The following is a 56,901-nucleotide window of genomic DNA, read 5'->3' as shown; positions in this document are numbered from 1 at the left end:
GTGGCGCAGCCGGTCGACGGCCCGGTTGCGCGCCACGGTGGTCAGCCAGGCCCCGGGCCGGCGCGGCACCCCCTCGCGCCGCCAGCGCTCCAGCGCGGCGGCGAACGCGTCCTGCACGCAGTCCTCGGCCAGGCTCCGGTCCCGGGTGAGGTCGACGAGGCTGCCGACGAGCTGGCGGTACTCCCGGCGGAACGCGCCGGCCACGGCGGCGTCGACGGTGAACGTCACCGGGTCCAGACCGGCCTCACCTCGATGGCGCCCAGCTCGGCGAACGGGTGCAGGGCGGCGAGTTCGGTGGCCTCGTCGAGGTCCGCGCAGCGCAGCAGGACGAACCCGCCCACCTGCTCCCGGGCCTCGATGAACGGCCCGTCGGTGACCAGCGTGCCCCCGGCCCGGGTGCGGACGGTCCGGCCGGCGCGGCCGGGGCCCAGCCGCTGCCCGCCCGCGAACGCCCCCCGCCGGCGCACCTCGTCCAGCCAGGCCCGGTGCCGGGGGTGCTCGTCGATCTCCGCCGGGCTCAGTTCGCCGGCCTCGTCGTGAAAGATCACCAGTGCGTACTCCACGGTCCCCCTCCCAGGTCCGCGCAATACAACGACGGGGAGACCGGGACAGACGCGACCACCCGGTCTTTCACCAAATCGAGGGACATCCCGGTCGATGCCCCACGTGGGGCATCAAGTTGTGGTAGGGCAGCACGCACGAAGAAGCGGGGCATGGTCGGCTCGGCCAGTCTTGGATCAATCCATGCCCGCCGAGGAGGCACCCCATGCGTCAATCACAGGTCACCGTCAACGGTGTCGACATCGCATACCGTGAACTGGGCGAGGGGCCGCTGGCCCTCCTGGTGCACGGCTTCCCGTTCACACCCAACTCGTTCCGGCACCTGATGCCGGCGCTGGCCGACGCCGGCTACCGGGCCGTGGCCCCGTGGACCCGCGGCTTCGCCCCCAGCTCGGTCCCGCCGCCCGGCCGCGAACACCTCCGGGACATGGCGGCCGACGTCAACGCCCTGCACGAGGTCCTGGGCGGGGACGAGCGGGCCGTGCTGATCGGGCACGACTTCGGGGCGGCCAGCTGCTGGGCCGCGGCGGTGCAGGAGCCGCAGCGGTGGTCGCGGCTGGTCGCCTGCGACGTGCCGCCGTTCCAGTTCTTCGGCGAGTACCTGCTCGACCCCAGGGGGATCAACGTCCAGGCCCACTTCTGGTTCTTCCAGATGGCCGCTGCCGACGAGCTGGTCGCCGCCAACGACCTGGCCTTCCTGGAGTTCATGCTGCACAAGTACTCACGGGACGGCTACGACGTCACCCAGGACCTGGCCGACATCCGGGCCGCCCTCGGCACCCCGGAGAACCTGCACGCCGCACTCGGCATGTACCGCACCAACTTCCCCGCCACGACGTTCGGCAGCCCCGAGTGGGCGGCCGAGCAGGGCGCGCTGTGGGGGGCCCTGCCGAGCCAGCCGACGCTGAACATCTTCGGCGTCCAGGACGTCGCCTTCGCGATGAACGAGGAGAAGCTCGCCCGGATCGTCGAGGCGCTGCCGAAGGGCTCGGCCGGCGCGCTGGTCCCCGACTCCCGGCACGTCCCGCTCACCGAGCAACCGGAGATCACCAACGGCCACATCCTGCGCTTCCTGGCCGAGACGGCCTGACCGGTCCGGACGGCTGATCGACCCCGGCCGGGCGCGGCGGACTCCCCTCCCCGCCCGGCCGGAAACGGTTGGTACTTCCACGGTGGGTACCACTGACAGTGTCATACTGGTCCGTCATACTGAGTCGCATGAATCCGCTGGGCGAGTTCCTCCGGTCGCGACGCGGCGTCATCCGGCCGCAGGACGCCGGCCTGGCCCGCTACGGCGAGCGCCGACGGGTCTCCGGGCTGCGCCGCGAGGAGCTGGCCCAGCTCGCCGGGGTGAGCGTCTCCTACTACACCCGGCTGGAGCAGGGCCAGGCGCACAACGTGTCCGACGAGGTGCTCGACGCGGTCGCCCGCGCGTTGCAGCTCGGCGGCGACGAGCGGGCGCACCTGTTCACGCTGGCCCGCCCCGGCCGGACGGCGCCCGAACGGGCCGTCCGGGCCAGCTCCGCGCCGCCGGCCCTGCGCCAGATGCTCGCGATGATGCCCGACGTGCCGGCGATGGTGCTCAGCGCCTCGACCGACGTGCACACCTGGAACCCACTGGGCCACGCCCTGCTCGCCTGGCACCTCGACGAGGCGCCCAACATGAGCCGGTCGGTCTTCCTCGATCCCCGGATGCGCGCGCTGTACGCCGACTGGCCGGGCAAGGCCCGTTCGGTGGTGGCGTACCTGCGGATGGCCGTGGGCCGCTACCGCGACGACCGCCGGGTCGTCGGGCTGGTCGAGGAGCTGCTGTCCCGCAGCCCGGAGTTCGCCGGGATGTGGGCCGAGCACCCGGTCAGCACCTGCGAGACGATGACCTACGACATGACCCACCCGGTGGTCGGCGCGCTGACGGTCAACCAGCACACGCTGCGGCTGGAGGAGACCCCGGACCTGATGCTGGTGACCTTCACCGTCGAGGCCGGCTCGCCGTCGGCGGCGGCGCTGCGGATGCTCGGCGGCATTCCCCGGCGCGCCGCGGCCCCGGTGCCGGCCCAGCGGCACAGTGTCGCCGTCCCCTGATCCCCCGCGCCACCCGGCGCACGGCCCGAACGGCTCCCGATCCGGGCGACGCACGGCCCGGGCGACGCGCGGTCGCGGCGACCGGGCCCTGGCCGTCCTGCCCCCACGCACGACGGCGGCCGGCTCCCCGGCGACGGCCGAAGCCGCCGGACCGGGAACCGGCCGCCGCGGACGGTGGGATGCCGCCGCACCCCACCGTGCCGCCGTCACTGCGTTCCGGCCTCCGTCGGCTGCGCGGCCGGGCTCTCGTGGCGTACCTGCCGCACCTCGAACTTGTTCAACCCGGTCCACCAGTTCTCGCCCGGGTTGGGGGCCTGCTCGGCGTCGTAGCGGTCGTGGTGCCGCCACCAGTCCCACGGGTGCGCCAGCCCCTCCTCCTGCCGGCCCAGCGGGGTGACGTCGAGGTAGTTGTAGGTGTTGATGAACACCTCGCCGCCCCGGTCGAACACCGAGCTGGCGTGGAAGATCTTCTCGCCGTCGCGGATGAAGGAGCTGACCGCCGGCAGCTCGCCCTTCTCCATGGTGACATTGAAGTCGTAGTTGAAGTCACTGCCGTACGACGACACCCACGGGATGTGCGCCCAGCCCATCCGGGCCTTGAACTGCTCGATCTTCTCCAACGGGGCCCGGGCGATCATCACGAACGAGGTGTCCCGGGCGTGCATGTGCGACAGGTCCCCGACGTTGTCGGCCTGCATCGAGCAGCCGACGCAGCCCTCCTTCGCATCCGGGGCGAACATGAAGTGCCGGACGAGCAGCTGGCGACGCCCCTGGAACAGGTCGAGCAGCGTCACCTCACCCGTGGGCGAGGCGAACACGTACTCCTTCTCCACCGGCACCACGGGCATGGCCCGGCGCGCGGCGCTGAGCTGGTCGCGGGCGCGGGTCAGCGCCTTCTCCTCCTCCAGCAGCCTCTCCCGGGCGGTGGTCCATTCCTCACGCGAGACGACCTGCGGAAAACTCATCGTTCCTCCCTCAACGGTCGCCGCCGGCCCACACGAAGACCGGGCGACACCTGCGACCATGACACGGCCCCGGCGGCACCGACTTCTCCACTCGTGCCCAATTCCTCGTCCTGAGCTGCACGGACACCGAGCAATCCAGAAGAGGTCGCGGTAGTCGGGATGTGACAACGTCAATGGCGCTTGACCGATATGACTCCGGTCGATCCGGTCGCCCGTTGAGGAGGACACGTGCCCACGACCACCGAAGCACCCACCCGCGAGGAGCTGGTCCAGCGCGCCGCGGATCTCGTGCCGCTGATCCGCAAACACGCGGCGTGGCAGGAGGAGAACCGTCGCCTCCACGACGAGACGGTAGCGGCGATCGAGGAGGCGGGGCTGTTCAAGCTCCGCACCCCCCGCCGCTACGGCGGGTACGAGGTGGACACCCGCACGCTCGTGGCGGTCGCCACCGAGCTGGGCCGGGGCGACGCCAGCACCGCCTGGGTCACCTCCGTGCTGTGGATCCCCACCTGGCTCGCCGGTCTGTTCCCCGACGCGGCCCAGGACGAGGTGTTCGGCACGCCCAACGCCCGGGTCTGCGGCACCAACAGCGTCGGCGGCACGGCCGTCCCCGCCGACGGGGGCGTCGTCGTCAACGGAAGCTGGCACTTCATCAGCGGGGCGCACCACGCGCAGTGGCAGGAGATCGCCGCGGTCGTGCTGCGCCCGGACGCCGAGCCGGAGCCGATCATGGCGCTGGTGCCGATCGGCAGCCTGGAGATCGTCGACGACTGGTACACCACCGGCCTGACCGCCACCGGCAGCGTCACCACCGTGGCCCGGGACCTGTTCGTCCCGAACAGTCACATCATTCCGATGAGCGCGGCGATGATCCCGCAGGGCCTGTCCCAGGGCAACGCCGACTCCCCCGTCTGGCGTACCCCGGCAGCGCTGAACGCGGCGGCGTCCGGCGTGGGCGCGGCGGTCGGCGTGGCCAAGGCCGCGCGGGACGAGTTCCTCGACCGGCTCCCCGGCCGGAAGATCACCTACACCGACTACGAGAACCAGAGCGAGGCGCCGGTCACGCACCTGAAGATCGGCACCGCGCTCATGAAGATCGACCAGGCCGAGTTCCACGCGTACCACGCCGCCGACCTGGTCGACAGCAAGGCGGCCAGCGGCGCGGAGTGGACGCTGGAGGAGCGGGCCCGGGTCCGCGCCGACCACGGCTGGGCCACCCGGCTGGCCAAGGAGGCGGTGGACATCTTCGCCTCCGCCAGCGGCGGCTCGTCCATCTACCGCGACGTGCCGATCCAGCGGATCGCCCGGGACGTCAACGCGATGAGCCTGCACGGGCTCATCAACGCCGACACCAACACCGAGCTGTACGGCCGGGTCGTCTGCGGCCTGGGCCCGAACACCCTCTTCATCTGAGCCTTCCCCCGACGTGGCGAGCCGCCCGGCGCAACCCCCCGCCGGGCGGCTCGTCGCACCTGTTCGTGGTCAGCCCAGCGCGGCGACCCGGGGCCGGAACTCGTCGATCAGCTCCGGCGGCGCGGCGAGCACCCGGCTGCCGCGCACCTCCACGGCCGCGCCGGCCTCGGTGGCGATCACCAGGCCGGCCGCCCAGTCCCAGCGGAAGGTGCGATCCTCGACGTACGCGTCGCAGCGCCCCGCCGCCACCCAGCACAGGGCCAGCGCGGTGGAGCCGAGCATCCGCACCCCGCGTACGTCGCCGGCGAGGTCGGCCACGACGGCTGCCTGCACCCTGCGGTGGGCGACGTCGTACGCGTAGCCGCTGGCGAGGATGACCTCGTCGAGCGCGGTACCGGCGGGCCGGGCCAGCGGAGTGTCGCCCAGGTACGCGCCCCGGCCCCGGACGGCGTGGAACAGCTCGTCGTGCACCGGGTCGAGGACCACCCCCACGACCGGCCGCCAGCCGTCGGCCGTCTCCTCCTCGCAGGCCACGCTGACGCACCAGAACGGCATCCCGGACACGTAGTTCACGGTGCCGTCCAACGGGTCCAGCACCCAGCGCAGCCCGGAGCTGCCCGCCTGGCCGCTGCCCTCCTCGGCCAGGATCCCGTCGGCGGGCCGGCGGGCGCGCAACAGCTCGACGACGCGCGCCTCGCTGGCCCGGTCCGCCTCGCTCACCGGGTCGGTGGACGCTGTCTTGTAGTCGACCCGGCCGTGGTCGCCGAAGCGCCGCAGCAGCTCCCGACCGCCGAGGCGCGCCGCGTCCTCGGCGACCCGCCGGCAGTCGTCCAGTTCGGCGTCACTGACCATCGCGCTCTCCTCGCCAGGTTCGGGGACGGTCATGATCGTTGCACCGCAGCGGGCCGGGCACCACTCACCCTCCCCCTTCAGCGGCGCGGGCGGCGGGCGCAGGGGCCGTCGTGGTCGGCGCGCAGCAGGCAGCGCCCGGCGCCGCCGGGCATCCGCCGGTCGCAGAAGACCCGGTGGCGTACGTTCTGGTCGTCCTCGGCGGACACGGTGGTCTCCCCCGGGTCGGCGTGCGGCAGCACGAGCAGCCACCGCGCCCACCGGATCGCCCCGCTGACCTGCCAGCTCAGGAGCGCGCCCGGCGAGACCGTCGGTCGCCACCTCCTACCGGGTACATGACGGCGGCCCGTGGGTACCGTACTCACGGGTGCGACACCGGCACGGTGTGGAGGATGCTGTGGACGAGCTGACGACCAGGGTACGAGCGTTCGCCGAGGAGCGGGACTGGCAGCAGTTTCACACACCGAAGAACCTCGCCATGGCCCTCGCCGGCGAGGTCGGTGAACTGCTGGCCGAGTTCCAGTGGCTGACGCCCGAGCAGGCCGCCGCCGTGATGGACGACCCCGAGGCCGGCGGCCGGGTCGAGGCGGAGATCGGCGATGTGATGATCTACCTGACCCGCCTCGCCGACGTGCTCGGTATCGACCTGCCGGAAGCGGCGCTGACGAAGCTGGACGAGGTCGCCGCCCGTTACCCCGTCGCCGAGGCCAGGGGGTCGGCCGCCAAGCGGTAGCCGATAGGGCCGTAGTCATCGGGCCACCCGAGCTCAGAGCCGCGTTCGCACACCTGGCCCGCCGCTACGCCTACGCCGCAACCGACGCACCCGCCAAGCCGACAGGCGACGTGGACGCCGACCGTGCTCCGGACGGATGAGCGTGCGCGTGCGGAATATCGAAGGACAGCGAAGCGGCGTCCCAGGCCCGCGCCGAAGCCGAACGGGAGTCCGGATCCGGCGCGGGCCAGCGGGTCACACCCTGCTGGGAGTCGCCAACCGCTCGGTGCCCCCGGTCCCGGCCCGCACCCGGCGGGAGACGATGATGCCGAAGACGGCGGCGGTGAAGAACATGACGAAGCCGTACGTCACCGACGGCATCGCCATCGTGGAGTTGTCGAGCAGCGTCGGGCTCATCCCGATGGTGATGGCCAGGCTGGCGTTGTGCAGGCCGATCTCGAACGCCGAGGCGATCGACTCGCGCTCGCCGACCTTGAGCAGGCGCGGGCCGAAGTAGCCGAGCGCCATACTGATCAGGTTGAACGCCACGACCGCGAGGATGATCTCGGCGAGGATGTCGAACACCTCCTCGCCGAGGCCGGCGATCACGCTGGAGATCATCAGGAGCAGCGCCACGACCGACAGGATCTTGACGGCACGCTCCATACGAATGGCGGCGTTGGTGAACTTCGCGCGGACGGCCATCCCGATGGCGATCGGGATCAGGACCAGGGCGAAGACCTGGATCACCTTGTCGAACTGGAGGCCGATGGAGCTGTCCGATCCGACGAAGGCCGACACCGACAGGTTCACGATGATCGGCAGCGTGAACAGCGCCAGCACCGAGTTGACCGCGGTCAGCGAGATGTTGAGCGCCAGGTCGCCCTTGAACAGGTGGCTGTAGAGGCTGGCCGTGCTGCCGCCGGGCGAGGCGGCGAGCAGCATCATGCCGACCGCCAGTTCGGGGCGCAGGTTGAACGCGACCACCAGGCCCAGGCAGATCGCCGGCAGGATCAGCATCTGGGAGACCAGGCAGACCACCATCGCCTTGGGGTATTTCACCACCCGGCGGAAATCCTCAAGGGTCAGGGTGAGGCCGAGGCCGAGCATGACGATGCCCACAACGATGGGAAAAAGTATGAGGACCGAATCGCTACTCATGATCACTCTGCCTTCTGGTCGTAAGAGATCCATGAGTTTCACATCGGCGATCGACGCCGTACTTCTCAGAACTTGCCCTGTGCGGCGCCGGTATCCGCGCCAGGTGCACAGTGGACCATGACCATGTAAAACGGCAGGTGCCGCTGGTCGACATCCTCCCGCAGAGGGCTACTCACCCCGCCCTCGGAGCCCGCAGCGGACCCGCAGCGGCTGTGCGCCGGACAAGAACTGGACGCGCTACCCGTAGAGGTCGCGACCGACCCTCGTCGTGCGCGGCTCGACCGGTCCGCCCACTGACCCGTACCACCTCTGGCGTCCGCGCACGATCGACAGCGCCGAGGACGACAGTTTCTTAGCGACTTGTATAAAGTCGCCAAGAAAGTTGCCGCGTTGTGTTGACATGCCGCAGCGTCGACGTGTTTCCTCCTTGTCACAGGCGTCGATGGATCCGGCGCGACACAGCACCCACCTCCACCCCGGCGACCCGCCAGTCGACGTCGGGCCGGACGGTCATGCCCGCCCACCGGTGACCGACCCCCCGACCGTCCCAGAACAGGAGTCTCAGTTGTCAAGATCGAAAAACATCAGGTGGCGTACGGCGCTGCTGGCGCTCGGCGTCACCGCCGCAGCCGTCGGCACGACCGGCGCGGTCACCATGACCGCCGCGTCCGCCGCCAGCAGCGGCCGGCTCACCAGCGCCGCCAACGGCAAGTGCCTCGACGTGACCGACGGCTCCACCGCCAACGGCAACCAGCCCCAGATGTGGAGCTGCGCGACCGGCCCCAACCAGACCTGGACCCTCGCCGACAACGGCTCCGTGCAAGGCCTCGGCAAGTGCCTCGACGTCGCCAACGGCTCCACCGCCGACGGCGCCGTGGTGCACATCTGGACCTGCTACGACACGGTCGCCAGCCAGAAGTGGCAGCTCACCTCGGCCGGCGACCTGGTCAACACCGCGTCCGGCAAGTGCCTGGACATCAAGGACAACAACCTCGCCGACGGCGCCAAGCTGCAACTGTGGTCGTGCGCTGGCACCGCCAACCAGAAGTGGACGTTCGGCGGCGGCAGCACTCCGACCCCGACCCCGACCGGCGTGCCGAACAACCCCAACAACCCCGACCTCGGCCCCAACGTGTCGGTGTTCGACCCGTCGATGACGCAGACCACCATCCAGAACCGGCTCAACACCGTGTTCAACCAGCAGGTCACCAACCAGTTCGGCAACCAGCGCTACGCGTTGCTGTTCAAGCCCGGCACGTACAACGTCAACGCCAACGTCGGGTTCTTCACCCAGGTCGCCGGCCTCGGCACCAGCCCCGACTCGGTCGTCATCAACGGTGCCGTGCACGCCGAGGCGGACTGGTGGCCGGACGGCTCGCAGAACGCGACGCAGAACTTCTGGCGGTCCGCGGAGAACCTGTCCGTGACTCCGACCGGTGGCCTGGACCGCTGGGCGGTGTCGCAGGCCGCGCCGTACCGGCGGATGCACGTCCGGGGCAACCTCGCGCTGTCCGACGGCGGCTGGTCCTCCGGCGGATGGATCTCCGACAGCAAGATCGACGGCCAGATCCAGTCCGGTTCGCAGCAGCAGTGGATCACCCGCAACTCCGCGATCGGTAGCTGGAGCGGCAGCAACTGGAACCAGGTGTTCGTCGGCACCAGCGGCGCGCCGGCCAACAGTTTCCCGAGCCCGCCGTACACCACCGTCGGCACCACCCCGGTCGTGCGGGAGAAGCCGTTCCTGTACGTCGACTCCACCGGCGCCTACCAGGTGTTCGTGCCGGCGCTGCGGACCAACTCCAGCGGCAACAGCTGGCAGAGCGGCACCACGGCCGGCAGCTCCCTGCCGATCAACCAGTTCCACATCGTCAAGGCCGGCGCCACCGCCGCGAGCATCAACGCGGCCCTCGCCGCCGGACAGAACCTGCTCTTCACGCCCGGTGTGTATCACGTCAACGACACGATCCGGATCACCCGGGCAAACACGGTCGTGCTCGGCCTCGGCCTGGCCACGATCGTGCCGGACAACGGGGTCACCGCGATGAGCGTCGCCGATGTCGATGGCGTGAAGGTCGCCGGCATCCTCTTCGACGCCGGCACGACCAACTCGCAGGTCCTCATGGAGGTCGGCCCGTCCGGCTCCACCGCCGACCACGCCGCGAACCCGACTTCGCTGCACGACGTGTTCTTCCGCGTCGGCGGCGCCATCGCCGGCAAGGCGACCGTCAGTCTGCGGGTCAACAGCAACAACGTGATCGGCGACCACATGTGGATCTGGCGGGCCGACCACGGCAACGGCGGCACCGTCGGCTGGAACATCAACACCGGCGCCAACGGCCTCGTCGTCAACGGCAACAACGTCACCATGTACGGCCTGTTCGTCGAGCACTACCAGCAGTACCAGACCATCTGGAACGGCAACGGCGGCCGCACCTACTTCTACCAGAACGAAATCCCGTACGACGTGCCGAACCAGGCCAGCTGGTCCAGCGGCGGCGGGGCGCAGGGCTGGGCCGCGTACAAGGTCGGCGCATCCGTCACCAGCCACGAGGCGTGGGGGCTGGGCAGCTACTGCTACTTCTCCACCAATCCCAGCGTCGTGCTCGGGCACTCGTTCGAGGTCCCGGTGACCCCGAACGTCAAGTTCCACAACATGGTCACCGTCTCCCTCGGCGGCACCGGCACGATCGCCCGCGTCATCAACAACACCGGCGCGACCGTCAACAGCGGCAATCAGGTCGCCTTCCTGGTCAACGGCCCGTAACCGCCCCAACCGAAGGTGCGGCGCCGTCCCCGGTGGCGACGCCGCACCGCGACATCACAAGAAATCGAGACGGAGAGGCCCAGGCACGCGACGACGACGAGGCAGATGATGACGGTGAGGGTGCGGTAGGCGGGTCAGTTCTCCGACCACCAGGCCGAGGCACCGTAGACGGTGGGAACCAGCAGGAGGAGACTGAGCCCGATGAGCGGGATGGCGATCCTCCAGCGGCTCCACACGCTCGTCAGTGCTACGGGTAGATGGTGCCGATCATCGAAACGCACCACTCGCCCTCTACCAGGGCGGCCTCCACGTACATCTCCCAGCCAGGTTTCACGAGGTCGCTGATCTCCTGCGGGACAGACACGTCGATGAGCCGGTCAGGGGAGTAGGCAGCGAAGCGGACCAGACCAGGTTCGACGGCGCTGACGAACAGAAAGTCCTCGACGGCATCCTCGACCTCCGACTCGCCGAATTCGCGCTCGGCGTCGCACAGCTCGTTCCATCTCCGTTGAACTTTCTCGGCGGCCGGCAAGGCGTACGCGGCGGCGTCGGCGTGCTCCAGCATGGGCTGCACGTCCGCCGTCGTGATGCCGTAGTCCCGGGTGGTAAGCCAGTATCCGAGCTCGCGCACGACGGGCCCGGCCGCCCGGCGGGCCGCCTGGCTCAGGATGGCCTTCGGAACGTAGGAGCCGAGGAACCCGCCGATGTTCCCGGGGATCTCCTCCGGCCCGTACAACCGGCAGAACCCACCGCCGCCCTCGCGGCTCTCGTCGTACGCGCCGTACAACTGGCGGCTGTTGTCGGTCAGGCTCTCGTAGCCGCGCCAATTCAGGCAGCCGAGCAACAGTTCGATGACGGATCTGTAGTTCGCGAAAGCGCGCTTGGAACGGCGCTCGCGCTGCTCGGCGAGGAACTTGTCCAGCGCCTCCACGATGTTGTCCCCCCGCAGGCTCATGGCCCGCTCCTTCGCGGCCGCCTCCTCCCGCGTGGCCAGTTCGAGGGCCCGTTTGTTGTCGTCGTCGTTCAGCGGCTCGTCAGGCGGAGCCCACACCACCTCGTGGCGTTCACACTGGGCGGCGAGCCGACTCAGCAGCGCGGGATTCACCTTGGACGACGCCTTGATCTCCGGCTCTGCGTTCGGCGCGTACACGATCACCCGCACCGGCCGGGTCAGCGCCTCCAGCCCGTTCACCACCGACAGCATCACCAGGTCGTCCAAGGTCCAGTCCAGCTCCATCCCGTGCAGTTCCCGGGTGTGCTCCCGGTACCGAAGCACGGCCACCCAGCTTCCCGGCCCCGGCTCGCCTTCGTCGTCTCGCACCCCGTACGCGTGCATGATGACCGGCGCTGAGCTGGAAACCTTGGAATCACCGGGCATGAACGCACTCCTCGATCATGCGGAAGGGTGTCGACACAGCCGTACATTAGTGCGCCGCGACCCGCGCCACCACCCTGCGGGATACGACAGGGATTGACATTCGAGGGCCGTAAACCGAAAGGCATGTAACAAAACGCAACGTGGAGAGGGGCGGGAGCGGATGGCCGAAGATATGGGATCGACAGTCCTCTGGCGGCAGCTCGGGCGGCCGTAGGCGACGGCAAGGACCCGGCCGGCCCCCCGCCCTCACCTTCTCCCCCACCGCCTGGACCAGCTTCCTCCAGGCCACCTGGACTTCACGCTGACGGCACACTCCGGCAGGCGCGGGCGAGGTTGCGGGCTACGAGCTGGCGCCGGCGCTGCGCCGGCTGAACACCGCCCTGCTCGACCGCCTCGTGGGCGGCTCGGGATTCAGTGCCCCGTGAAGCGGAGTGTGACGTTGACGCCGAGGGGACGCCGTCCGGGTCGCCCGTCACGGGATCAGGCTGCGGGGCGGGGTGTTCGCGGCGCGGGGGACGGCGGTAACGTTGCGCCCCATCATGCCCCGCGCAGCGCTCGTCGGTGGGGCCTGAGATCGCCGATCGTATGGAGGATGCCGGAATGTCCACCGGGGAGCCGTTCGCGGTACGCAACGAGCTGAGCGGGCGGCCGAGCTTCGAGCAGGCGCTGCGCGGCTACGACAAGCGGCAGGTCGACCGGTACGTCGAGCAGGTCGACGGCGCCGCCGCGACGCTGACGGCCGAACGAGACCGGGCGCAGCACCAGTTGCGCAACCTCACCCTCCAGTTCCAGCAGCTCCAGGCGGAGGTGTCCGAGCTGCGCCAGCGCCCGACGCAGGTGGACCGGGCGTCGTTTCGGGACCTGGGACCGATGGTCGACCAGATCCTCGCGCTGGCGGAGAAGCAGGCCGGGCTGATCGCCGAGACCGCCGCGCAGCGGGCCGGCGAGTTGCAGGGCGAGGCGGAGCGGGTCCTGGTGGAGGCGCGGGAGCACGCCGCCCAGGCGCTGCACGACCTGGAGTCGGAGCTGTCGGCGCGGCGGGCCGAACAGGACAAGGCGTACGAGGAGCGGCGCGCGGCGGCCGAGGCGCAGCTCGCGGACATCCAGGAGCTGGTGGAGCAGTTGCGGGTGGACGGCGAGGCCGCCCACGAGCACGCCCAGCAGGAGGCGAAGCGGATCAACGAGCTGACCGCCCAGCAGGTGGAGCAGGCCCGCGCCGCGGCCGAGGCGCTGACCAAGGCGGCCCGTGCGCAGATCCAGCAGGAGGTCCAGGCGGCGCGTGCGCAGAGCCAGCAGGAGCTGGCCCAGTGGCGGGTCAACGTGGAGCGGGAGATCAACGAGCGGCGGGCGGCGGCCGAGCAGGAGCTGGCCGAGCACCGGGCGGCGGCCGAGCGGGACGTCGCCGGCCAGCTCACCGCCGCGGAGGAGAAGATCGCGACGCTGATCGCCGAGGCGCAGCAGTACTCGACGGAGGTGCGCAAGCGCGCCGACGAGCAGGCGACCCTGCACCAGGAGCAGCTCACGGCGGTGCAGCAGGAGGTCGGCAGCCAGCGGCAGTCGCTGACGCAGTTGCACGCCGAGCTGGACAACGCCCAGCAGCAGCTCGCCCGGGTCCGCCAGGAGGGGGCGGCGACCGAGCAGGAGGTCCACCGGTTGCAGCAGCGCCTGACCGAGATCCGCCAGGAGCTCACGGCCGAGGCGAACCGGCTGGAGGAGGCCCGCCGTTCGTCCGACTCGGCCGAGCGGCACGCCAAGGACGTTCGGGCCCGGGTCCAGCGGGAGGCGAAGCGGGTGGCCGACCTGGCCGCCGCCGCGGTGATGGCCGCCGCTGCCGGGGGCGCCGAGACCGCCGAGTACCCGACGGTGCGGGTCCGGTCGGACTCGGACCGGCCGGCCGAGGATGCGGAGGGGACGCCGGTCGACCAGGCCCCGCCGGTGGCCTCACCGGCCTGACGCACGGCCCGCCCGGCGTCCGACGCCGACGTGGCGAGGACATGACGGAGAGCCGGCGATCTGTAGGCTGACCGGGTGCAGGTGCCCACCGCGGACATCTATGTGACCTTCCGGTGCAACATGCGATGTCGGCACTGTTTCGTCGGGCCCGCGCTCGACCGGGGGACGGATCTACCGAGGGACGCGCTGATCGGCTTCCTCCGCACCGCGTGGTCGGACTGGAGCACCCGGGAAATCTCGTTTCTCGGCGGTGAGCCGACGCTACATCCGGACATCGACCTCGCCGTCCGGGCCGGACGGGAGATCGGATTCCGCATTCGCGTCGTGTCCAATGGCGGGCCCGCGCTGCTGCGCATGATGCCTCTTCGGATCGTCCGGCCCGCGTCCGCGCTCCCACCGGCACACCCGTCCGGTGACGGCGGTACGCCACGGCGTGTTCTGCGGTCGATCCTAGACCGGCCCCGCCCGACGCACGCGCCACCGGCAGGCGGTCAGCAGCCGCAGGTGTAGAAGAGGATGTCCCAGTGGCTGCCTTCCTTGGTGTACAGGTTCCCGGAGGCCGCGCGGTACTGGTAGCCGAAGCCGGAGATGTACCCGACGTAGGTGTAGTACGTCGAGATGTAGTTCTGCACACACGTGCTCAGGGCGATGTCCAGCTTGTAGCCGGTCCAGTGGCTGTAGGTGCCGTCGGTGTGGCCGACCTCGGTGCCGGCGGTGACCGTGACCGCGCAGCCGCTGGCCCGCTTGAACGTGATGATGCCGTCGATCGTCGCCTGCCGGACGCCGTCGAACGACGTGCAGGTGGCGGTGTAGCGGTCGCTGCAGTTGCCGCTGGAGGTCCAGGAGATGCCGGCGGCGGCCAGCTGTGCGGTGGCGCTGGAGTGTGTGATCGCCAGGGCGGGGCTGGCGAGACCGAAGGTGACGCCGATGGCGGCGAGCGAGGCGACGAGCAGGGTGACCGCTCGGCGGCGCAGCGTGGGGCGGGTCGTGGACATGGTTTCTCCCGGATAGCCGTGGGGGTCGGATAACTACGGTTCAGGGGCCGGCCTTGCAGAATTTCTACCAGGCATCGATATCTATGACTAGATGTGGCGACCCTGCCTAGCCCTGCCACCGGCAGGATCCGGGTCCGACTGCCGACCGTCGGTGATCTTCCTGTCGGTGCGAGCTGTTACGGTCGCGCCGCCGCTGAACCAGTCGAGCCGGAGGTTGGCGTGATCCGCTCCCATCTGTCGTCGTTCGCCGGGCTGCCCGTGCTGCCCTTCACCCCCGGGATGGCCCTGCCCGACGATCCGTCGGCGGTCGCCTGGCGGCTGGAGGTGGAGGACTTCGAGGCCGACCCGGAGGAGTTCGCCGCCCTGGTCACGGCGCTGCGCGACGAGGTGCCCGCCGACGCGGTCCGGGCCCTGGTGATCGGCGAGTGGGGCTCGGCGTACGAGCGGGCGCTGCCGGTCGACCTGCTGGTCGCGGTGGCGGAGAAGTGGACGTCGCTGCGGGCGGTCTTCCTCGCCGACCTGGTCAGCGAGCAGTGCGAGATCTCCTGGCTCACGCACGGTGACATCACCGGACTGCTGGCGGCGTACCCGTCGCTGGAGGTGCTGTGGGTGCGCGGGGCCAACGAGCTGCGCCTCGACCCGGTGCGGCACACCGGGCTGCGGGAGCTGGTCTTCCAGACCGGCGGGCTGCCCGGGTCGGTGACCGCCGCGGTGGGCGGGTCCGACCTGCCCGCGCTGGAGCGCCTCGAACTGTGGCTCGGCCGAAGGGACTACGGCGGCGACACGACCCCGGACGACCTGGCCGACGTGCTGGCCGGCACCCGGCTGCCGGCGCTGCGCCACCTCGCGGTGAGCAACGCCGAGCACGCCGACCAGATTGCGGCGGCGGTCGCCGCCGCGCCGGTGGTCCGCCAGCTGAAGGTGCTCGACCTGTCCAAGGGGGTGCTCACCGACGCCGGCGCGGAGGCACTGCTGGCCGGGCAGCCGCTGACCCACCTGCGCCGCCTCGACCTGCACCACCACTTCCTCTCCGATTCCGCGCGGGAGCGGATCGTCGCCGCCCTGCCGGGCGTCGAGGTCGACCTGTCGGACCCGCAGGCCGCCGACGTGTACGACGGCCGCGAGTACCGCTTCACCGCGGTCGGGGAGTGAGCGGAACATGACCGAATCCGACACCGACTTCTTCGCCGGCCGCACGATCGTCGAGGTCCCCGCCGACGGCCCGCTGCCCGACACCGACGGCCCCACCGCCTGGCGGATCGCCACGCACGACTGGGACAACCGCACCGACCACAAGCTCTCCCCTGATTTCCGCGACGCACTCGAACGGTTCGTCGACCGGGCCGGCGAGTCCGTGGAGGCACTGGTGATCGGCTCGTGGGGGTACGCGGCGTTCAACGTCGCCCCGATCGCCCAGCTCTGCGCAGCCGCGCCGCGCCTGCCCAACCTGAAGGCGCTGTTCCTCGGCGACATCGGCAGCGAGGAGTGCGAAATCTCCTGGATGCAGGTGGGCGACGTCAGCCCGCTGCTGACCGCCTACCCCGGCCTGGAGGTGCTGCGGGTACGCGGCGGGGAGGACTTCCGGTTCTCGCCGGTGCGCCACCAGCGGCTGCGCCGGCTGGAGGTGGAGAGCGGCGGGTTGCGCCCCGCCTTCGTCCGGGCGGTGCTCGACTCGGAACTGCCCGCCCTGGAGGAGTTGGAGCTGTGGCTGGGCACCCCCGACTACGGCGGCGACACCACCGTGGCGGACCTGGCCCCGCTGCTGGCCGGGGAGCGGTTCCCCGCGCTGCGGCGGCTCGGGCTGTGCAACTCCGCGATCGCCGACGACCTCGCCGAGGCCCTCGCCGCCGCGCCGGTGGTGCGGCGGCTGGAGACGCTGGACCTGTCGCTGGGCACCCTCGGTGACCGGGGCGCCCTCGCCCTGGCCGGCGGGCAGCCGCTGACCCATCTCGCCAAGCTGGACCTGAGCCACCACTACGTCTCCGAGGACACCGTCGCGGCGGTGGAGGCGGCCCTGCCGGGCGTGGTGGACCTGTCCGACCCGCAGGAGGAGGAAGAGGACGAGGACGAGACGTACCGGTACACGGCGGTGTCGGAGTGACATGCGGCTGACCGTCGTCGGCAACCCGGACAACCGGCGCGTCGGCCTGTTCACCCGCGCGGTGCTGGCCGCCGGCCTGCCCCGGCCGGCGGTGCTGCCCTGGGTCGACGTGCTCACCGGCGCGGCCCCGCCGCCGGCGGGCGCCCTGGTGCGCGTCGACTCCCCCGGCGAGGACCCGCAGGTGGACCGGCTGCTGCGGCGGGCGGCCAACCCGGCCCGGCACGGCGAACTGGTCGGCCTCGCCGACACGTACGCCGGCCTGGTCGACGGCCTCGGCCGGGTCGCCGCCGGCGGCGCGGAGCTGCTCAACGACCCGGCCGACGTGGCCGCGCTGTGCGACAAGCGCCGCTGCCACGCGCGGCTGTCCGCCGCCGGGGTCCCGGTGCCGGGCGCGCTGCCCCCGGTCGGCGGGTACGCGCAGTTGCGCGCGGCGATGGCGGAGGCGAGCTGGGCGCGGGTGTTCGTCAAGCCCGCGCACGGCTCCTCGGCGGCCGGGGTGATCGCCCTCGCGGTCGGCCCCGGCCGGGTCCGCGCGGTCACCCCGATCGAGGTGGCCCCCGACGGCATGTTCAACTCGCTGAAGGTGCGCCAGTACGACGACGAGGCCACCGTCGCCGCGATCGTCGACCGGCTCGCCCCAGAGGGGCTGCACGTGGAGCGGTGGCTACCCAAGGCGGGGCTCGGCGACCGGGTGGTCGACCTGCGGGTGGTGGTGATCGCCGGCCGCCCCACCCACGCGGTGGTGCGCGCCGCCCGGGGGCCGATGACGAACCTGCACCTGGGCAACGCGCGCGGCGACCTGGCCGAGCTGCGGGACGCCGCCGGGCCGGCGGCGTGGGCGGCGGCGATGGAGACCTGCGAACGGGCCGCCGCGTGCTTCCCGCGCAGCCTGCACGTCGGCGTCGACCTGATGTTCCTGCTCGGCTGGCGGCGGCACGCGGTGGCGGAGGTCAACGCGTTCGGGGACCTGCTGCCCGGCGTGCTGACCGACGGCCGGGACACCTACGCCGAGCAGGTACACGCCCTGACCAGCGGCCGGTGGGACGACTGGCGGGCGGCCGGGGCGCGGGCCGGGCGGCCGGCGGGGCAGCCGGACCGGACCGGGCGGGAGGTGGTCGCGTGCGGAGCCTGATCGGCGGCCACGACTTCCTGATGGTCACCCTGGACACGCTGCGCTGGGACGTGGCCGACCGGCTGGCCGCCGCCGGGCGCACCCCGCACCTGGCGCGGGCGCTGCCTGGCGGCCGGTGGGAGCGCCGGCACTCCCCCGCCAGCTTCACCTACGCCGCGCACCACGCGTTCTTCGCCGGCTTCCTGCCCACCCCGGTCACCCCGGGCCGGCACGAACGGCTGTACGCGGCGGCGTTCCCGGGCAGCGAGACGTCGGGCTCCGACACCTGGGTCTTCGACGCGCCCGACCTGCCGACCGCCCTGGCCGGGGAGGGCTACCACACCCTCTGCCTGGGCGGGGTGGGGTTCTTCAACCGGCGCAGTCCGCTCGGCGCGGTGCTGCCCGGCCTGTTCGCCGAGGCGCACTGGGAGCCGGAGTTCGGGGTCACCTCCCCCACCTGCCTGGACGCCCAGCTCGACCGGCTGGCCGAGGTGCTGCCCCGGGTCCCCGCTGCCCGGCCGCTGTTCACGTTCCTCAACGTCGCCGCGCTGCACCAGCCCAACCGGCACTACGTCCCCGGCGCCGCGCACGACGACCCGGCCAGCCACGCCGCCGCCCTGGAGTACGTCGACAGCCGCATCGGCCGGCTGTTCGCCCTGCTCACCGGGCGCGGCCGACCGGTGTTCACGATCGTCTGCTCCGACCACGGCACGGCGTACGGGGAGGACGGCCACACCGGCCACCGGATCGGCCACGACGTGGTGTGGACCGTCCCGTACGCCCACTTCACCCTGCGACCGGGAGAATGGTGACCAGCACCGACACGGGCCTCGACGGCTCGCCGTACCAGCAGTACCTGTACGCGTACCCGCACAAGACCTCGTACCGGGCGCTGCGGCCCCGGCCGCTGCTGGCCGACGTGTGGCGGACGCAGGCGCGCGACGCGCTGTTCCTCTACGTCCACCTGCCGTTCTGCGAGATGCGCTGCGGGTTCTGCAACCTGTTCACCCGGGCCAACGCGCCCGCCGAGCAGGTCACCGCGTACCTGCGGCAGCTCCGCCGGCAGGCCCGGCGGGTGGCTGACGCGCTCGGCGGCGACGCCGGGTACGCCCGCACGGCGCTCGGCGGCGGCACGCCGACCTACCTGACCGCCGACGAGCTGACCGAGCTGTTCGACATCGCCACGGCCACGCTCGGGGCGCGGCTGCCCGGCGTACCGCTGTCGGTGGAGACCTCGCCGGCCACCGCGACGGCGGACCGGCTCGCGGTGCTCGCCGCGCACGGCACCACCAGGGTGAGCATCGGGGTGCAGAGCTTCCTCGACGCCGAGGCCCGCGCGGCCGGCCGGCCGCAGCGCCGCACGGAGGTGGAGGCCGCCCTCGGCGCGATCCGCGACGCGCGGATCCCGGTGCTCAACATCGACCTGATCTACGGCATCGACGGGCAGACCGCCGACACCTGGCGGGAGAGCCTGGACGCGGCGCTGGCCTGGCGGCCGGAGGAGCTGTACCTGTACCCGCTGTACGTGCGACCGCTGACCGGGCTGGGCCGGCGGGCGCACGGCCGGGCGGACTGGGACGCGCAGCGGCTCGCGCTGTACGAGCAGGCGGTGGACGTCCTCGGCGCGGCCGGGTACCGGCAGGAGTCGATGCGGCAGTTCCGCCGGGCCGACGTGCCGGCGCCCGACGGCCCGGACTACTGCTGCCAGGACGACGGGATGGTGGGACTGGGCTGCGGCGCCCGCTCCTACACGACGGAGCTGCACTACTCGTTCGACTACGCGGTGAGCGTGTCCGAGGTGCGGGCGGTACTCGACGACTACCTGGCCCGCCCGGCCGACGACTTCCGGTTCGCCGAGTTCGGGTTCACCCTCGACGACACCGAGCAGCGCCGCCGCTGGCTACTGAAGTCGCTGCTGCGCGCCGAGGGGGTGGACCCGGTCGCGTACCGGGCCCGGTTCGGCCGCCCGCCCGGCGAGGACTTCCCCGAACTGGGGCGGCTGGTCGACCGGGGCTGGGCCACCGACGGCGGGCTGCGGCTCACCCCGGCGGGGCTGGCCCGCTCCGACGCGGTCGGCCCGTGGCTGACCTCCGCGCGGGTGCGCCGCGCGATGACCGGGTACGTGCCGCGGTGAACCCGGCCGATCGGTGCGGCGGGGCAGCGGACCTCGCGATCCTCTACCGGGGACCCCTGACGAGCTGCAACTACGACTGCCCGTACTGCCCGTTCGCCAAGCGGCACGACCCGCCGGAGCTGCTGGCCGAGGACCGGTCGGCACTCGCGCGGTTCACCGGCTGGGTGGCCGCCACCACCGACGTGCGGCTGTCGGTGCTGTTCACCCCGTGGGGCGAGGGGCTGACCCGCCGCTGGTACCGCGAGGCGATGGTGACGCTGTCGCACCTGCCGCACGTCGACCGGGTGGTCATCCAGACCAACCTGGCCGCCCGGGTGGACTGGCTCGCCGACGCCGACCCGGCCCGGGCGGCGCTGTGGACGACGTACCACCCGGGGCAGGTCACCCGGGAGCGGTTCCTGGCCCGCTGCGCCCGGCTGGCGGAGCTGGGGATCCGGTTCTCGGTCGGGGTGGTCGGCCTGCCGGAGCACCTGGCCGAGGCGCGGGCCCTGCGCGCGGCGCTGCCACCGCAGGTGTACCTGTGGGTGAACGCCGCCGAGGGCCGCCGCTACGACGCCGCCGAGGAGGCGACCTGGACGGCGCTGGACCCGCTGTTCGGCTACAGCGTGCGCCCGCACCTGTCGCTGGACCGGCCGTGCCACGCCGGGGAGACCGCGATCTCCGTGCTCGGCGACGGCACGGTGCGCCGCTGCCACTTCGTCCCGGAGCCGATCGGCAACCTGTACGACGGGTCGTGGCGGGCCGCGCTGCGCCCCCGCACCTGCGTGAACGCGGTCTGCGACTGCCACATCGGGTACGTCCACCTCAAGCCGCTCGGGCTGCGCGACGTGTTCGCCGGTGGGCTGCTGGAACGCATCCCGGCCGCCTGGCCGCGCGGCTGACCTGGCCGCCCGCCGCGCGGCCAGGATCCTCGTTCTGCACCGCGTCGGGACCAGCCGCAACTCAGGATGAAAACAGCACACCAGATCGTCGGTATTGCCGTCGGTGCATTACACTCGCCGCGTGGTCCCACCCGGATACCAGGCACCGGCCCGGCCGCCGGTGGTTCGCCCGCTCTGGGTGTTTGCCAGCCCAGCGTTTGGTGCGCTACTCGCGGCCGGACTGCTCACCGCGCCCATCGGACCGCTGGCCAGCGCGATCCAGCGCGACCTCGGACTGTCCACCGTGGCCATGACAGCAACCTTGTTTGCACCGTACGTGGTAGCAATGGCGGCCCTGGTCGCGCCCGGCTACCTGCTCGGCGGGCGGTGGCCTACGGCAACCGGGGTGCCGGCGCTGGTACTCCTGATCGTCGGGAGCGTGGTGAGCGCGTTCGTGCCGGGTGCGGCGCTGATGGCGGTTGGGCGGGTGGTCGTCGGGCTGGGTGCCGGAACTCTGGTCGGCATCGCCCTCGCCCTGTCCGGTCAGCTGGGCCGCTGGCGTTCCCAAGCCCGGCTTGTGCTCGGCCTCGCACTCGGTGCCGCTCTTCTGCTCGGACCTGTCGCGAGCGGCTTGCTGACGCAGGCGCTGGGTTGGCGGTGGGCGTTCCTGGTTAACGTGCCGATGGCCGCAGCCGCGCTGGCCGTCGCCGTAGCGAGCGGCATCGCCATGTCGGTCCTGGGTGCGTCCCGGCCTAGCCCGCCGGCCGCCCCTGCTACGACAACGCCGCTCCCCAGCGAAGCCCCGTTCGGCGGCCCAGTGCGCTGACGATCCGCCAACGTGACAGACGGCGGGCCGGGTTGCGAGATCCGGAAGCGGCGCGGAATGATCAAGGCTCAGGTCTGGCCCGGACAGGTGCACTGGGGATTCCCGGCCGGACGGCCGGAAGGCGCTGAGACCTTCCGGGAAGCGCTAGGCTAAGGGCTCGCAGAGAATCAACCTGTTGCTTCTGGTGACTCGGCTCGTTGGTGTGGTATGTGCGTCTCCGGTTCGGTCTGTCGCCAACTCGCGGTGAAGTTTGAGGTGTTGTTCGCGCATTTGGACGAGCGGCAGCGGCGGCTGCTGATGGGGGCCGAGGCCCGGGTCCTGGGACATGGCGGGATCCGGGCGGTCGCGCGTGCGGCTGGGGTCAGTGAGACAACGGTGCGTAAGGGTGTGGACGAGTTGGAGGCCGGCGAGGAACCGCTGGGGCGGGTGCGCCGGCCCGGCGGCGGTCGGAAGAAGGCTGCGGACGTGGACCCAGGTCTGCGACCCGCGCTGCTGGCACTTGTCGAGCCGGATGTGCGCGGGGATCCGATGTCGCCGCTGCGCTGGACGACGAAGTCGACCCGGAATCTCGCAACCGAGCTCACCCGTCAGGGACACAAGGTGAGCGCTGACACGGCCGGGGACCTGCTGCGTGAGGAAGGCTTCAGCCTGCAGGCCAATGCCAAGACCGTCGAAGGCACGCAACACCCCGACCGCGGCGCCCAGTTCCGCTACATCAATGACCAGGCCAAGGACCACATGGGTGCCGGGGACCCGGTGATCAGCGTGGACACCAAGAAGAAAGAGCTGGTCGGAGACTACAAGAACGGCGGGCGCCAGTGGCGGCCTCAAGGTGAGCCGGTGCTGGTCAAGACGCACGACTTCCTGGACCGGCAGGGGCTGGGCAAGGCAATCCCGTACGGGATCTACGACATCGCCGCCAACACCGGCTGGGTCAGCGTTGGCACCGACCACGACACCGCCGCGTTCGCGGTGGCCTCGATCCGCCGCTGGTGGCAGGCAGTCGGTCGCCACGAATACCCGCGTGCCGCCCGGCTGCTGATCACCGCCGACGCGGGCGGCTCCAACGGCTACCGCACCCGCGCCTGGAAGATCGAACTCGCGGCCCTGGCCGCCGAGACCGACCTGGACATCACCGTCTGTCACCTTCCGCCCGGCACATCGAAGTGGAACAAGGTGGAACACCGGCTGTTCTCCCACATCAGCATGAACTGGCGCGGCAGGCCGCTGACCAGCCACGAAGTGATCGTGAACAGCATCGCGGCGACCACCACCCGCACCGGGCTGAGAGTCCACGCCGAACTCGATCCGGGCACCTACGACACCGGGGTCAAGGTCACCGACGACGAGATCGATGCGCTTCCGATGACCCGCCACCGTTTCCACGGCGACTGGAACTACACGCTCCAGCCCGTCGGGTCCCAGCTGGCCGACGACCGAGAGGCAGGACCGCAAGCCGCCGCCACGAACAGCGCCGAGCAGCCCGGATGCCCGGACGGACTCAGCACCTCCCTGCTCCGCGACCCGGAACTGACGGGCATGACCATCGAGCAACTGGACGCTCTGGTCTGCTCGTTGATCCCGGCACTGGCACACCAACGTGAGCGGCTTCGCCACGAACGCCGGGGCAGTGAGCGACTCCGCGCGCGAGGCGCGGGCGCCAAGGACAAGCTCTCCGATACGGACCGGATCCTGGCCGCCGTCCTCTGCCTGCGCAAGATCGGCACCCACGACCTGCTCGCCCGGATCTTCGGCGTCGCCGGAAGCACGCTCACGCGGGCCGTCCAAGAGGTACGGCCCCTTCTGGCCGAACACGCGATCCCGCCCTCAACCGCCAGATTCCGCACCCCGGCCGACGTGGCCGCCCACCTCGACATGTACGGCAACCAGCCCCCGAGGAAGACGAAACGAACAGGTTGATTCTCTGCGAGCCCTAACAACCTCGTGCATGATTGCGGATCCTTGAGCATTGATGGTCGTTGTTCATGCCATGGTGGGTGCTGCGATCATGCGGCTACGGGTGTTCCCGGACCACGGCGGATTAGTTGGGTTACTAGTGCCGCGTCTTTGAACGTTGATCGTGTAATCCGTCGGTTCTGAGGCAGGGGTGATGCGGGGCGGGCTATTGCCTGGTCGTGGGTGCGGTCCCCGGCCGGCGGGCAACGGTGACCCAGGCGGAACTGTGGGCGGCGGTGCCTATGGAGCTGAGTCGTTCACGTCATCACCGTTCGCGGTTACCCACCGCCCTGTTGGGTCGTGGCTGGCGGGCGTGGCTGATGTCGTATTCGACTCAGCTCCAAAGGCACCGGAAGGCACACCTGGTATGCAGCGGCGCCCACGCCAGGAACCCCCAGACTCCGTGACCGAAGCGCTCCCGCCCGAATTTCGCCACCGCCGTGGGTGTCGAGGACGTGTCGGGCAGGCTGTCTCCCCACGGATGAGGCTGTGGGGGGCGGTGGCCGGTGAGTAGAAGGATCCGGTAAAGCGCTGCGGCGGGCGATCGTGGCGCTGTTCTCGTCGAGGTCGGCCACGTCACGGAACTGACCACCGGATTCGCCACCGAATCCAGGATCCGGCACCCGGATTACCCCTTCAAGGCTGCATGACGGGGCACTAGCGAACAAACTGATCGACGGTGATCCGACCCACAAGGGAGCGGCGCCCGCCCCACCGGCGCGGCGCGGGGCGCTCCGGCGGGGCTCCGCGGTGCGCGATGATGGACGCGCGGACCGACCGGGATCGCACCGGCAGCGCAGGGAGCGGGCAGAAGTTGATCAGCGTGCAGAACGACCCGCAGCCGACCGACCTCGGCGACGTGCGGGTCGCCAACCGGGCCGTGGTGCTGCGGCACGTGCGGGTGCACGCTCCCTGCTCCCGGGCCGACATCGCGGCGCGCACCGGGCTCAACAAGGCCACCGTCTCCAGCCTGGTCACCGAGCTGATCGACCGCCGGCTGCTGCGCGAGACCGGCCTGACCGAGCACCGGGTCGGCCGGCCGGCAACCATGCTCGTGCTCGACGGCGAGCCGTACGCCGCCCTGGGTCTACAGATCGGCGCCGACGAGCTGGTGGCGGTCGCGGTCGACCTCGGCGGCAACCGGCTGCTCACCTGGCGTCGCGCCTTCGCCGCCCCCCTGTCGCCGCCGGACGAGGCGGTCCGCGCCCTGGCCGCGCTGGCCCGCCGGGCCGTCGCCCGGATCACCGGCCAGGGGCGGGTCGTACTCGGCCTCACCGTCGGCGTGCCCGGCCTGGTCGACACGGCCGGCTGCGTGCCGCTGTCGCCCGCGCTCGGCTGGCGCGAGGTCCCCCTCGCCGCCGCGCTGCGCGCCGCGCTGCGCGACCCGGAGTTCGCCGTCAGGGCGGACAACGAGGCTAACCTCGCCGCCCTGGCCGAGCAGCGGCACGGCGCCCACGCCGGGGCGGCCAACCTGGTCCACCTCACCGGCGGCGCCGGGATCGGCGCCGGAGTGATCGCCGACGGGCGACTGCTGCGCGGCGGGCGGGGCTTCGCCGGCGAGGTCGGGCACCTGACCCTCGACCCGGCCGGCCCCGCCTGCACCTGCGGGCAGGCCGGCTGCCTGGAGGCACTGACCGGGCTGCCCGCGGTGGTACGCCGGCTGCTGCCCGACGCCGCCGGGGACGGGCCGGTCACCGACTTCCTGCCGGAGCTCGACCGGATCCGGGCGCTGGCCGGGCAGGACGACCCGACCGTGCGGGCCGGCCTGGCCGAGATCGGCCGCCACCTCGGGCACGGGGTGGCCCTGCTGGCCAACCTGGTCAACCCCGAGGCGGTGCTGGTCGGCGGCCACTACGCGGCGCTGGGGCCGTGGCTGCTGCCCGCGGCCCGGGTCGAACTCGCCGCCCGGACCCTCGCGCCGGAGGCCGGCGGGTGCCGGCTGGAGGCGTCCACCCTGGGCGGCGCGGCGGCGGCGCTCGGCGGCGCGACCGCCGCGCTGAGCACCGTCGAGAGTGGCCGGTTACCCACCCACTGAGCAGGTCGAACCCGGACGGCCGGCCCGTCAGCGGACGGCGGTCAGGGAGAGGTAGTCGGCGGCCGTCAGCGGCTGGGCGGAGAGCGAGCCGTCCGCCCGGGGCACCCCGAGGGGTCGGCCGCCGCGCAGGAACGACACGGTGGTGACGTCGTCGCGGGCGGCGAGGGTGCAGACGATCTGCCCGAACGCCAGGACCTCGTCGCTGCGGCCGGTGTCGTCGCCGGTCTGGCCGACCGTCACCCGGGCCAGGCCGCCCTCGACGTCCGCGACGGCGGCGCTCATCGCCCCCGGCAACGCGCTGGTCAGCCCGACGTCCCGCTCGACAGCGGTGGGGCCGGCGAGCAGGTCGCGCAGTTGGGCGTCGGCGCCGGGCGCGCGGTCGACGCGGCGGAGCACCGGCACCAACCGGTCGTCCCGGACGAAGCACAGCGTCTCGGTGACCCGGCCGGTCGGGGCGGTACTGCCGGCGGTCGCCGGGGACGGGAACGGCCCGGGCGGGACCTCGACCGCCCGGGGCCGATCCTCGGCGGGCACCCCGCAGGCGGACGCCAGGACGAGCAGCCCGGCCAGGAGGGCCGGGACGACGCCACGCCGGGCGAGCCCCGGCAGCCCGGCGCGGCCGGTTCCCCCGCCCCGGTCGCCGCCCACGGCGGGCGCTCCGGCGCGGGCTCCGGCGAGGCGGGTCACGGCAGGCTCCCGGGCAGGGTGACGTGGAACCGGGCACCCCCGCCGGGGCGGTCACCCACGCCGGCCCGCCCGCCGTGGGCGGTGGCGTGCTGGGCGACCAGGGCCAGGCCGAGGCCGGTGCCGTCGCCGGTGCCTCGGGCGTGGGCGGCCCGGCCCCGGACGAAACGGTCGAAGATGGCCTCCCGATCCTCCATTGGCACCCCCGGGCCGTCGTCGTCCACCTCGATCACGCCGGCGTCGCCGTCGCGCGACAGCCGCACCGCGACCGGACCGGCCCCGTAGCGGGCCGCGTTGTCGAGCAGGTTCACCAGCACCTGCGCGACGCGCCGCTGCTCCACCTGCCACGTCCGTGGCGTGCCCGCCGTCAGTCGCACCAGCGAGGCCGGCAGGTCCCGCTCGACGCAGGCCCGCCGGGCCAGCTCCGCCACGTCGACCGGGGCACGGTGGGCGGGCTGGTCGCTACGGGCCAGGTCGATCAGGTCGTTGACCAGCCGCTGAAAGCGCTCGATCTCGTCGGCGACGAGACCGGCGGCGGTGGCGGTGCGCTCGTCGTGGTGCTCCCGCCGCCGTTGCAGGACGCTGGCCGCCGCGGCGAGGGTCTGCAACGGCGAGCGCAGTTCGTGGCTGACGTCGGCGGCGAACCGGCGGTCCCGGTCGATCCGGCGGGCCAACTGGTCGACCATGTGGTTGAACGAGGTGGACAGCCGGGTGAGGTCGGGGTCGGTGGCCGGGTCGAGGCGGGCGGTCAGCTCACCGGCGGCGATCTTCTCCGCGGCGTTGGCGACCGCGGTCAGCGGACGCAGGCCGTGCCGGGTGGCGTACCAGCCCAGCGCCGCGCCGGAGCCGGCCACCATGATGGCCACGGCGGTCAGCGTCAGGGCCAGCGCCTGGAACGTCCGCTCCAGCTCGCCCAGCGAGTTGACCTCGTAGTACGTCGCCGAGCCGGACAGCGGCACCCCGACCAGCAGTGCGGCCTGACCGTCGACGCGGACCCGCTGCACGGCCGGCTCCCCGGCGCCGACGAGCCGTTGCAGCGCCTCGGGGACGGCGGCGGTGAGCCCGACGTCGGCGGTGCGGGCGTGCCAGTCGCCGTCGAGGTTCAGCAGCGCCCGGCGGCTGCCGCCGGTGTCCAGCGAGCGCAGCACCTCCACCACGTCCGGCTCGTCGGTGTCCAGGCCGTTGCGCACCACGGCGGCGTCGAAGTACGCGGCCCGCACGGCGGTGTGCTCCCGTTCGTCCAGCAGGGACCGGCGAGTCAGCTCGTACGAGACCAGCGCCATCGAGGCGGCCAGCAGCAGGGCCCCGGCGGCGAACGCCGCGGTGACCCGGGCACGCAGGCCGAGGCGACGCCGCGCGGGCGGGCGGGGGCCGGTCATCGTTGCAGCTTGTAGCCGAGCCCGCGCAGGGTCACCAGGTGCTCGGGGTTGGCCGGGTCCGGTTCGATCTTCTGCCGCAGCCGGCCGACGTGCACGTCGACCAGCCGCTCGTCGCCGGTGTCGTACCCCCAGACCCGTTGCAGCAGTTGCTGGCGGGACAGCACCCGGCCGGCGTGCTCGGCCAGCTCGCACAACAGCCGGAACTCGGTGCGGGTCACCGGCACCCGGTGCCCGGCCCGGCGCACCTCCCCCGCCTCGGGGCTGACCTCCAGGTCGCCGAAGGTCAGCACCAGCACCGGTTCGGTCACCGCCGGGACGACGGCGCGGGCGCGCCGGCGCAGGGCGCGCAGCCGGGCGGTCAACTCCTTGATCGCCACGGGCTTGACGACGTAGTCGTCGGCGCCGGCCTCCAGGGCGGCCACGATGTCGTGGGTGTCGTCGCGGGCGCTGACCACCACGATCGGCACGTCGTCGTCGCGGCGCAGGTGGCGGATGCACTCGAAGCCGTCCAGGCCCGGCAGCATCAGGTCGACCAGGACGTAGTCGGCCGGGTCCCGCCGCTGGGCGCGCAACCCCTCCTCGGCCGTGGCCGCGCCGTGGGCGTCGTAGCCCTCGTCCTCCAACGCGAGCAGCAGCGCCAGCCGGATCCGGTCGTCGTCCTCGATCACCAGTACGGACGTCATACCGGAATCATCCCCAAGGCCGTACGCCGGCGGCCAACCGTGTCCTGCGGATGGCGGATTTGTCACGCAACTGTCACACGTCCGCGTGGTGCCCGCCAACCCCGGCCGGCACGGTGGTGGGCGTTCGGGTCCGCGACGGAAGGGGTACGGCCGTGACGACGCCGCTGGCACGCCGGGAGTGCACGATTCCCCTGGTCGAGGTGGCCGTGACCGAGTTCGACCTGGCCTGCCTGCCGGAGACCGGCGCCGTGTTCGACCGGCTGCTCGCCCTGCGCCCCGCCCAGGTCGTGGTCGACCTGTCCGGCTGCCGGCACATCGACGCCGCCGCGATCGGGCTGCTGCTCGACGTGCACCGGCGACTCACCCGCGCCGACGCGGTGCTCACCGTACGTGACCCGAACCCGCGCATCTGGCGCATCCTGCAGTCCGCCCGCCTGGACCAGGTCCTGCCGATCGTCGCCGGCCGCACGCCGGGCGCCGACCGGTCCGACGGGTCCCCCGCGCCGGGGCCCGACCGGGCGGGGTCGACGCCCGCCGGCCGGGCGGCCGTGCCGGTGCGGGGACTGCCCGGCGCGGCGTCGGCCGGCGGGCCGCGTTGAGCCACCGCACCCTCCACGCCCAGGAGCAACCGTGACCGTCACCGGGCTCGTCAGCGCCCTTCTCGTCGGACTTGTCGTCGGGGCCCTCGGCCGGCTCGTCGTCCCCGGACGGCAGACCGCGCCGTGCTGGCTCACCCTGGTCGTCGGCGTGGTCGCCGCCCTGCTCGGCACCATCCTCGCCCGCCTCGTCGGCGTGGCCGGGACCGGCTTCCGGTTCCAGGACCTGCTCGTGCAGGTCGGGCTGGCCGGGGTCGGCGTCGTCCTGGTGGCGGCCACCGCCGGTCGCTCCGGCTCCGCCTAGGCACCCCGACACCGCGCACCGAGAAGGGACCATCCCCCGTGGTCATTCCCTGGCCGTCCCCCGACGACCACTTCTGGACCGCCGACCCCGACGGGCCCGAGCCACCGCAGGAGGACACCCGGCTCGCCGCCGCCGTCGCCCGACGGCTCGGCGGCGACCCGGCCGTCCGCCACGAGCCGGTCACCGTCAGCGTGCAGAACCGGGTCGTCATCCTCACCGGGATCGTCGCCGATCCGCGGGCCCGCCGCATCGCCGGGGAGCTGGCCTGGACGGTCACCGACGTCGTCGACGTCTGCAACGCCCTGCGGCTGGCCGAGCCGCGTCGCCCACGCCGGTGACCACGAGCCCCCGCGCCGCCGCCCGCCCGACCGCGGCGGCCCGGCCGGGCGTCACACGCGGGGCCCGCAGCGCCGGCACCAGCGCTGCGGGCCCTGCGGTGGCGGCGCGCCGCCGGGTCGGCCAGGTCAGCCGCCCGGGTGGGCCGCCGAGGCCGAACCGGCGCGGGGATCCGGCGGGGGTCGGGTGCCGGGTCCGGCCGCCCGGGGATGCCGGCCGGTGTCCCCTTGGCCGGGCGCAGGGGCCAGCGCCGTGGCGCGGTCGAGCAGGGCCCGGCGCTCGGGCCCGGGGCGGGACATCACGGCGGCCCGCCGGCAGAACCCCGCACCGGCCGGGAGCGCCGCTCCCGCGCCGGCGGACCGCACAGGAGAATGAGATGAGCACAGCACCGACACCTCGCCGTACCCGCCCGCGCCTCCTGACCGTCGGCACCGTCGCCGGCCTGGTCGCCGCCCTGGTGGGCGTCGCCGGTTGCGGCACGTCCGGCGAGCCGGCCGACGCCGCCGGCGAACGCACGATCGAGGTACGCATCCCCGATCCGGGCACCCCGGGCTGATCTCCCCGCCCCTGCTGGCGAAGTCCGCGCTCACCTTCGACCACCTGTTCGGCCCGCGCCTGCGGTTCAACGTGGTCAACGGCTCCACCGACACGCTGCGCCGCTACGGCCTGCACCTGGAGCACGAGCGGAGGTCTTCGACCACAAGGGCGGGTTCTACGACCTGCCGGGTGCCGGCGCGGACCTGCGGGACCTGCCGCCGGTGCAGAAGGGTGGCATCCCGCTGTGGTTCGGCGGCTCGTCGCCGGCCGGCATCGAGCTGGCCGCCGACGGAGACGTACCCCAACCTGTGGCCGGGGATGGGGCTGTTCCGGCCCGGCCCGGGCACCGCCGTGGTGGGCAGCACCCGGCAGGTGGTCGAGCGGCTGGAGGAGTTCCGCTCCCCCGGCGTGGACACCTTCATCCTCTCCGGCAACCCGCTGCTGGAGGAGGCGTACCGGGTGGCGGAGACCGTGCTGCCCGCGCTGGGGATCCGACCCGACCGGTCGTGACCCGGGTCGGCGCCGCCCGGCCGGCGGCCAACCCGCCGGCCGGGCGGCGTCGGACCGCGACCGCAGCCGACTCAGGCCACGGTGGCCCGGTCGGCCGCCGGGTCCAGGCCGGCGTAGCCGCCCCGGTGGTACAGCAGCGGCGTGCCCACGTCGGCGTGCCGCAGCAGCTCGGGCTCGGCGAGCACGATCGCGTGGTCGCCGACGGTCACCCGGTCCACCACCCGGCAGAGCAGCCATGCCAGGACGCCGTCGAGGATCGGCACCTCCTGCGGCCCCGGACGCCACCGCGTCGGCTCGGCGAACCGGTCCACGCCGCTCGTGGCGAACGTCCGGGCCAGCTTCCGCTGGTGGTGGGCGAGCAGGTGCACGGCGACGTGACGGGACCGGGACACCGTGGGCCAGCTCGACGAGGCGAGGCCGAGGCAGAACGACACGATCGGCGGCTCCAGTGACACCGAGGTGAACGACGTCGCGGTGAAGCCGACCGGCGGGGAGCCCGAAGCCGTCACCACGGTCACGGTGCTGGCCTGGTGACGCAGGATCGCGCGCAGCGAGGCGCTGTCCGCGTCGACGGGCGGCTCCGGTTGCGCAGGGGTGGACGGGGGCATGTGCTCCTCCCGGGTCGTCGCTCTCTCGGGACGGTACCGGCGGTCGACGGGCGGCGCCGACCGGGGCTCGGCTCACCCGCGGCCGGGGCGCCCGGCGGGCGATACGGCGATCGGGAGGCGGTTCCGCGCGGGCGGCAGCGGGCGGGCGACGAGCTCGACCCGCTCGACCTTGTCCACCCAGTTCTTGGACTTGCCGAGCCGATCGGCGAACACCTGCTGCGACATCCTGCGCCGCCCACGCCAGTACGCCACCCGCCGACCGACCGGCAGCCGATCACTGTCCACGCCGCCACCGCCGATCCGGCACCGCCCGGGTCGTCTCCTCGACCGGTATCCGCTCCGCCTCAGCCTGGGCGAGAAGCCGTTGCTTCGCGGCTTCCCGTTCCGCCGCCTGGACCTGCTCGCCATGGCTCTGTGCCGGCTCGCGCCGCCTACCGTCCATCTACGTCCTCCTGGAAGGCGCGGCGACGGTGCTCCTGGAAGGACCGACCGCCACCGCGCCAGCTAAGGGGCGCGACTCGCGGCCGTACCAGCTCAGAAGTTCATGCCGCCGCACCCGTGACTGGACGTTACGGACGATCGCGGTGCGCGACGGCTATGGTCTGTACCCCCGCGATGACTACCAGTGAATGCCCATCGCCAGCGCCAACTCCCGGGCGTCCTCCCCGGTCGTGCCGCGCCGACCCGCCAACTCCAAGGTGACCGCCCGCGCGAAGGGGTTGAACCGCACGGTGTCCGCGCTCTCGCGCAGGCTCCGACCAAGCAGGTGCACGGTGGCGATCTCCTCACGGCAGACGGTCCCCCCGAACATCAGCCAGGGATGCGCATAGTCGGATCCGAGTCGCCTGGTTGCCTCGTCGGCGCGGTCCCAGGACCGCCACGCCTGCCCCGCGCGGCCAGCCCTGCTGTGCCCGAGAGCCACCCCGAGGTGCAGTTGCCCCCAGCGGGCAAGGGAGTCAACGCCAGCATCGGGCTCAAGGACGACCAGCGCATCCATCAGCACCTGCTCCGCCTCGTCGATCATGTTCGACGAACGGTAGACATGGGCGTAGTACCAAGCGGCGGCGGCGATGGCGCGAGGATCGTCGGCGTCCTGCGCGGCGGACATCGCCCGGTCGGCGGCCAGCCACACCAACTCGGGGTGTGGCTGGTGGGCAACGTACAACTGAGCGAGGTGGTAGACGCGGGCCAACTCGACCAGGGCGTTCCGCCGCTCGATGCCCTCAAGCCGTCGGGCGCTGCGGCGCGCGTCATCCAACAGGCCGGGCAACACTCCGGCAATGGCGGTCCGCTCGGTGGTGGAGCCGTGCCAGATGCGCCATGCCTGGTCGACCAAGCTGGTCAACGTCTTCACCGACGTCGGCTCGCCGGCCAGCACCGCCGGCCTCTACCCCGGCGGGCCGCCATTTCGGACGGTACACCCGCACCACCCGATAGGTGGGATTCATTGTCGACCGGGCCGGCTGCTCCGGCGCGAGATCAGCAGCGCTCGGCCGGGCAGCACACGGTCAGCGCGCCGGGCACGACCCGCACCTTCAACCGGGTCACCCGCTCGCGCGCCCCGCCGTCCAGCTCGTACGTCTGCGGCGCGGCGAACCGTACCTTGATCCTGCGGCCCCGGGTGATCCGCACGAACGGGGACTCCTCCGACCGGCCGGCCGCCATCCGACCCAGGGTGCGTGCCCAGTCCACCGCCCCGCTGGCGGTGGCCACCCCGACCTCCAGGGCCCCGTCGTCGGGCCGGGCGTCGTCGAAGGCGGGGATGCCGCCGGTGATCGTGCCGACGTTGCCGAACAGCACGCAGCTCGCCTCGCCGTCGAACCAGTCCGACCCGTCGACCCGGATCCGGGTGCGCACCAGCTCGCCGCGCACGTGCCGCAGCCCCGTCCACACGTACGCCAGGCGGCCCAGCCGGCCCTTGAGCCTGCGGTCGGCCTCGCCGATCAGGTCGCCGTCGAAGCCCGCGCCGGCCATCACCGCGAAGTGCTCCCCGTTGATCCGGCCCAGGTCGAGGCGGCGGCGCGGGCCGCGCAGGCCGGTCCGCACAGCCTTCGGCAGGTCGGTCGGGATGCCGAGGTTGGTGGCGAACAGGTTCGCCGTCCCGGCGGGCAGGATCGCCATCGGCACGCCGGTGCCGGCGAGGACGTCGGCGCAGCGCTGCACCATGCCGTCGCCGCCCCACACGAAGACCAGCTCCGCGCCCCGGTCGAGCGCCCGGCGGACCCGCTTCGGCGCCTTGCGGCTCTTCGGCACCTCGTACCAGAGCAGGTCGCCGATGCCGGCGCCGGCCAGCGTGGCGCGCAGTTCGTCCAGGCCGCCGCCGAACGTCTTCTTCCGGTGCGCGACGACGGCGACGGTGCCGACCCGCGCCGGGGCCGCCTCGTCGGGGCGGGCCAGCGTGCTCGTGCTCATGACCCCGAGTGTTACCCCGACGCGACGCCCGCCACGCCTGCCGCCGGGCGGCCGGGTCCGCACCACCCCGACCCCGGGCCGGCACCGGCGGCCCGGGTCACCCCGACATGGACAGGTCGAGGGCGGCGTCGCGGACGTCGGCGACCGGGTGCCCGCGCAGCGTCCGCAGCAGGTCCCGCCACGGCGTCGACCAGCCGTACGTCGCGCCGGCCCGGGTCAGCGCCAACGCGAGGAGCCCGGCCGCGTCGCCGCGGGCGGCCAGCTCCCGGGCCGCCGCCAGCAGCAGCCCGGCGTCCACGACGGCGGCGTCGCGGCGCACCCGGTCGGCGAGGGCGTCGGCCAGCCGGGCGGCCAGCGCCGGGCGGCCGTCGGCCAGCTCCACCAGCTCGGTCAGCTCGGCGACGAGCTGCGCCGGGGTGCGCCCGTCGAGGCGCACCAGGGCGGTCAGCAGCCCGGCCGCCCCGGCCACGAACCCCGGGTGCCGGGCCAGGTCACGGGCGGCGTCCCGGGCCGGGTCGCGGTCGGCGTCGACGCCGGCGCGCTGCGCCCACACCCGCACGACCCGCAGGATCGCGCCGATCCGGCGACGGGCCGGCCGGTCCCGCTGCGGCCCACCCGGGTCGTCGTCGGCCGCGTCGAGGGCCACCAGCCGGCACAGGGCGGCGTCGAGCGCGCCCCGCTCCGGGCGGTGCGGCAGGTCCAGCAGCGCACGCAGCAGCATCGACCGGGCCGGCCAGCCCGCGTGCGCGCCGAGGTCGGTCAGCGCGTCGACGACCAGGTCGGTGATGTCGGGCGCCCAGCGGGCCCACTGCGCCAGCCGGGTCAGCGCCGCCTGGGTGACCACCTCGTCGCCGCTGCGGCAGGCGGTGACGACCAGGCCGGCGTACCGGGGGCGGTGCGGCTCGGGCACCTCGTGCGGCCCGGTCGCCAGCACGGCCAGGGTGTCCTCCCGGCCGCCGCCGACGGCCAGGTCGAGCACCGTCCAGCTCTGCGGCGTGTGCAGCCGCTGCCGGGCGGCGGAGGTGATTGCGGCCCGGACGTCGCGGTGCTGGTCGGGCTGCTGCCACACCTGCCGCAGCAGCGGCACCGCCTCCGGCGGCCCGTACCGGCCGAGCAGCCGGACGGCCTCCTTGCGGCTGGTCACCCTGCCCCGGCCGAGGGCGACGCCGGCGAGCCGGGCCAGCAGCGCGGACGGGGTGGTGAACCGGGCGGCCCGGCCGGCGCCGTACATCGCCACCCGGGCCCGGTCGTCGTCGGCGTGCGCGAGCAGCGTGGTCAGGGCCTCCTCGGGCCGGTCGGTCCAGGGCAGCGCGCCGAGGGCCGCCTCGGCGAGGGTGACGTTCGCGGAGTCGACGTACCGCAGCACCAGGTCACGGCCGGCGTCGGGGACCCGCGCCGCGCGGGCGAGCGCGGCGGCCCGGGAGTGCAGCGGCTGGCCCGCGTCGCGGGCCACCCGGGCCTGGAGGTCGACGTACGCCCGCCGGTGCCGGGGCAGCCAGCGGTCGACGTGCCACGGATGCCCGGGCACCCAGCGCGGCCCGGCGGGCAGGAACGCGCCGGCCGGCGGCGGGCCGAGCAGCACCCGGTCGAGCAGGTCGGTGCGCCGCCCGCAGACCGTCCGCCACACCACCTCGAAGGTGATCACCGACGGGTCGGCGGCGAGCAGGAGGGCGACCCGCTCGCCGCGCGGCGCCGGGTCCGCCAGCCACAGGTCGGCGGCGGTACGGACCACCGGGGAGACGTTGCCCGAACCGGTGGCCCGGTGCAGCAGCTCCTGGAGGGCGGGCAACCGCCACGCCCGGCGTCCCAGCGCACGGGTGACCGCGAACAGGGCGGTGAACTCGCCGCGCGCCATCCCGGCGGTGATCCAGGGCAGGAGCCGGTCGAGGACGGCCTGTTCCTGCCCCCGGCGCAGGCCGTGGTCGAGCCGGCCCAGCGGGGGCAGGTGGTGCCCGCCGAAGAGGGCGTCGAGGGTGTCCAACGCCCAGCCCAGCAGCTCCGGTTCGTCCACGTGGTGGCGCAGTACCCCGCAGGCCAGGTCGCCCAGCGCGGACAGCGTCCGGGTGGACGCGTCCCGGGCGTGGGTGGCGTCGGTGACCAGCGCGGCCAGCACCGGCCGCGAGTCGGCGCGCAGCGGCCGGGCCATGGTCGCCAGGGTGGCCAGCGCCGCCGACCGGACCGGATCCTGCTCGTTGCGCAGCCCGGCGAGCCGGGCCACGGCCTCGGCCACCGCCGCCGGGTCGTCGCTGCGCCGCGCGGCGGTGAGCAGCAGCTCGTACGCGCTCGCCCGGTCGTGGGCGTCGGCGGCGCGCAGGGCCGGCGTCAGCACGGCGGACGCCTCCGGCCAGGGCAGCTCGGCACTCCAGGCGCGCACGGCGGCCTCGTCGGCGCGGACCCGGTCCAGGGTGAGCACCCGCCGGGCCTCCCGTTCCCGCCAGCGCCGGGGCAGCACCGCCATGACCGCCGGGGACGGGATCGTGGCGGCCGTCTCGACGTCGGCGAGCGCGGCGTCGTACAGGGCGCCGCGTGCCGCCGGGGGCAGCGCGTCCAGCAGCGCCGCGAGGCGCGTGTCGTCGGCGCGCTGTCGCCGGGCGAGCGTGACCAGCTCCGCCGGCGGCAGCGCGCCGAGGCGGCGCAGCAGCGCCGGGGGCAGGGCGGTCCGGGCCAGCCAGCCGGCCCGGGCGGGGGCGGTCAGCAGCGCGAGCACCCGGTGCGGGAACGCCGCGGCGAGCACGCCGTAGCCGGTGAGATCGCCGGGGAGCCCGTCGGCCGGGGCGTGGCGTTCGAGCAGGGTGAGCACCCGCTCCGGGCGGTCGACCGCCGTGCCGAGCAGCGCGCCCGCGCGGGCCGCCCACCAGCGGAAGCGTTCCGGGCCGTCGAGGCCGGGCAGCGTCGCCTCGGCGTGGTCGAGCAGGATCCCGGCGTGCCGGCCGGCCAGGGCCGCCCCGCTGCCGAGCGCGTGGTCGAGCAGGGGCAGCAGCCGGCGTACCGTGTCGGGGCCGCAGGCGGGCAGCAGCGCGACCGCCTCGGCATCGCCGAACCGGTCCCGGACGGCGTCGACGAGCCGGTCGGCGACCTCCGGGCGGCGCGGCGACCGCAGCGACCGGTACACCAGCCGGCGCAGGTCGGCGGGCGCGTCGGCGAGCAGGGGGCGCAGGTCGTCGGCGGTGAGCCAGCCGGCGCGCAGGCAGGCGCGGACCGCGACGGCCCGGATCGCCCCGTGCGGGTCGTCGAGGGCGGCGGCCACCCCGGCCCGGTCGCCGACCACCTGCGCCGCGGTCACGGCGAGGAACCGGTGGTACGCGGATCCGGCGCGCAGGTCCGCGAGCACCCCGGCCAGCCGGCCGGCGGCGGCGAGGTCCCGGGCCCGGGCGGCGAGGGTGCTCGTCCGCTCCCGGTACGGCAGGTCGTCGAGGTCGTCGAGCAGGGCGGTGATACGGCGCGGCATCGCGCCATTGTGCCCAGAACCGGGTTCGGCGGCCGACCCGTTTTGCGGGGCGGCGACGTCACGTGGAAGGTGCCTCCGCCGCGGTCCGGGTGCCACCCGGCGACGACGCGGAAGCGCCCGGCCGGAGGAACCGGCCGGGCGCTTCGCCGCTGGGTGCCCCGGGACCGGGGCGCCAGGTCGTACCGACCCGGCCGGGCGCGTCAGAGGCTGAGCCGCTGGCCCGGGAAGATCAGGTTCGGATGCTTGCCCACGACCCGCTCGTTCTTCTCCCACAGGGCGCGCCAGCCGCCCCGCACGCCCTGCGCCGTGGCGATCTCGGAGAGGGTGTCGCCCGATCGGACCAGGTAGGTCCGCCCGCCGTCGGACGGGGCGCTCTTCGGTGCGCTTCTCGTGGTGTCCCGCTTGCCGCGCGAGGCCGGCTTCTCGGTACGCGGGGACCGCTCCTTCGGGGCGGCCTTCGACTCGGACCTCCGCTCCGACTTCGGGCTGGCCTTCGTCGAGCCGCCCTTCTTGCCGCAGGTCGGCCACGCCCCGATGCCCTGGCCGTCGAGCACCTTCTCGGCGATGCGGATCTGCTCGCTCCGGGTCGCCAGGTCGGCTCGGGCGGCGTACCTCTTGCCGCCGTAGCCGGCCCAGGTGCCCTGCGAGAACTGGAGGCCGCCGTAGTAGCCGTTGCCGGTGTTGATGTGCCAGTTTCCGCCGGACTCGCACCTGGCGACGGCGTCCCAGTTGACCGCGGCCTGGGCCGGTGCGGCCGGGCCGGCCAGGGCGACGGCCCCGGCGAGTGCGCCGGCCGCGAGAGTGCCGACGGTGACGCGGCGAGCGGTCACCCGATGGTGGCGGGCGGTGTATTGAGTTGCCATGTGATTCCTCCACGCCGGCGAGGTGAGCTGTCGGGTTCGGGCCGAGGAGCCCGGCCGCCGAAGGCGGCTTCACCCCGAGGTGCGGTGCACCGAGGAACGTGTGGGTCCCCCGCTCCTGCCTGACTGACAAGGGAACCGACGGCCGGCGGCAGGACTAGGCGTTACCGACCGTGGTGGCCGCGTTTGCGGACTCGACCGACGTTAGACACGGTTCGTGACGGCCGCCCACCTCTTGTGAAGTTCTTCACCCGCTCGGGCGAACCCGCCAACCGTCGAGTTGCGATACTGCGTAGGGCATGCAGGGGAGGGCGTGGGGCCGAGTCCGATCAGGTCGGACCGGCTTCGGGCCACCTCGGCCCGTGACGCTCAGTCATGTCGGTCCGATTGTGCCCACCCGGAAGTCGAACACGCCGAGTAATCCCCGAAACGGCGCGCGCCGGGCGTCCACGGTCGACACGTGTCGACCGGGAGCCCGGCGCGCGGTGCGGCTCGGCGGCTACAGGGTACGGGCCAAGCGGTCGGCGAGGACACGGGTGAACCGGGACGGGTCGGCCAGCTCGCCGCCCTCGGCCAGCAGCGCCATCCCGTACAGCAGCTCGGCGGTGTCGCCGACCGCGTCGGATCCGGCGTCCTGCTCGTGGGCCTTGCGCAGCCCCTCGACCAGCGGGTGCCCCGGGTTCAGCTCCAGGATCCGCTTGACCTGCGGCACCTCGTGCCCCATCGCCCGGTACATCTTCTCCAGGGTCGGGGTGATGTCGTGGGCGTCGCCCACCACGCAGGCCGGCGAGGTGGTCAGCCGGGTGGAGAGCCGGGCCTCCTTGACGTTGTCGGAGAGCCGGTCCGTCATCCAGGTCAGCAGGTCGGCGTACTCCTGGCGCTGCTGCTCCCGGGCGGACTCGGCTTCCTTCTTCTCCTCCTCGGTGTCCAGGTCGACCTGACCCTTGGCGATGGAGCGCAGCGGCTTGCCGTCGAACTGGCCGACCCGCTCGACCCACACCTCGTCCACCGGGTCGGTGAGGATCAGCACCTCGTAGCCCTTGGCCCGGAACGCCTCCATGTGCGGCGAGTTCTCGATCATCGACCGGGACTCGCCCGTCATGTAGTAGATGTCGCCCTGGCCGTCCTTCATCCGCTCGACGTAGTCGCGCAGGCCGGTCAGCTCGGCCGGATCGTGGGTGGAGGCGACGGAGACGATGTCGAGGATGGCCTCGGTGTTGTCCGGGTCGTCGAGCAGGCCCTCCTTGACGGCCGGGCCGAACTCCGACCAGAAGGTGCGGTACTTCTCGGCCTCGTTGGCCTTCATCTCCTTGACGGTGGCGAGGATCTTCTTCACCAGCCGGCGGCGGACCACCTGGATCTGGCGGTCCTGCTGGAGGATCTCCCGAGAGATGTTCAGCGACAGGTCGTGCGCGTCGACGACGCCCTTGACGAAGCGCAGGTAGTTGGGCATCAGCGCGTCGCAGTCGTCCATGATGAACACGCGCTTGACGTAGAGCTGCACGCCTCGGCGGGCCTGCGGGGCGAACAGGTCGACCGGGGCGTGCGACGGCAGGAACAGCAGCGCCTCGTACTCGAAGGTCCCCTCCCCCCGCATGTGGATGGTTTCGAGGGGGTCGGCCCAGTCGTGGCTGACGTGCTTGTAGAACTCCTTGTACTCGGCCTCGTCGACCTCACTGCGCGGGCGAGCCCAGAGCGCCTTCATCGAGTTGAGGGTCTGCACGTCCCGGGTGGTCTCGTCGCCCTCGCCCTTGCGCTCGACCGTCATCCGGATCGGCCAGGCGATGAAGTCGGAGTACCGCTTGACGATCTCGCGGATCTTCCACTCGGCCGTGTAGTCGTACAGGTGGTCGTCGCTGTCCTCCGGCTTGAGGTGGACGGTGACGGAGGTGCCCTGCGGCGCGTCGTCGACGGTCTCGACGACGTACGTGCCCTCGCCGGTGGACTCCCAGCGGGTGCCCTCGTCCTGCCCGGCTCGGCGGGTGACCAGGGTGACCTTGTCGGCGACCATGAAAGTGGCGTAGAACCCGACGCCGAACTGGCCGATCAGGTCGGCGGACCCGGCCGAGTCCTTCGACTCGCGCAGCTTGGCCAGCAGCTCGGCGGTGCCGGACTTGGCGATGGTGCCGATCAGGCGGACCACGTCGTCGCGGGACATGCCGATGCCGTTGTCCCGGACGGTCAGGGTCCGCGCGTCGCGGTCGACCTCGATCTCGATGTGCAGGTCCGAGACGTCGGCCGCGAGATCCTTGTCGACCATGGACTCCAGGCGCAGCTTGTCCAGCGCGTCGGAGGCGTTGGAGACCAGCTCGCGCAGGAAGACGTCCTTGTTCGAGTAGATCGAATGGACCATCAGCTGGAGCAGCTGGCGCGCCTCCGCCTGGAACTCCAGCGTCTCGATCCGGTTACTCACACCGACCCCCTTCTGTGACTGACGAACCTCCGCGCACAGGATACGAGCCGTCGCTGCCCGTCGCGTCACCCGCCCGGCGGGCCGGCGCGAGCCGCAGTTCCCCGCCCGGCGGCGGCGGGGCGAACCGGTCCAGCGCGGCGCGCAGGTGACCGCGCAGGGCGTCGCTGCCGGTGTGCCCGGAGTCGGCGACCACGATCAGCTCGGCGTCGGGCCAGGCGCGGGCCAGCGACCACGGCGTCTCCAACGGCGAGCCGAGGTCGAGGCGGCCGTGCACGAGGACCCCGGGAATCCCGGCCAGCCGGCCGGCGTCGCGCAACAGGGCATCGTCGTCCAGCCACGCCCCGTGGGAGAAGTAGTGCGCGCAGATCCGGACGAACGCCAGCCGGGCGTCCGACGGCCGGTCGCTGTACACCCCGGGCCTGCCCTGGGGCTCCAGCGAGACGACGGCATCCTCCCAGGCCAGCCAGGCGTTCGCCGCCCGGTGCCGCACCCGCGCGTCCGGGTGCTCCAGCAGGCGCGCGTACGCGGCGAGCAGGTCGCCGGCCGGCCCCTGGCCCGGCTCGACCGTCGGGCGGTCGGCCGCCGGCACGGCGTCGGCGAACCGCCGCCACTGCTCGGGGAAGAACCGGCCGACGCCCCGGTACAGCCAGTCGATCTCCGACCGGCGGCTCATGGTGACCCCGACGAGGACGATCGCGCTGACCCGCTCCGGGTGCCGCTGCGCGTACGCCAGGCCCAGGGTCGAGCCCCACGAGTCGCCGAACAGCAGCCAGCGGTCGATGCCCAGGTGCGCGCGCAGCAGCTCCATGTCGGCCAGCAGGTGGGCGGTGGTGTTGTGCCGCATGTCGGTGGCCGGGTCGGCGGCGTGCGGGGTGCTGCGCCCGCAGCCGCGCTGGTCGAACTGGACGATCCGGTACCGGGCCGGGTCGAACAGCCGGCGGACGCCCGCGCCGGAGCCGGCCCCGGGCCCGCCGTGCACGACGAGCGCCGGCGTGCCGCCCGGATTGCCGGACACCTCCCAGTGCACGCGGTTCCCGTCGCCCACGTCCAGCATGCCGTGTTCGTACGCCTCCCCGAGCCCGTACCCCATCTCCACGCTGCCCCTCCCGGGTCTCTGGTGCGCGCGCAAATACCCGGAATGTGTGGCCATCGGAGCACGTAACAGCCACGAATTCCGTGAATTTGCGGCGGATGCGCCGGCGGATCAGCCGGCGACGATGTCCAGGGCGCGGGTGAAGTCGGCGAGCAGGTCCGGCGTCTCCTCGATGCCGGTGGAGACCCGCACCAGGCCCTCGCCGATGCCGGTTTCGGCGAGCTGGGCGGCGTCGACGATCCCCGCCCACATCGAGCGTGGGTGCACCACCAGGGTGCTCACACTGCCCAGGCTGGCCGCGCGTTTGGCCAGCCGCAGTTCCGCCAGCAGGGTGGCCGCCGCCGGCCGGCCGCCGGCCAGGTCGAGGCTGAACACGCCGCCGTACCCGCTCATCTGCTTGCGGGCCAGGTCGTGCTGGGGATGGCTGGGCAGGCCGGGATAGCGGACCCGGGCGACGGCCGGGTGTTCCTCCAGCGTCCGGGCCAGCGCGAGGGCGTTGTCGTTGTGCCGGGCCATCCGCAGCGGCAGCGTCCGGATGCCGCGCAGCAGCAGCCAGGCGTCGATCGGGCCGAGTGTCGCCCCGGTGACGATGGCGGTCTGCCACACCCGGTCGACCAGTTCGGCGGAGCCGACCACGACCCCGGCGGAGACGTCGGAGTGGCCGCCGAGGAACTTCGTGGCGCTGTGCCAGACCAGGTCCGCGCCGAAGGTCGCCGGACGCTGGTTGACCGGGGTGGCGAAGGTGTTGTCCACGACGGCGTACGCGCCGTGGGCGTGCGCCAGCTCGACCACGGCGGACAGGTCGGTCAGCTCCAACAGCGGGTTGCTGGGGGTCTCCACCAGCACCAGCCGGGTCCGCGGGGTCAGCGCCCGGGCGAACGCGTCGACGTCGGTCTGGTCGACCTGGGTGCAGCTCACCCCGAACCGGGTGAGCAGCCCGGTGGTCAGCGAGGTGGTGCCGCCGTAGGTGCTGCGCTGCACGATCACGTGGTCGCCGACGGTCAGCAGGGCCAGGGCGATCGTGGTGATCGCCCCCATCCCGGAGGCGGTGACCAGGCCCGTCTCCACGCCCTCCAACTCGGCCACCACGGCGGCGACCTGGGCGTGATTGGGGTTGCCGTATCGGGTGTAGAAGGCGTCGCCGCGCGTCTGCGTGGCGATCTCGGTGAACCGCTCGTCGGTCTCGGCGCTGAAGGTGGCGCTCTGCACGATCGGGGGCGACACCGCGCCCGCGGGGCTCAGCCCGTCGTCGCCGTGGACAGCGGTCGTGCCGATGCCGGTCACCGGTGCTCCTTCGGTTGTCTGCTGCGAACGGTCAGGGTACGACGACGACCGGCGCCGGGGCGGCCCGGTCGACGACCATCCGCTGGCTGTCACGCTGGTGCCACAGCCGGGCGTCGTCGAGGTCGGCGACGGCCAGGCCGGCGGTGGTCCCGGCGTCGGCCAACGGCTCGATATGCGCCGCCGCCACCCGCAGCGGCTGCCGCATCGGGGTGTCGCCCGTCGTCGTCACATCGCCCCCAGCCACCAGCGCAGCCCGAAGAAGACCGCCAGCCCCACCGTCCAGACGATCATGAACCGTTCGACGAAGAGCCCGGTCACCAGGGTCACCACCCCGGCCACCAGGTACGGGATCGTGACCACGGTGATCTCCACCCGGTTGTCGACCGGGGCGAGCACCGACGGCACCGCGATCGCGGCGAGCAGCGCGGGCGGCAGGTAGCCGAGGAACGTCTTCACGTCGGCCGGCAGTTCCCGGTCGCGGAAGACCAGCAGCGGCACGTACCGGGGGGCGAAGGTGGCCAGCCCCATCCCGAGGATGAGCAGCAGCATCGACATCGCGGTCACCTTCCGTCCACGTCGGCGGCGGCGTCGGCCGCCCGGTCCCCGGCCCGCACGGGCTCACCGGGCCGCACGTGCGGCACGGCCCCCGGCGGCGACCCGTCCGCGCCCGCCGTCACCTCCGGCGCCGGCGGGTCCGGGTCGGCCGCCGGCTCGTCGGGCTCCGGCGGGAACCAGCGGCGTTCGATCCGTTCGCAGGCCATGCCGACACAGGCGCCGCCGAGCGCCGCCAGGATCAGCCCCAGGTTGTACGGCAGGCCGATGGTCAGCATGGCCAGCGCGCCGGCCGAGACGGCGGTGGTCCAGATCTTCCAGCCGGCGAGCGCCCCGGCGAGCACGACCAGGAAGACCGCGGTCATCGGGAAGTCCAGGCCGTCGCGCAGCCGCTGCGGCAGCAGGTGCCCGGCGACCATGCCGACGACCGTGGCGATCGCCCAGTTGACGTACATGATGGCGGACGCGCCGAAGTAGTACATGCTCTTGCGGCGGGCCGGCTCGTCGCCCTTGATCCGGTCGAACGCGACGAAGAACACCGCGTCGATCAGCCCGAAGCCGAGCAGCAGCCGCCACCGCTGCGGCAGCTCCCGTACGTGCGGGGCGAGCAGCGTCGAGTAGATCAGCATGCGCAGGCTGAGGATCAGCGTGGTCAGCACGATCACCGGCCACGCCGCGCCCTCGGAGATCAGCTTGAAGCCGATGAACTGGGCGGTGCCCGAGTTGACCACCATGGCCAGCCCGAACGTCTCCAGATAGGACAGCCCGCTGGCCAGGCCGAGCGTCCCGCCGATCACCCCGAGGGGAAACGCGGAGAGCAGGAACGGCACCATCGAGCGGGCCCCGGCGACGAACTCGCCGCGCGGCGTCGCGGGCCGCTCGGCGGCGCTGGTGGGCGTACGGTCAGACATGGTCCTCCCCGGGGCGGCGGGCGCGCGGCGCGGCCGGGCCGGCGGCGCCGACGAGGGCGGCCACCTCCCCGGCGCGGGTACGGCAGAAGTAGTGTCCCCCACCGTCGATCTCTTCGAGGGTCACGTCGGCGGCGATTCGCCGCCACGCGGCGTGCTCGTCGGCCGAGCCGGCGGTGAGCGGGTCGTCGGCGGCGAGCACCACCGTCACCGGCACCGTCAGCGGCCGGTCGGCCAGCGGGGCGAGCCGGTCCCGCAGGTACGCGTGCGAGCCGAGCGCGTCGTGCCGGAACGCGGCGACCAGCGCCGAGGTGTGGTCGGCGTCGAGGCCGTCGAGGTCGGTGAAGCCGGTCTGCCCGACCAGCCAGTCCACCACCCCGGCCTCGTCGAGGGCGCGCACCTCGGCGATGCTGGCGTCGATCTCGGCCGCGTCGCGCAGCAGCTTGCCGCCGAGGAAGAGCCGCGCCGGCGGGGCCCCGGCGGCGGCGAGCAGCCGGGTCACCTCGATCGCCAGCGCCGCGCCGACGCAGTGCCCCCAGAGCAGCATTTCGCCCCGGACGTGGGCGCGGATCTCGTCGGCCACCCGCCGGGCCACCTCGTCGAGGTCGACCAGCGGCTCGCGGCGGCCGAGGTCGTGACCGGGCAGGGCCACCGCCTGCACGGCCACGCCGTGCCCGGCGAGCGCCTCGGCGAGGGGACGGAACGCCAGCGGGTTGCCGGCCGCGTACGGGAAGCAGAGCAGGACCCGGTCGGCGGCGGTGCCGGACGGCGACAGCGGCTGGAGCAGCGAGTCGTCGCCGGCCCGGGCGGCCCCGGCCCCGACCGCCGCGCCGGACCCGGTGCCGGAGCCGGCGGCGGACTCGGCGACCCGGGCCAGCGGGCCCAGGTCGGAGTGGGTCATGAGCTGCCGCAGGGTGACCAGCGGGCGCAGCGCGGCGACGACCCGCATCGCGGCGAGGGAGTTCCCGCCGAGGTCGAAGAAGTTGTCCTCCTCGGCGATGTCGGCCGGCGGCACGTCCAGGGTCGCGGCCCAGACCTCGGCGATGCGCCGGGCCACGTCGGTGGCGGGCGGGGTGCGCCCGGCGGGGCCGGCGGCCGGGGCGGGCGCGGTCCGGCCGAAGGTCCGCCGCGCGGGGACGACCCGGGCCGGCGGCAGGCCGGCGGCGTACCCGCCGTGCGGGGCGTCCGGGGTGTCGGCGAGCGCGGCGAGGGCCCGCCGGTACGCCTCGCCGATCCCGGCGGCCTGCTGCGGGGTGAACTCCGCCGAGTGGTAGTGCAGGCTCAGCCGGACCTGGTCGGTGAAGAAGTCCCGCATGAACTCGGCGCGCAGCGCGAACTCGGTCTCGGTGCTGACCCGCACGTCGAGCAGGTCGAACCCGGGCCGCTCCCGCAACTGCTTGAGCAGGTAGAAGTGGGTGTAGTTGAACACCGTCTCGAACAGCGGGTCGGTGGTGGCCGCGTCGGCCTTCATCTGCGCCATCGGGTAGCGCCGGTGCGGCAGCAGGTCCGCCTCGGCGCGGTAGACCCGGCCGACGAGGTCGGCCCAGCTTCCGTCGCCGAGGTCGACGCGCAGCGGCACGGTGTTGAGGAACAGTCCCATCGCGGCCGTGGCGCCCTCGGACTCGGGCCGGCCGCTCTGCTCGTACCCGGTGACGACGGCCGCGGCGGCGGCGAGCGCGCCGATGACCTTGACGTGCGCGGCGAGCAGCAGGGTCTTCAGCGGCACGGCGAGCCGGTCGGCCAGCCGCAGCAGCCGCTCGGACAGCGCGGCGGAGACGTCCACCTCGTGGAAGACCACCGGGCGCTGTGCCTCGGCGGTCGGCGGCTCCCAGCGGGGCAGCTCGGTGACCCCGCCGTCGGCCAGCACGTCCCGCCAGAAGTCCCGGTCGGCGGCCGAGGCGACGGCCCGGCGCTCCAGGCCGATGTAGTCGCGGAAGTGGTTGCCGGCCGGCGGCTCGGGCAGCGGCCGGCCGTCGCGCAGCCGGTGGTACGTGTCGAACAGCCGGGTGTGCAGCAGGGTGATGCTCCACCCGTCCAGGGCCGAGTTGTGCTGGCTGAGGCTGTACCGGTACAGGTCGTCGGCGAACAGGTGCACGTGGACGCGGACCAGCCCCGGCTCCCGCCAGACGAACCGGTACGCCTGCTCCCGGTCGTGCCAGTCGGCGTACCGGCGCTCCTGCTCGGCCGGGTCGAGGCCGCGCAGGTCGGTCACCCACAGCGGGGTCGGCGCGTCGGCGTGCACGAGCTGGAGGTACTCGCCGTACCCGGTGAGGTGGTAGCTGGTGCGGAAGATCGGGTTGTCGGCGACCAGCCGCCGCATCGCGGCCGTGAACGTGGCCTCGTCGAACGGCGCGTTGATCAGGAAGCTGATGATGTCGTGGTACTGGGCCGCGCCCCGGGCCAACTCGTTCTGGAAGATCAGCCCGGCCTGGAGCTGCCCCAGCGGGTACGCGTCGACCACCCCGTCGGGCAGCAACGCCCGGTCGGCCGGGGACACCAGGTCGAACGGCGCGTACGTGGGGGGCCGCTCGCCGGTCGCCGGGGCGGCGGCGAGGGCGGCGATGGTGGGGTGGCGGAAGAGCTGCTGGAAGGTGAGGTCGAGCCCGGCGGCGTGCGCCCGGGCCAGCACGGTGACGAAGTGGATGGAGTTGCCGCCGAGGGCGAACAGGTTGTCCTCCACCCCCATCCGGTCCACCCCGAGCACGTCGGCCCACACCTCGGCGAGGATCCGCTCGGCGTCGGTGCGCGGCGGCACGTACGGGCGGTCGTCGGCGGGCGGGTCGGGCAGCGCCCGCCGGTCGAGCTTGCCGCTGCCGGACAGCGGGAACTCGGCCAGCTCCACCACCCGGGCCGGGACGAGGTACCGGGGCAGCAGGCCGGACAGGTGCGCGGTGAGCGCCCGCTCGGCCACCGGGAAGTGGGTCAGCACGTACCCGAGCAGGTTGCCGTCGCGGGCCACCACCACGGCGTCCTTCACGGCCGGGTGGCCGCGCAGCGCCTCCTCCACCTCGCCCAGCTCGACCCGGTGGCCGCGCACCTTGACCTGGTGGTCGAGGCGGCCCAGGTAGTCGATGGTGCCGTCGGGCAGCACCCGGGCCAGGTCGCCGGTGCGGTAGACCCGCTCCTCCCCCGCGTCCGGGGCGGCCACGAACCGGTCCCGGGTCAGCTCGGGGCGGTTGAGGTAGCCCCGGGCGAGCTGCACCCCGGCGATGCACAGCTCGCCGGGCACCCCGACGGGCTGGACCCGCAGCCGCTCGTCGAGGACGTGCAGCCGGGTGTTGTCGACCGGCCGGCCGATCGGCACCCGGTCGGCGCCGGGCACGCAGCGGTGGTGGGTGACGTCGACGGTGGCCTCGGTCGGGCCGTACAGGTTGACGAGGGTGACGTGCGGCAGCAGCGCGGCGAGCCGGTCGACGTGGTGCGGGCCGAGCGCCTCGCCGCTGGCGAAGACCCGCCGCAGCCCGGCCAGCGGCGCGGTGTCGGCGGTGGCCAGCCAGTCGAGGAACGCCCCCAGCATGGACGGGACGAAGTGCAGGGTGGTCACGCCGTGCGCGGCGACCGCCGCGACGATGGCCTGCGGGTCACGTTCCGCGCCGGGCGGCAGCAGGCACACCGACGCCCCCTCGCGGGCCCACCAGAACAGCTCCCACACCGACACGTCGAAGGTGGTCGGGGTCTTGTGCAGGATCACGTCGTCCGGGCCGATCGGGTGCAGCCGCTGCATCCAGGCGAGCCGGTTGGCCAGCGACCGGTGCTCGATCATCGCCCCCTTCGGGGCGCCGGTGGAGCCGGAGGTGTAGATGACGTACGCCAGGTCCCGCCCGTCGGCCTGCGCCGGTGGCGCGGCCTCCGCCGGTGGCGCGGACACCGCCTCCGCGGGCAGCGCGTCGGCCGGCGGCAGCGGGAGCACCGGGACTCCCTCGGGGACGGCCGCCGGGTCGGCGGCCAGCACGAGTGCCGCGCCGCTGTCGGCCAGCAGGTAGCCGATCCGGGCCGGCGGGTAGCCGGGGTCGACCGGCAGGTAGGCCGCGCCGGCCCGGTGCACGGCGAGGATCGCCGCGAGCTGCGCGGGCGACCGCTCGGCGAGCACGCCGACGACGGTCTCCGGGCCCGCGCCGGCCGCCCGCACGGTCGCGGCGAGGGCGGCCACCCGCCGGTCCAGCTCCGCCCACGTCCAGGTGACCTCGTCGGTACGCACGGCGACGGCGTCGGGCGTCTCGACGGCCCGGCGGGCCACCCAGGCGTCGGGGCGGACCGCCTCGCCGGGGTCCGTGGCGGTGTCGTTCATCGCGTCGAGCGCCGCCCGGTCGGCCGGGGTGACCAGGGCGACGTCGTCGACCGGGGCGTCCGGGGCGGCGAGCGCGGCGGTCAGCAGGAGCAGCAGGTGCCCGGCGATCCGGTCGGCCGTGGCCGGGTCGTGGCGGGCCGCGTCGTGGTGCACGGTCAGCTCGGCGGCGGACACCGCCACGGTGACGCCGATCCGGGGGTCGGGGGCGGCGTCGGTGGTGTGCACCGCGACGTCGAGAAAGGGGTGCCGGTCGGCCTCCGCGTGCGGGGCGAGGTCCTCGGCGAGCAGCTCGACGGGGTAGTCCGCGTACCGCTGCGCCTCGGGCAGCGCCGCGCGGAGCTGCCCGACCAGGTCCCGGTAGCTGACGTCGGGGCCGCAGGCCACCGGCAGGGGCAGCAGGCCGGCCAGCGCGTCGCCGTCGGCCGGGCGGCCGACCAGCAGCGCCGTCGCGCCGGTCCAGCGGCGCAGCAGCGCCGCCACGGCGGCGGCCACCAGCACGTACCGGGCGGGTTCGGCGCCCCGGCTGGCGGCGGCTAGCCGGTCGGCCAGCGCGGCGCCGAGGGGCACGGTGACGGCCTGCGGGCGGGCCGGGGCGCCGGGGGCGGGGGTGCGGTCGGCGGGGAAGCCGACCCGGTCCGCTCCGGCGGCGAGCGCGTCGCGCCAGTGCCGGGCGTGGTCGGGCCGCCGCGCCGCGGCGATCCTGAGCTGGCCCCGGGTCATCAGAGACTGCATGATCTCGCTCTCCGGCTCACAGGTCGATGTCGATGGTGGAGACGGCCGGGACGGCGGCGGCCCGCGCGCCGGTCAGCGCGCCGACCGGTCGGCCCGGTTCGGCCAGCACGGTGTCGAGGAGTTCCAGGTACAGGTCGGCGAAGGCGCGCACCGTCGCCGGCAGGAACAGCCCGGCGTGGTACGCCCAGTGCACGCGCAGCGAGTCCGCCCGCTCGTAGACCTGCATGTCCAGGTCGAACATGGCCTGCCCGGTGGGGGCGATGGCCAGTTCCACCGGCCGGCCGAGGAAGTCGACCCGGGCCACCTCGGCGTGCTGCATCGCGAAGAGGGTGTCGAACAGCGGGTGCCGGTGCGGGTCACGGACCGGCAGCACCGCCTCGACCAGGTTGTCGAACGGGAACTCCTGGTGGGCGAAGGCGTCCACCACGTCCCGGGCCACCTCGTCGAGCAGCGCCCGGAACGGCGTGTCGGGGCGGACCCGGTGGCGCAGGCAGACGGTGTTGACGAACATCCCCATCGCGGCGTCCAGGCCCGGCGCGCCCCGCCCGGCGACCGGGGTGCCGACGGTGACGTCCACGCCGCCGGAGCCCGGATCGCCGGTGGTCGCGCCGCCGGTAGCCGCCGCGAGGAAGGTCGCGTAGACGGCGAGCAGCAGTTGGAACAGGGTCACCCCCTCGCGCCGGGCCAGGGCGCGCAGCGCGGCGGTACGGGCGGCGTCCACGGTGAACTCGACGACCCCGCTGCCGGCGATCACGGCCGGCCCGTCGCCCGCCGGCCGGTCGGCGTCGGTGGGCAGCCGGGGCGGGGCGGGCGGGTCGGCGAACCGGGCCAGCCACCAGTCGCGCCCCGGCGGCTCCCGCCCGTCGACCCAGGCCGCGTAGTCGGCGTACTGGGCGGGGACGGGCGGCAGGTCCCGGCCGGCGTAGCGGGCGTCGACCTCGCCCAGCAGCAGGGCCAGGGAGAGCCCGTCGGTGACGATGTGGTGCAGTTCCAGGGCCAGCTCCGGCCCGGCCGGGGTATGTCGCAGCTCGGCGCGCAGCAGCGGCGGGGCGGCCAGGTCGAACGGGCTGACCGGCACCGGGGCGTCGGCCGGGGCGGCCACCTCGGGCAGCTCGAACGTCACCCCCGCCAGCACCCGCTGCACCGGCCGGCCCGCCTCGGTGCCGAACGCGGTGCGCAGGACGTCGTGCCGGGCGATGACGTGCCGGAACGCCCCGGCCAGCCGGCCGGCGTCCACGTCGGCCGGCAGCGGCAGCACCAGCGGCAGGTGGTAGGCCACCGACGCCGGGTCGCGGGACTGGGCCAGGTACACCCGCCGCTGCTGCGGCGACAGCGGGTGCGCCACGCCGGCGGCGGCCCGGGGCAGCGGCGCGGCGGCCCGGGACCGGCGGATCTCGTCGGCGAGGGCGGCCACGGTCGGGTGACGCAGGACGGCGGCCAGCGACACCGCCACCCCGAACACCCGCTGGGCCTCCACGGCCAGCCCGGCGGCGGCCAGCGAGTCCCCGCCCGCGGCGTAGAAGTCGTCGAGGACGCCGAGCTTCGGCACCCCGAGCACCCGCTCCCAGACGCGCACCAGCACCCGCTCGGTGTCGTCCCGGGGCGGCAGGTACGCCCCGTACCGGTCGTCGGGGGCGACCAGGTCGGCCGGGTCGAGCGAGTCGACCTGGACGACGTGCCGGGGCAGTTCCTCGTCGGTCAGCTCTGCGGCGAGCTGACCGCGCAGCACCAGCGGGTCGAGGTAGTCCTCGGCGACGGCGTACACGCAGCCGTCCTTGACGGCCACCCGGTCGACCTGCGGCCAGAGCCGGGCGAGGGTGTCCACGTGGGGGGTCATCGGGCGGCTCCGATCGCCTCGGCCAGTCCGCGCACGGTCTGGTGCAGGTAGAGGTGGCGTGGGGTGAGGTCGGCCAGGCCCTGGTCGCGCAGCTCGTTGAGCAGCCGCAGGGCCAGCAGCGAGTTGCCGCCGAGGTCGAAGAAGTTGTCCTCCGGCCCCACCTCGGTGCCGAGTACCCGCTGCCAGATCACCCGGATCCGCTCGTCCAGCCCCGCGTCGTCGGCCGGGGTGGGGGCCGGGTCTGCGGCGGGGGTCGCGGGGGCGGGCAGCCGGGCCGCGTCGAGCTTGCCGTTGGCGGTCAGCGGCAGCGCGGGCAGCGCGGTGATCGTCGCCGGGACCATGTAGTCGGGCAGCAGCCGGGCCGCCCGGCGGCGCAGCTCGGCCACCGAGCCCGCGGCGTCGGCGAGCACCACGTACGCGTGCAGCCGGGTGTCGGCGGCCTCCGCGCCGGTCTCGACCACCACCGCCACGGCCAACGCCGCCGGGTCGTCCAGCAGCACCTGGCGGATCTCGTCCAGCTCGATGCGGTAGCCGCGCACCTTCACCTGGTTGTCGAGGCGACCCAGGTGCTCCAGCCGGCCGTCGGGCAGCAGCCGGCCCCGGTCGCCGCTGCGGTACATCCGCCCGCCGGAGAACGGGTCGGGCCGGAACCGCTCGGCGGTCAGCTCCGGGCGGTGCAGGTAGCCGTCGGCCACCCCGGCCCCGCCGACGTGGATCTCTCCCGCCGCGCCCGGGGGCAGCAGCCGGCCGGCCGGGTCGAGCACGTACACCCGCCAGCCGGGCAGGGCCCGGCCCACCGACCGGCTGCCGGCCAGTGCGAGCCCCCGGTCGAGGGTCTGCGCGGTGACGTGCACCGTGGTCTCGGTGATGCCGAACATGTTCACCACCCGGCAGTCGGTCTCCGGGTGGCGGTCGGTTCGCCAGCCAGTGAGCAGTCCGGGCGCCAGCATCGGTTCGCCGACGACGACCAGCCGACGTCGAGCGCGCGGGCCGTCGCCACGTCGGTCGACGTCGTGGCGGTGCGCGGCGAACTCGCCCCGTGGTGCGCACCACCAGGTCAGCGACGACCAGGTGCGTAGTAGGGTACGCCAGCAGGTGGAGGGTGCGGGTCACGCGCGCCGGGTCGTCCGGCCCGCCGACGGGCGGCTGCGCAGGGCGGGATCCCTCGGCGGGTGGCCCGTCGCCGAGCCGATCGGCGGGCGGCCCGTCGCCGGTCAGCCCGGCGGCGTCGACGCCCCCGGCGCCGACCAGCAGGGCGACGCCGGAGTCCTCGACGGTGTAGCGGATCCGGTCGACCGGGTAGGCCGGGTCGACCGGCACGTACGCGGCGCCGGCGCGGAGCACGCCGAGCAGCACCGCGATCAGGTCGACGCTGCGGTCCAGGCAGACCCCGACCAGGTCGCCGGGGGCGACCCCGCGCGCCGCGAGGCCCCGGGCCACCCGGCGGGCGCGGTCGTCCAGTTCGCCGTACGTCAGCCGCTCGCCGGCGCAGGAGACGGCCGGCGCGTCCGGGTGGGTCGCGGCGTGCCGGGCGATCCGGTCGTGGATGGTGTCCTTCGCGGCGGGCAGCTCGCCGGGACCCCGGCCCAGGGCGACGATCGCGGCCCGGTCGGCGTCGCCGAGCGGGTCGCAGTCGTCCAGCGGGCGGTCCGGCTCGGCGAGGACCTGCCCGAGGACCCGGACGACCTGGCGGGCGAACGCCTCGACCAGGTCGGCCGCCCACGCGGCGGTGCGGTGGTGGCAGGCGAGGGTGGTGCCGGCCAGCGCCAGGGTGAGCGGCCACACCGGCGCCAGGCAGGGCCGGTACGCGTCGGCGGTGCTGTCCGCGTCGAGCACGCCCACCTCGACGTCGAGCAGCCCGGCCGGCGCCGGGGTCCCGGGGGCCGGCCAGGGCGACCCGGGCCCCGCCGTGGCCAGCAGGTCGCGGGCACCGCCGTCCACCGGTACCGCGACGACGGTCAGCCGCTCGCCGACGACCGCGCCGACCCGGGGCCGGCGCACCCCCCGGTACCGGGCCAGCACCGCGCCGACGGCGGCGACCAGGGCGGTCAGGTCGGTGCCGGCCGGCACGGCGACGGCGTGCACGGCGGTCCGGTCCACCCCGGGGTCGCCGCGCAGCCACCCGGCGTCGCCCGCGTCGTCGCCGGCCGACAGCTCAACGGCCGACGAGTCAGCGGCGCTGGTGAGGTCGGCGATGGCGGGATCGGTGCGGGCGGGGTCGACGACGGTGAGGGCGGTGAGCTGGGTGAGTTCGGTGAGCAGGGCGCCGAGGCGGTGCCGGCCGACGGCGGGCCGGCGGGCGACCAGCACCAGGTCGGCGCCGTCGTCGTGACGCAGCAGCACCGCCCGCAGGTCGGGGCCGCCGGCCGGCAGGGGCCGGGCCAGCTCGGCGTCCCGGCGGGTCGCCGCGAGCCCCGCCGGGACCCGCTCGACCCACAGCCGCCCCGCGGCCAGCCGGTGCCGGCGGGTGACGGCGGCGAACCGGTCGGCCAGCCGGTCCGGGTCGGCGTCGGCGGCCAGCCGGACGGCCGCCGCGTGGCACAGCCGCGCCGGGTCCGGGTGCCGGGCGCCGCGCTGGGCGTTCATCGGGCGGTGAACCCCCCGTCGACGGTGATGACGGCGCCGGTGACCTGCGCCGACTCGTCGGAGGCGAGCCAGAGGGCGGCCTGCGCCACCGACCCGGGCTCGATCAGCGCGTTCATCGGCTGGGCCTGCACGAAGGTCTCCTCGTGCTCGGCGACCGGGACCTCCAGCGACCGGGCGATCTCGGCGAGCATCCGGCCCTCCACGTGCGGGTCGTCGCGGACCGAGCCGGGGCACAGCGCGTTGACCCGCACCTTCAGCGGGGCGTAGTCGAGCGCGGCGGCCCGGGTCAGCCCGACCAGGCCGTGCTTGGCGGCGACGTAGCCGGCGAAGTGCCGGTAGCCGACCAGGCCGGCGGTGGAGGCGACGTTGACGATGCTGCCGGCGCGCTGCCGGCACATCACCTCGCCGACCGCGCTGATCATCCGCCACGGCCCGGACAGGTCGACGTCCAGCATGAGCTGCCACTCGGCCTCGGTGATCTCGTGGGTCGGCTTGCCCGACGGCGCGGCGATGCCGGCGTTGTTGACCAGCACGTCCACCCGGCCGAACCGGTCCAGGCACAGCGCGACGGCGGCCCGGACGGCGGCGGAGTCCCGCACGTCGGTCCGCACCGGGTACGCGGCCACCCCGTACCCGGCGCACAGGTCGGCGGTGTGCGCGAGCTGGCTGGCCGAGCCGAGCGGGTACGGCACCCCGGGCAGGTCGGCGGCCAGGTCGACGAGGACCACGTCGGCGCCCTGCGCGGCGAACGCGACCGCGCAGGAGCGGCCCAGTCCCCGGGCGGCGCCGGTGACGATGGCGGTCTTGCCGGCCAGCCGGTCGCCGGTGACCACCGGAGCGGGCCGGGCCAGTGCCTCGGTCATTGCGCCAGCTCCCGCCGGACCAGGTCGAGCAGGGCAGCCGGGGAGTCGGCCAGGTACATGTGGCCGCCGGGCAGCCGCCGGGTGGCGAAGCCTGCCGAGGTGACCCGCTCCCAGCCGACCAGCGCTGCGTCCGGGACGAGGGCGTCGTCCTCGCCGCGCAGCGCGGTGACCGGCACCTCGATCCGCTTGTCGGACGCCGGCCGGTACGTCTCGTGCAACTCCACGTCGGCGCGCAGCCCGGGCAGCAGCAGCTCCCGCATGTCCGGGTCCTCCAGGGCCGGGTGGGTGTAGCCGGCGAACTCCTCCACCCGGGCGACGAACTCGTCGTCGGGCAGGTCGGCGGCGGTGCGGTCCCGGCCCGACCAGGGGTCGGGCGAGCCGCTGACGAACAGGTGCGCCACGGTCACCCCGGCCGCCCCGGTCAGCCGGCGGGTCATCTCGTACGCCAGCACCGCGCCCATGCTGTGCCCGAACAGGGCCACCCGGTCCGCCCCGGCGGCCAGTTCCAGCACCTCGTCGAGCAGCCCGTCGACGGCCTGCTCCATCCGGCGGTAGGGCTCCTCGACGAACCGCTTCTCCCGCCCGGGCAGCGACACCGGGGCGACTTCCAGCTCGGGCGGGGCGAGGCGACGCCACGGTTGGTACACCGACGCGCCCGCGCCGGCGTACGGGAAGCAGAGCAGTGTCGTGCGGGTCAAGACGGCTCCTTGCCGACGAGGGCGGACCGGACGGCGCGCAGCAGTCCGGCGTCTGCCCGGGCGAGCAGGTCGTGCCCGCCGGGCACGGTCAACGTGGTGCAGCCGGCGATGGTCAGGTCGGCCCAGGCCGCCGCCTGCGTCGCCGGCACGTGCGGGTCGGCGTCGCCGACGATCGCGGTGACCGGGACGCCCACCGGGTCCGGGTCGCGCAGCCGGTAGCTGCGGCCCAGCTCGAAGTCGGCGCGAGCCGCCGGCAGCGCCGCCGCGGCCAGCTCCGGGTGCCCGGCGACCGCCGGTGGCATGGTGCCCAGCGCCACCAGCTCGGCGAGGAACGCGGCGTCGTCCACGGCGGACCAGTCCGGCTCGACGCCGGCGAGGTGCGGGGGCACCGCCGAGGAGACCACCAGCAGGTCGGCGGGGCGGTGGCCGCGCCGGACCAGCCGCCGGACCAGCTCGAACGCCACGTACGCGCCGAGGCAGTCGCCGTAGACCGCGTACGGGCGGTCCAGGTGGGGGGCGAGGGCCGCCTCCAGGGCCTGCACCAGCGGGGTCATCCGGCGGGGCGCGGGCTCGTCGGCCCGTTCCCGCCGGCCCGGGTACTGCACGGCGTTGACCTCGACGGACCGGGGCAGCCCGGCCCGCCAGGTCTCGAACGCCCCCGCGTTGCCGCCCGCGTACGGCAGGCAGAACAGCCGCAGCGCGGGGCGGGGCACCGGCGCGCGGACCACCAGCCAGGGGGTGTGCTCAGCCATGCCGGGCCACCCGGTCGACGAGCGCCCCGAAGTCGTCCAGGGCGACGAACTCGGCCAGGGTCAGGTCGCTGCCGTAGCGCTGCCGCAGCCCGGCAACCAGCCGCAGGGCGCGCAGCGAGTCCCCGCCGGCCGCGACGAACCCGGTGTCGTCGGAGCGCGGCGCCACCCCGACGACCTCCCGCCACAGCCCGGCGACCCGGGCGGACCAGCGGGACCGGGCGTCGGTGGGCACCGCCCCGGCCGACCCGACCGGCGGCAGCGGCGCGGTCGGGTCCGCGGCCAGCAGCCGGGTGAACGTCCCGGCGAGCCGGTCGGCCCAGTCGTCGTCGAAGCGCCGGCCGTCGTACTGGAGGGTGAGGGCGAGCCGGCCGGTGTCCGGGGCCACCTCGACGTCGACGGCGAGGCTGAACGCGACGTCGACGGTGATCCCCCGGCTGGCCACGATCCGGGGGCCGGCGGCGTCGGCGGCGGCGTGGAAGTGGGTGTAGTTGAAGAAGCTGTCGAAGCGGGGGCCGGTGCCGCCGGCCCGGACGATCTCGGCGAGCGGGAACCGGTGGTGCCCCATCAGGGACCGCTCGACGTGCCACGCGTCGCCGGCCAGCTCGGCCAGCGGCCGGTCGCGCAGGGTCGCGGTGACCGGCAGGGTGTTGAGGAACAGCCCGAGGGTGGCGTCGCTGCCCTC

50 protein-coding genes, 2 pseudogenes and 1 riboswitch (2 of these 53 running past the window's edge) are annotated in these 56,901 nt (G+C 73.9%); of the genes and pseudogenes, 21 read left to right on the top strand and 31 right to left on the bottom strand.

Features of this window, described 5'->3' with window-relative positions; all coding sequences use genetic code 11:
- Both OOK41_RS18200 and OOK41_RS18195 read right to left on the bottom strand, forming a co-directional pair.
- Nucleotides 1-228: the beginning of an RNA polymerase sigma factor gene (locus OOK41_RS18200; RefSeq protein ID WP_266266056.1), read on the bottom strand. The gene continues 1,032 nt to the left of window position 1, outside the view; the window shows 228 of its 1,260 coding nt (coding positions 1-228); its start codon is at nt 226-228; its stop codon lies off the left edge, out of view.
- Nucleotides 225-563: a YciI family protein gene (locus OOK41_RS18195; protein WP_117672628.1), complete on the bottom strand. Its 339-nt coding sequence runs from the start codon at nt 561-563 to the stop codon at nt 225-227. The genes OOK41_RS18200 and OOK41_RS18195 overlap by 4 nt, the downstream gene beginning before the upstream one ends.
- Before the next feature lie 203 nt (nt 564-766).
- On the opposite strand from OOK41_RS18195, the gene OOK41_RS18190 reads away from it, so the two are divergent.
- Both OOK41_RS18190 and OOK41_RS18185 read left to right on the top strand, forming a co-directional pair.
- Nucleotides 767-1,651 carry an alpha/beta fold hydrolase gene (locus tag OOK41_RS18190; RefSeq protein WP_266266055.1) on the top strand — a complete coding sequence of 295 codons (885 nt, stop codon included), beginning with the start codon at nt 767-769 and terminating at the stop codon, nt 1,649-1,651.
- A gap of 128 nt (nt 1,652-1,779) precedes the next feature.
- Nucleotides 1,780-2,643, top strand: coding sequence for a helix-turn-helix transcriptional regulator (locus OOK41_RS18185; RefSeq protein WP_305792083.1), 864 nt, complete (start codon nt 1,780-1,782; stop codon nt 2,641-2,643).
- 206 nt (nt 2,644-2,849) lie between these two features.
- On the opposite strand, the gene OOK41_RS18180 is transcribed toward OOK41_RS18185, so the two are convergent.
- The gene (locus OOK41_RS18180; protein ID WP_117672624.1) at nt 2,850-3,608 is read right to left on the bottom strand and encodes a DUF899 domain-containing protein; all 759 of its coding nucleotides are present in this window, start codon (nt 3,606-3,608) and stop codon (nt 2,850-2,852) included.
- A gap of 228 nt (nt 3,609-3,836) precedes the next feature.
- Between OOK41_RS18180 and OOK41_RS18175 the strand changes: the two genes are divergently transcribed.
- Nucleotides 3,837-5,021, top strand: coding sequence for an acyl-CoA dehydrogenase family protein (locus OOK41_RS18175; protein WP_266266054.1), 1,185 nt, complete (start codon nt 3,837-3,839; stop codon nt 5,019-5,021).
- Nucleotides 5,022-5,090: 69 nt separating this feature from the next.
- On the opposite strand, the gene OOK41_RS18170 is transcribed toward OOK41_RS18175, so the two are convergent.
- Nucleotides 5,091-5,906, bottom strand: a complete 816-nt coding sequence (locus tag OOK41_RS18170) for an inositol monophosphatase family protein (protein WP_117672620.1) — start codon at nt 5,904-5,906, stop codon at nt 5,091-5,093.
- A gap of 44 nt (nt 5,907-5,950) precedes the next feature.
- Nucleotides 5,951-6,160, bottom strand: a complete 210-nt coding sequence (locus OOK41_RS18165; protein ID WP_266267870.1) for a hypothetical protein — start codon at nt 6,158-6,160, stop codon at nt 5,951-5,953.
- A gap of 107 nt (nt 6,161-6,267) precedes the next feature.
- Between OOK41_RS18165 and OOK41_RS18160 the strand changes: the two genes are divergently transcribed.
- On the top strand, nt 6,268-6,603 hold the full coding sequence (locus OOK41_RS18160) for a nucleotide pyrophosphohydrolase (protein WP_266266053.1): 336 nt from the start codon (nt 6,268-6,270) through the stop codon (nt 6,601-6,603).
- Between the two features lie 234 nt (nt 6,604-6,837).
- On the opposite strand, the gene OOK41_RS18155 is transcribed toward OOK41_RS18160, so the two are convergent.
- Complete coding sequence (locus tag OOK41_RS18155; protein ID WP_266266052.1) at nt 6,838-7,743, bottom strand: bile acid:sodium symporter family protein; 906 nt, start codon at nt 7,741-7,743, stop codon at nt 6,838-6,840.
- A 565-nt stretch (nt 7,744-8,308) separates the two neighbouring features.
- Between OOK41_RS18155 and OOK41_RS18150 the strand changes: the two genes are divergently transcribed.
- A complete protein-coding gene (locus OOK41_RS18150) occupies nt 8,309-10,507 on the top strand; it encodes an RICIN domain-containing protein (protein ID WP_323136174.1) in 2,199 nt (732 codons plus the stop codon).
- A 247-nt stretch (nt 10,508-10,754) separates the two neighbouring features.
- On the opposite strand, the gene OOK41_RS18145 is transcribed toward OOK41_RS18150, so the two are convergent.
- Nucleotides 10,755-11,744 (bottom strand): hypothetical protein, encoded by a 990-nt coding sequence (locus OOK41_RS18145; RefSeq protein ID WP_266266051.1) that lies wholly within the window; start codon nt 11,742-11,744, stop codon nt 10,755-10,757.
- A 741-nt stretch (nt 11,745-12,485) separates the two neighbouring features.
- On the opposite strand from OOK41_RS18145, the gene OOK41_RS18140 reads away from it, so the two are divergent.
- Together OOK41_RS18140 and OOK41_RS18135 are read left to right on the top strand one after the other, a co-directional pair.
- Entirely contained in the window at nt 12,486-13,838 is a 1,353-nt protein-coding gene (locus OOK41_RS18140; protein WP_266266050.1) for a hypothetical protein, read from the top strand.
- Nucleotides 13,839-13,913: 75 nt separating this feature from the next.
- Nucleotides 13,914-14,348, top strand: coding sequence for a radical SAM protein (locus OOK41_RS18135; protein ID WP_266266049.1), 435 nt, complete (start codon nt 13,914-13,916; stop codon nt 14,346-14,348).
- Here the strand turns inward: OOK41_RS18135 and OOK41_RS18130 are convergent.
- The gene (locus OOK41_RS18130) at nt 14,330-14,833 is read right to left on the bottom strand and encodes a hypothetical protein (RefSeq protein ID WP_117672608.1); all 504 of its coding nucleotides are present in this window, start codon (nt 14,831-14,833) and stop codon (nt 14,330-14,332) included. The two genes, OOK41_RS18135 and OOK41_RS18130, sit on opposite strands and share 19 nt — an antisense overlap.
- A gap of 219 nt (nt 14,834-15,052) precedes the next feature.
- On the opposite strand from OOK41_RS18130, the gene OOK41_RS18125 reads away from it, so the two are divergent.
- From OOK41_RS18125 to OOK41_RS18085, 9 genes are all read left to right on the top strand, one after another.
- Nucleotides 15,053-15,985, top strand: a complete 933-nt coding sequence (locus OOK41_RS18125) for an STM4015 family protein (RefSeq protein WP_266266048.1) — start codon at nt 15,053-15,055, stop codon at nt 15,983-15,985.
- Between the two features lie 7 nt (nt 15,986-15,992).
- Complete coding sequence (locus tag OOK41_RS18120; protein WP_266266047.1) at nt 15,993-16,934, top strand: STM4015 family protein; 942 nt, start codon at nt 15,993-15,995, stop codon at nt 16,932-16,934.
- Nucleotide 16,935: 1 nt separating this feature from the next.
- Nucleotides 16,936-18,066 (top strand): STM4014 family protein, encoded by a 1,131-nt coding sequence (locus tag OOK41_RS18115; RefSeq protein WP_266266046.1) that lies wholly within the window; start codon nt 16,936-16,938, stop codon nt 18,064-18,066.
- On the top strand, nt 18,054-18,857 hold the full coding sequence (locus OOK41_RS18110; protein WP_266266045.1) for an STM4013/SEN3800 family hydrolase: 804 nt from the start codon (nt 18,054-18,056) through the stop codon (nt 18,855-18,857). The genes OOK41_RS18115 and OOK41_RS18110 overlap by 13 nt, the downstream gene beginning before the upstream one ends.
- A complete protein-coding gene (locus OOK41_RS18105; protein ID WP_266266044.1) occupies nt 18,854-20,179 on the top strand; it encodes an STM4012 family radical SAM protein in 1,326 nt (441 codons plus the stop codon). Before OOK41_RS18110 ends, OOK41_RS18105 begins: the two co-directional genes overlap by 4 nt.
- Nucleotides 20,176-21,060: an STM4011 family radical SAM protein gene (locus tag OOK41_RS18100; protein WP_117672600.1), complete on the top strand. Its 885-nt coding sequence runs from the start codon at nt 20,176-20,178 to the stop codon at nt 21,058-21,060. The genes OOK41_RS18105 and OOK41_RS18100 overlap by 4 nt, the downstream gene beginning before the upstream one ends.
- 121 nt (nt 21,061-21,181) lie before the next feature.
- Nucleotides 21,182-21,865 (top strand): MFS transporter, encoded by a 684-nt coding sequence (locus OOK41_RS18095; protein WP_165878264.1) that lies wholly within the window; start codon nt 21,182-21,184, stop codon nt 21,863-21,865.
- Between the two features lie 207 nt (nt 21,866-22,072).
- The gene (locus OOK41_RS18090; protein WP_266262960.1) at nt 22,073-23,785 is read left to right on the top strand and encodes an ISAzo13 family transposase; all 1,713 of its coding nucleotides are present in this window, start codon (nt 22,073-22,075) and stop codon (nt 23,783-23,785) included.
- A gap of 796 nt (nt 23,786-24,581) precedes the next feature.
- Complete coding sequence (locus OOK41_RS18085) at nt 24,582-25,856, top strand: ROK family transcriptional regulator (protein WP_266266043.1); 1,275 nt, start codon at nt 24,582-24,584, stop codon at nt 25,854-25,856.
- 27 nt (nt 25,857-25,883) lie between these two features.
- Here OOK41_RS18085 and OOK41_RS18080 read toward each other — a convergent pair whose 3' ends face one another.
- The 3 genes from OOK41_RS18080 to OOK41_RS18070 form a co-directional block, all read right to left on the bottom strand.
- Nucleotides 25,884-26,465 (bottom strand): GerMN domain-containing protein, encoded by a 582-nt coding sequence (locus OOK41_RS18080; RefSeq protein ID WP_266267865.1) that lies wholly within the window; start codon nt 26,463-26,465, stop codon nt 25,884-25,886.
- A gap of 74 nt (nt 26,466-26,539) precedes the next feature.
- Nucleotides 26,540-27,919, bottom strand: a complete 1,380-nt coding sequence (locus OOK41_RS18075; RefSeq protein ID WP_266266042.1) for a cell wall metabolism sensor histidine kinase WalK — start codon at nt 27,917-27,919, stop codon at nt 26,540-26,542.
- The gene (locus OOK41_RS18070; RefSeq protein WP_266266041.1) at nt 27,916-28,602 is read right to left on the bottom strand and encodes a response regulator transcription factor; all 687 of its coding nucleotides are present in this window, start codon (nt 28,600-28,602) and stop codon (nt 27,916-27,918) included. Before OOK41_RS18070 ends, OOK41_RS18075 begins: the two co-directional genes overlap by 4 nt.
- A 152-nt stretch (nt 28,603-28,754) precedes the next feature.
- On the opposite strand from OOK41_RS18070, the gene OOK41_RS18065 reads away from it, so the two are divergent.
- The 5 genes from OOK41_RS18065 to OOK41_RS18045 all read left to right on the top strand — a co-directional run bounded on the left by OOK41_RS18065 (nt 28,755) and on the right by OOK41_RS18045 (nt 30,885).
- Nucleotides 28,755-29,201: an STAS domain-containing protein gene (locus OOK41_RS18065; RefSeq protein WP_243639692.1), complete on the top strand. Its 447-nt coding sequence runs from the start codon at nt 28,755-28,757 to the stop codon at nt 29,199-29,201.
- Nucleotides 29,202-29,232: 31 nt separating this feature from the next.
- A complete protein-coding gene (locus tag OOK41_RS18060; protein ID WP_117669090.1) occupies nt 29,233-29,502 on the top strand; it encodes a GlsB/YeaQ/YmgE family stress response membrane protein in 270 nt (89 codons plus the stop codon).
- Nucleotides 29,503-29,540: 38 nt separating this feature from the next.
- Complete coding sequence (locus OOK41_RS18055; protein ID WP_117669091.1) at nt 29,541-29,840, top strand: BON domain-containing protein; 300 nt, start codon at nt 29,541-29,543, stop codon at nt 29,838-29,840.
- A gap of 374 nt (nt 29,841-30,214) precedes the next feature.
- Nucleotides 30,215-30,394, top strand: coding sequence for a hypothetical protein (locus tag OOK41_RS18050; protein ID WP_266266040.1), 180 nt, complete (start codon nt 30,215-30,217; stop codon nt 30,392-30,394).
- Between the two features lie 299 nt (nt 30,395-30,693).
- Complete coding sequence (locus OOK41_RS18045; protein ID WP_266266039.1) at nt 30,694-30,885, top strand: hypothetical protein; 192 nt, start codon at nt 30,694-30,696, stop codon at nt 30,883-30,885.
- A 71-nt stretch (nt 30,886-30,956) separates the two neighbouring features.
- Here the strand turns inward: OOK41_RS18045 and OOK41_RS18040 are convergent, their stop codons facing one another.
- The 20 genes and pseudogenes from OOK41_RS18040 to OOK41_RS17950 form a co-directional block, all read right to left on the bottom strand.
- On the bottom strand, nt 30,957-31,493 hold the full coding sequence (locus tag OOK41_RS18040) for a flavin reductase family protein (protein ID WP_266266038.1): 537 nt from the start codon (nt 31,491-31,493) through the stop codon (nt 30,957-30,959).
- A 72-nt stretch (nt 31,494-31,565) separates the two neighbouring features.
- The gene (locus tag OOK41_RS18035; RefSeq protein WP_266266037.1) at nt 31,566-31,778 is read right to left on the bottom strand and encodes a helix-turn-helix domain-containing protein; all 213 of its coding nucleotides are present in this window, start codon (nt 31,776-31,778) and stop codon (nt 31,566-31,568) included.
- A 334-nt stretch (nt 31,779-32,112) separates the two neighbouring features.
- Nucleotides 32,113-32,853: pseudogene (locus tag OOK41_RS18030) on the bottom strand (XRE family transcriptional regulator); the annotation flags it as partial.
- A 119-nt stretch (nt 32,854-32,972) separates the two neighbouring features.
- Nucleotides 32,973-33,905 (bottom strand): diacylglycerol kinase family protein, encoded by a 933-nt coding sequence (locus OOK41_RS18025; protein WP_266266036.1) that lies wholly within the window; start codon nt 33,903-33,905, stop codon nt 32,973-32,975.
- 97 nt (nt 33,906-34,002) lie between these two features.
- Entirely contained in the window at nt 34,003-37,353 is a 3,351-nt protein-coding gene (locus OOK41_RS18020) for a hypothetical protein (RefSeq protein ID WP_266266035.1), read from the bottom strand.
- Between the two features lie 200 nt (nt 37,354-37,553).
- The gene (locus OOK41_RS18015; RefSeq protein WP_266266034.1) at nt 37,554-38,216 is read right to left on the bottom strand and encodes a transglycosylase family protein; all 663 of its coding nucleotides are present in this window, start codon (nt 38,214-38,216) and stop codon (nt 37,554-37,556) included.
- Nucleotides 38,214-38,387: riboswitch (cyclic di-AMP (ydaO/yuaA leader) on the bottom strand. It overlaps the preceding gene by 3 nt.
- Before the next feature lie 325 nt (nt 38,388-38,712).
- On the bottom strand, nt 38,713-40,626 hold the full coding sequence (gene htpG / locus OOK41_RS18010) for a molecular chaperone HtpG (RefSeq protein ID WP_266266033.1): 1,914 nt from the start codon (nt 40,624-40,626) through the stop codon (nt 38,713-38,715).
- On the bottom strand, nt 40,619-41,716 hold the full coding sequence (pip, locus tag OOK41_RS18005) for a prolyl aminopeptidase (protein WP_266267863.1): 1,098 nt from the start codon (nt 41,714-41,716) through the stop codon (nt 40,619-40,621). Before pip ends, htpG begins: the two co-directional genes overlap by 8 nt.
- 114 nt (nt 41,717-41,830) lie before the next feature.
- Nucleotides 41,831-43,003: a PLP-dependent aspartate aminotransferase family protein gene (locus OOK41_RS18000; RefSeq protein ID WP_117669109.1), complete on the bottom strand. Its 1,173-nt coding sequence runs from the start codon at nt 43,001-43,003 to the stop codon at nt 41,831-41,833.
- A 31-nt stretch (nt 43,004-43,034) separates the two neighbouring features.
- Nucleotides 43,035-43,232, bottom strand: a complete 198-nt coding sequence (locus OOK41_RS17995; RefSeq protein WP_266266032.1) for a hypothetical protein — start codon at nt 43,230-43,232, stop codon at nt 43,035-43,037.
- Complete coding sequence (locus OOK41_RS17990; protein WP_128763597.1) at nt 43,229-43,558, bottom strand: AzlD domain-containing protein; 330 nt, start codon at nt 43,556-43,558, stop codon at nt 43,229-43,231. The genes OOK41_RS17995 and OOK41_RS17990 overlap by 4 nt, the downstream gene beginning before the upstream one ends.
- Before the next feature lie 5 nt (nt 43,559-43,563).
- Nucleotides 43,564-44,466: an AzlC family ABC transporter permease gene (locus tag OOK41_RS17985; protein ID WP_266266031.1), complete on the bottom strand. Its 903-nt coding sequence runs from the start codon at nt 44,464-44,466 to the stop codon at nt 43,564-43,566.
- Nucleotides 44,459-49,483, bottom strand: a complete 5,025-nt coding sequence (locus tag OOK41_RS17980; protein WP_266266030.1) for a non-ribosomal peptide synthetase — start codon at nt 49,481-49,483, stop codon at nt 44,459-44,461. Before OOK41_RS17980 ends, OOK41_RS17985 begins: the two co-directional genes overlap by 8 nt.
- A gap of 16 nt (nt 49,484-49,499) precedes the next feature.
- Nucleotides 49,500-51,320, bottom strand: coding sequence for a condensation domain-containing protein (locus OOK41_RS17975; protein WP_266266029.1), 1,821 nt, complete (start codon nt 51,318-51,320; stop codon nt 49,500-49,502).
- Entirely contained in the window at nt 51,317-52,291 is a 975-nt protein-coding gene (locus OOK41_RS17970; protein WP_266267862.1) for a non-ribosomal peptide synthetase, read from the bottom strand. The genes OOK41_RS17975 and OOK41_RS17970 overlap by 4 nt, the downstream gene beginning before the upstream one ends.
- 331 nt (nt 52,292-52,622) lie before the next feature.
- Nucleotides 52,623-53,906, bottom strand: a pseudogene (locus OOK41_RS32090) (AMP-binding protein); the annotation flags it as partial.
- Nucleotides 53,903-54,769: an SDR family oxidoreductase gene (locus OOK41_RS17965; RefSeq protein ID WP_266266028.1), complete on the bottom strand. Its 867-nt coding sequence runs from the start codon at nt 54,767-54,769 to the stop codon at nt 53,903-53,905. The pseudogene OOK41_RS32090 and the gene OOK41_RS17965, both read right to left, overlap by 4 nt.
- A complete protein-coding gene (locus OOK41_RS17960; RefSeq protein ID WP_266266027.1) occupies nt 54,766-55,467 on the bottom strand; it encodes a thioesterase II family protein in 702 nt (233 codons plus the stop codon). Before OOK41_RS17960 ends, OOK41_RS17965 begins: the two co-directional genes overlap by 4 nt.
- Nucleotides 55,464-56,219: a thioesterase II family protein gene (locus tag OOK41_RS17955; protein ID WP_117669118.1), complete on the bottom strand. Its 756-nt coding sequence runs from the start codon at nt 56,217-56,219 to the stop codon at nt 55,464-55,466. Before OOK41_RS17955 ends, OOK41_RS17960 begins: the two co-directional genes overlap by 4 nt.
- A protein-coding gene (locus OOK41_RS17950) for a non-ribosomal peptide synthetase (RefSeq protein ID WP_266266026.1) crosses the window boundary here: on the bottom strand, nt 56,212-56,901 show its 3' end. 4,650 nt of this gene lie beyond the right edge of the window; the window shows 690 of its 5,340 coding nt (coding positions 4,651-5,340); the start codon falls outside the window, past its right edge — the gene reads right to left on this strand; the stop codon is at nt 56,212-56,214. The genes OOK41_RS17955 and OOK41_RS17950 overlap by 8 nt, the downstream gene beginning before the upstream one ends.

Origin of the sequence: Micromonospora sp. NBC_01655, assembly GCF_026339755.1 — a bacterium.
Classification (GTDB): domain Bacteria; phylum Actinomycetota; class Actinomycetes; order Mycobacteriales; family Micromonosporaceae; genus Micromonospora.
This window is presented reverse-complemented; position numbering and strand designations above follow the sequence as displayed.

What these genes read in the sequence shown, in the direction of transcription:
- OOK41_RS18115 (WP_266266046.1), top strand. Translation starts at nt 16,936, where the DNA reads ATGCGGCTGACCGTCGTCGGCAACCCGGACAACCGGCGCGTCGGCCTG.
- OOK41_RS18070 (WP_266266041.1), bottom strand. Translation starts at nt 28,602, where the DNA reads ATGACGTCCGTACTGGTGATCGAGGACGACGACCGGATCCGGCTGGCG.
- OOK41_RS18075 (WP_266266042.1), bottom strand. Translation starts at nt 27,919, where the DNA reads ATGACCGGCCCCCGCCCGCCCGCGCGGCGTCGCCTCGGCCTGCGTGCC.
- OOK41_RS18185 (WP_305792083.1), top strand. Translation starts at nt 1,780, where the DNA reads ATGAATCCGCTGGGCGAGTTCCTCCGGTCGCGACGCGGCGTCATCCGG.
- OOK41_RS17965 (WP_266266028.1), bottom strand. Translation starts at nt 54,769, where the DNA reads ATGACCGAGGCACTGGCCCGGCCCGCTCCGGTGGTCACCGGCGACCGG.
- OOK41_RS18015 (WP_266266034.1), bottom strand. Translation starts at nt 38,216, where the DNA reads ATGGCAACTCAATACACCGCCCGCCACCATCGGGTGACCGCTCGCCGC.
- OOK41_RS17985 (WP_266266031.1), bottom strand. Translation starts at nt 44,466, where the DNA reads ATGTCTGACCGTACGCCCACCAGCGCCGCCGAGCGGCCCGCGACGCCG.
- OOK41_RS18145 (WP_266266051.1), bottom strand. Translation starts at nt 11,744, where the DNA reads ATGGAGCTGGACTGGACCTTGGACGACCTGGTGATGCTGTCGGTGGTG.
- OOK41_RS18120 (WP_266266047.1), top strand. Translation starts at nt 15,993, where the DNA reads ATGACCGAATCCGACACCGACTTCTTCGCCGGCCGCACGATCGTCGAG.
- OOK41_RS18050 (WP_266266040.1), top strand. Translation starts at nt 30,215, where the DNA reads ATGAGCACAGCACCGACACCTCGCCGTACCCGCCCGCGCCTCCTGACC.
- OOK41_RS18085 (WP_266266043.1), top strand. Translation starts at nt 24,582, where the DNA reads ATGGACGCGCGGACCGACCGGGATCGCACCGGCAGCGCAGGGAGCGGG.
- OOK41_RS18180 (WP_117672624.1), bottom strand. Translation starts at nt 3,608, where the DNA reads ATGAGTTTTCCGCAGGTCGTCTCGCGTGAGGAATGGACCACCGCCCGG.
- OOK41_RS18140 (WP_266266050.1), top strand. Translation starts at nt 12,486, where the DNA reads ATGTCCACCGGGGAGCCGTTCGCGGTACGCAACGAGCTGAGCGGGCGG.
- OOK41_RS18090 (WP_266262960.1), top strand. Translation starts at nt 22,073, where the DNA reads ATGTGCGTCTCCGGTTCGGTCTGTCGCCAACTCGCGGTGAAGTTTGAG.
- OOK41_RS18170 (WP_117672620.1), bottom strand. Translation starts at nt 5,906, where the DNA reads ATGACCGTCCCCGAACCTGGCGAGGAGAGCGCGATGGTCAGTGACGCC.
- OOK41_RS18025 (WP_266266036.1), bottom strand. Translation starts at nt 33,905, where the DNA reads ATGAGCACGAGCACGCTGGCCCGCCCCGACGAGGCGGCCCCGGCGCGG.
- OOK41_RS17990 (WP_128763597.1), bottom strand. Translation starts at nt 43,558, where the DNA reads ATGTCGATGCTGCTGCTCATCCTCGGGATGGGGCTGGCCACCTTCGCC.
- OOK41_RS18020 (WP_266266035.1), bottom strand. Translation starts at nt 37,353, where the DNA reads ATGCCGCGCCGTATCACCGCCCTGCTCGACGACCTCGACGACCTGCCG.
- OOK41_RS18040 (WP_266266038.1), bottom strand. Translation starts at nt 31,493, where the DNA reads ATGCCCCCGTCCACCCCTGCGCAACCGGAGCCGCCCGTCGACGCGGAC.
- OOK41_RS18130 (WP_117672608.1), bottom strand. Translation starts at nt 14,833, where the DNA reads ATGTCCACGACCCGCCCCACGCTGCGCCGCCGAGCGGTCACCCTGCTC.
- OOK41_RS17980 (WP_266266030.1), bottom strand. Translation starts at nt 49,483, where the DNA reads ATGCAGTCTCTGATGACCCGGGGCCAGCTCAGGATCGCCGCGGCGCGG.
- OOK41_RS18045 (WP_266266039.1), top strand. Translation starts at nt 30,694, where the DNA reads ATGGGGCTGTTCCGGCCCGGCCCGGGCACCGCCGTGGTGGGCAGCACC.
- pip (WP_266267863.1), bottom strand. Translation starts at nt 41,716, where the DNA reads ATGGGGTACGGGCTCGGGGAGGCGTACGAACACGGCATGCTGGACGTG.
- OOK41_RS17975 (WP_266266029.1), bottom strand. Translation starts at nt 51,320, where the DNA reads ATGACCCCCCACGTGGACACCCTCGCCCGGCTCTGGCCGCAGGTCGAC.
- OOK41_RS17955 (WP_117669118.1), bottom strand. Translation starts at nt 56,219, where the DNA reads ATGGCTGAGCACACCCCCTGGCTGGTGGTCCGCGCGCCGGTGCCCCGC.
- OOK41_RS18155 (WP_266266052.1), bottom strand. Translation starts at nt 7,743, where the DNA reads ATGAGTAGCGATTCGGTCCTCATACTTTTTCCCATCGTTGTGGGCATC.
- OOK41_RS18190 (WP_266266055.1), top strand. Translation starts at nt 767, where the DNA reads ATGCGTCAATCACAGGTCACCGTCAACGGTGTCGACATCGCATACCGT.